Here is a 57,671-nt window from a genome sequence, read left to right as displayed (position 1 = left end):
TGGGTTTACCATTTATTCAATAGCCAATAAGGAAGCCATTGCTTCAATAGACAGTAACCCAAATAGTTACTGCGCATTAAACCTTGATAGTGATGCTGCTGTTGAACTGATCATTCATGAGGGTTATTCATTAAAAGCTTACGAACTCATGGATAACACGATTACAGAAAATTGGGAGCTTCAAGGTGTGGGTCCTAGACCACATTTCTTAACTACAGGCGATTCCGATAATGACGGTATAGATGAACTTCATTGGGTAACAAATGTAACAAATCATGATAATAGGATTTATGTTGTCGATTTAGCTATAGATGGTGCAAATATGAAATATAGCTCACAATTAGGTTTAGACAATTTCATTGCTTCAGGTTGGGCAAGCATGGATGGTAATGAAGAACAGGCCATTTTTCTTGTACCTGAAACCTATAGCTATGAATCTAATGTAATAGCCAGTCGTGTGGTGGGTTTAACTGACACAAGAGAGATAAACATCTCTCCTTCTTTTACTGATATTTCTAGAGACAGTAAAATAGCTGTAGCGAATGATTTTAACAATGACGGTTTTGGCGACCTTTTTGTACCGAGTAAAGCTGAGTCTTTTTCTGCAGTGCAATTAAACAACAGTAGTACTCACTGGGAAATTCCTGAGAGTTACAATTCAGAGGTAAAGGTTGGAGTGATTAAATCAGCTTTTATCAATAACGATGAGTATATGGATGCCATATATTCAGTAACAGAAAAAACAAATAGCTATTCAAAGAATAATAAGCTTAAAGTAGTCGATGTCATGTCACAAACCATTTTAATTGAGAGGGATTATAATAATGGTATTCATGACTTTGTCATCATGGAAGTAAATGGTAAAAATACAATTTTTGTTGCGACAGAAGATAAAATACATACGATTTCGCTAAATGGAACATCTATTAGTGACGAAACTTTTTTCAACAAAAAATGTTCGCTTCTTGAGGTATTTAACTATGACGAAGATGATACTTCAGAACTTGTATGTGTTGAGAAGTGGGAACCTGGTATTGGAGCAGTAACGACTTACACTATCTATGATGTTGTTCAGGGAGCCTTAAATGAAATAAAGACGGTTAATACTGAAAAAACAATTGTAGATATTGAACCAGACCCTAGTAGTAACAAAAATCAATCGTTATTTTTGATTTTAAGTGACCACACAAATTACAATGACAGAGACGTATTTAACCGATTCAAACTTCAAAAACGAGCCTCTGATGGCTCTCCGATTTGGGATAGTCCTGATTTGGTAGGTCAGATATACCCGCATAATTTAAAAACTAGGTATCATGAAAATAAAATAGAAATTCAGATAGCTACAACAGACATGATGTATTGGATTAAATAATCATTAACTTTATAGAGAAAAAGCCCCAAACACACGGGGCTTTTTCACATTAACAATTACGATTTACAGTGCTTTAACACCCATATTGTAAAGCGTAAAACCATACATATCTGACCATAAATCAATGATCTTAGATGTTGGTGTGCCCGCACCATGGCCCGCATTAACGTCGATACGGATCATCGTTGGTGCAATGCCTTCTTGCTTAGCTTGTAACTCGGCCGCAAACTTAAATGAGTGAGCGGGTACAACGCGATCATCGTGATCTGCCGTTAACACTAATGTTGCAGGGTAAGCGATTCCTTCCTCAACATTGTGAACCGGAGAGTAATCTAACAAGTAGTTAAACATGGCTTCACTTTGCTCTGCCGTACCATAGTCATACGCCCAACCAGCACCTGCGGTGAAAGTGTGGTAACGCAGCATATCGAGTACCCCGACACCTGGTAATGCCACTTGGAATAGTTCAGGGCGTTGTGTCATCACAGCACCAACCAACAGACCACCATTAGAACGACCGTGAATAGCCAAGTACTCTTTTGACGTGTACTTGTTATCAACTAAATAGTCAGCTGCGGCAATAAAGTCATCAAATACATTTTGCTTTTGCATTTGTGTACCGGCTTTATGCCAAGCTTTACCGTACTCACCGCCACCGCGTAAATTAGCAACAGCCCAAATACCGCCAAGGTCTAACCAACCCGCTACTGTACCGCTGAAACGAGGTGTTAAACTAATATCAAAACCACCATAACCGTAAAGAATGGTTGGTGTTTGACCATTGAGTTCAATGCCTTTTTTGTACGTTAAGATCATCGGTACTTTAGTACCGTCTTTTGATGTGTAGAACACTTGCTTTGACTCGTATAAATCGCTATCAAAGGCCGTTTTAGGTTTTTGATGTAAGTCGACTTTACCTGTGTTCACATCTAAGTGATAAATTGACGTCGGTGTTTTGTAGTTAGTAAAACTAAAATAAACAGAATCTGCTGATTTCTTTGCTTTAAAACCACGAGCAGTACCTACACCGGGTAAGCCAATATCGCGAATAAACTGACCTTGGTAATCGTATTGCTTCACTTTAGAAACCGCATCTTGCATATAAGCAGCAAAGATAGAGCCTGCACCTGCCGACGCACTGAGTACATTTTCAGTTTCTGCGATCACGGTAGTCCAGTTCGCTAGCTCTGGGGTGTTAGCATCAAAACTCACTAGCTTTCTGTTAGGCGCATCAAGGTTAGTCTGCAAATAAACTTTATTGCCCACACTGGTGATAAATTGCGTATCGGCATTAGGTTCAGCAAGAACCGTTTTGATCGTTTCATTTGCTAAATCTTTAACAAATAAACGATTACCTGATGTAGAAATCGCACCATAAATAAGTAGGTATTTTTCATCATCAGTCACACTTGAATTGATATAGCGATGTTTTTGCTCAGCTGTGCCGCCAAATACTAATTTATCGCTGTGCTGCGCTGTACCGAGTTGGTGGTAATACAGTTTGTGTTGATCTGTCTTTGCCGATAATTCACTGCCTTTAGGCTTGTCATAACTCGAGTAGAAAAAGCCTTTATTACCTAACCAAGCAATGCTTGAGAACTTAACATCTTTTAATGGCGCTTCGATTGCTTGTTTAGTTTCAACATCAATGATGTGGATATGACGCCAGTCACTACCGCCTTTTGACGTTTGATAAGCCGCTAATGTGCCATCTTTTGAAAACGTTAAGCCAGACATTGACGTCGTTCCGTCAGCACTAAAAGTATTGGGGTCGAGGAAAACCTCTTCCGTACCATCGGCTTTTAAACGGTATAAAACGTACTGGTTTTGTAAACCATCGTTTTTATAGAAATAGGTATATTGACCTTCAACAAATGGCGCACTGACTTTTTCGTAATTCATTAACTCAGCTAAGCGCGATTTGATTTGCTCGCGATAAGGCACTTGCGATAAATAATTGTTCGTCACTTCATTTTGAGCCACTACCCATGCACCAGTCTCAGCACTGCGGTCATCTTCTAACCAACGGTACGGATCAGCAATTTGTTGACCAAAATAAGTATCAACAACATCACCTTTTTGGGTTGCTGGATAGCTAAATGCTTGAGATTCATTAACAATTTTTGCGGAACTTGGTTGTTCAGAACTTTGCTGACAAGCAGCAAGTGAAACAGCCAATGCTAATGCAGAAGAGACAAAAGCAATTTTTTTAATCATTGAGCAAGGCTCCTTTGTAAAGGGTTTGCAGGAAACTAATTATTTTTCATCTTGGTGTATAGCTTTTAGGTATATTTACTAGCCGAAAAAAAAGCAAAAAATGTAAACTTATCGGCGGTAAAATTTCTCTTGTAGTCTGAGCTAGGTCACGTAGAATCCGCCGCCCAGTTTTTTATTTCAGCTTAGAGGGTGTTTTTGATGTCGTTAGGTTTTGATTTTGGTACCGCCAATTGTTCAGTCGCAATTATGCAGCAAGACAAGGTCAAACCCATTGCATTAAATGGTGAAGAATTTTATCTCGCATCTACCCTATCCGCTCCAAATAGAGAAACCGTTTCGGAATACTTATACCGCCATTATCAAATTCAACCATCTAATCAACACGGTGAGGCACTGCTTCGCGGGGCTATCAATTACAACCGATTAGAAGGTTATGACGTCGACAAAGGCGATTTAGCATTTGGTAAAGAGGCTACTGCGCTTTATTTAGATGACCCAAGTGAAACCTATTACATCAAATCGCCTAAATCTTTCTTGGGAATTTTGGGTTTAAAAGAGATGCAATTGGCGATTTTCGAAGACTTAGTCTGTGCCATGATGCGCAATATCAAGCACAAGGTTGAAACATCACTGAGCCAAGACGTGACCGACACGGTTATCGGCCGACCGATTAACTTTAATAGTCGAGGCGGAGAAGAGTCGAACCAGCAAGCTGAAACTATTTTAAGACAAGCAGCAACACGAGCGGGCTTTAAAAATATTGAGTTTCAGTTTGAACCTGTCGCAGCTGGCTTAGACTATGAAGCCAGTCTCACTGCAGATAAAAACGTATTGGTCGTCGATATAGGTGGTGGTACAACTGATTGTTCAGTTATCCAAATGGGACCCAGTTGGTTGAACAAAGCAGAGCGCGCCGCTTCAATGCTTGCTCACACTGGCCAGCGCGTCGGAGGTAATGACCTAGATATTGCACTGACATTTAAACAATTTATGCCCGAGTTTGGTAAAGACAGTTTGAATGACAAAAACCGTCCTATGCCGACGATGTTCTTTTGGGATCCAATTGCTATTAATGATGTCGAAGCTCAGCGCAAGTTTTACTCGCAAGACACACAAAGGGCAATTAAAGAGCTTATCAAAGATGCGCAAGAACCAGCAAAGTTAAAGCGTTTATTAAATTTGCATCAAAACACTTTAGGTTATGGCCTAGTTCAACATGCTGAACAAAGTAAAATTGCACTAGCTCAACAAGCTTCTTATCAAACCGAGCTCGATTTATTAAATGAAATTATTCGAATTGAAACCCATGTAGATGACTTAGCCACTGCGATTGCAACTCCGTTGGCCAAAATTGAAAACTTGGTGTTAGAAGCCGTTAAACAAGCCAATATCACCCCAGATGCAGTCTACATCACAGGCGGTTCAGCTCGCTCACCTCTGATTCGCGCTATGGTGGAAAAGTGTTTGCCAAATGTACCTATTGTCAGTGGTGACTTCTTTGGTTCAGTAACTTCAGGCTTAGCACGCTGGGCTAACCTGTGTTTTAAATAGCCGACGGTCAAACTGCTCAACCCAATAGATAAAACGCAATGCCTATTGGGTTTAGCGCCTGTCAATGACAAAAAATTTTACCCAAAATAAAAATACCTGTTTGGCATATTTTGCTTTGCAAACAAGCACTTCATTAAATTTGTATCAATCCTGTAACAATAAAGTTTTGGCGTCGATTTGCATTCGCTGATATGTTTGTGACCTATATGGTTGGTTAACAAGCATGGAGCACATCATCATCAACCCAATACACAGCCAACTTAACTAGATATCGCTTTTTTATGTCCGATGAATTACTAGGTCAAACGCTCAACGGTAATTACCGTATCGATCAGCTACTCGCCGATGGTGGTATGAGTCGAGTTTATTTAGCTGAGCAAGTCAGTCTATCGCGCAAAGTTGCACTAAAAGTGCTTGCGCCAGGGTTTGAAGATCAAGACTTTATTGATCTTTTCCTCCGCGAAGCTCGCATCAACAGCCACATTAATCACTCCAATATTGTTAACGTGCTAGATTTTGGTATTACCGAATCGGGTATCGTATTTTTAGCCATGGAGTTTTTAGACGGTGGGACACTAGACAGTACCGTAGATGGCTCTGAAGGCTTGATGCTAAGCCAAGTCGTTTGGCTATTTGAACAACTGTGCCAAGGTATTAATGCCGCGCACGGTTTAAATGTCGTTCACCGAGACTTAAAACCAGGCAACATCATGCTGACGAGTATGACTGGCGCCGAAACAGTCGCAAAAATTGTTGATTTTGGTATTAGTAAACCACTGTCAGAAGAAGATTTAAAACATACTCAGTTGGGTATGATTATAGGTACGCCGGGCTTTTTAGCACCAGAACAAATTTGTGGTGCACGAGATTTAGACGCACGTGCTGATATCTATGCACTCGGCGCTATTTTGCACTATTGCGCAACGGGTAAAAAACCGTTTTCAGGTAGTAATCGCGACCTGATCATGCAAAAACAATTAAAAGAGCTTCCCACGCCATTAGCCGATTTATCGATTACTGATCAAGATTGTTTGCTGCTGCAACCTGTTATCAACCAAGCAATGGCAATCGATCGCGATAAACGCTATGCCAATGTCGGCGAATTTTGGCAAGCCATCCTCAATTGTGTAGAACAAACAGACACGAATAAAGCCGTCAAAGAAGCTATTCATTTAACACACCCAACAACGGGAGATGAAGAGCTTTATCAGCTAGTCTATTCTGGCGACGTTGACCCAGAACTCGATGCGGAAAAGGTAAAAAACCAACTTAAACGCATGTTTAAAATTACCGATAAACACATAGAAATGTTTTTATCTGGTAAGCGTGTAGTCATTCGCAAAAACCTGCCATTAGCAGAAGTCAAAAAACTGGAAAGAGCGATTGCCCGTACAGGCTTAAAAACCTGTATTGAAGACATGCCTCACAAAACGCAAGTGATCAGCGCCAATGATGTGATGTCTTTACCAGGAGCCAAACTCGGCCAACCCATTTCTATTGCGCAATTAAAGCAAATTGGTACCCAACCCACACCCAGTATTGTTGAAAAACGCAAACAAGAGTTAAGCTCATTTGAAGCCACAATAGCGACAACCGGACCAAGAGCGAAAAAATCAGGTTTTAGTTTTACCAAAAAGCTGATCTTAACCTTAACGCTTTTAATGTTTGCCGCAGTGGCCACTGTCGCCTCTGTAGAGCGTCTTAGATACCAAGTGTTTGATGCTTTTTATGGCGTTGAGCCACAAAGAGGAATCTCAGCAGAGACAATAAAGATAGGTTTAAGTGCACCGTTTAAAGGCTCGGCACGTGAGTTAGGCCGCTCGATTAAACTCGGTATCGAAGCTCATTTTAATGAGGTAAACCAAGCGGGTGGTATTCACGGTCGTCAACTAGAACTAGTGACGAAAAACGACGGTTATGAACCGGCCAAAGTAATTGCCAATAGTGATTATTTCTTTGATCAGCAAGACGGTGTTTTTGCCTTTTTAGGCAATGTAGGTACGCCCACCAACAAAGCCTTCTTACCTTATATTTTTGAAGAAAAAACCATTTTATTTGGTGCTTTTACCGGTGCTAACGTACTGAGAAAAACACCGCCCGACCGCTACGTATTTAACTATCGCGCGAGCTATAAACAAGAACTATCAGCATTGCTCAACTACTTTGTTCGCGAGCAAGGGCTATCGGCTACCAATGTCGGTGTTTTATATCAGGACGACAGCTTCGGCCGCGACGGCGTGCACAACCTGCGCAGTTTGTTACACCACGAGTACGGTATTGAAGGTGCCAAACGATTAAAAGTGAGTGCAGGCTACAAACGCAATACAGCTCAAATAGACGATGCGGTTAGTGTTTTTGAGCCATTACTCAGCGAAGTAGACGTGATTTTTATTATTGGTACTTACTCAACAAGTGCTGAATTTACTCGCTTAGTCAAACAGAAAGGTTATCAAGGACAGATTGCCAATTTATCGTTTGTCGGTACAGAAGCATTAGCGGAAACGTTCAGAGAATTAGGACCAGAATACGGTGAAGGCGTTGTTATTAGCCAAGTTGTTCCTATGTATTCAGGTATGTCTAATAGTGCGCGCGCATTCAACAAAGCGTTAGATCAATTTGGTCAGACTCGAGAAGGCGATTTTGTTGCATTTGAAGGTTACATTGCGGCTAAGCTATTTACTCATGCCCTTGAAAAGGCCGGACGCAATTTATCAACCGATAAACTCATTGATACATTAGAGAGTTTACATTCACTTGATTTAGGTACGGGGTCATCGATTGGCTTTAAACCTTCCGACCATCAGGCGAGTCACCTCGTGTGGGGGTCAACAATCAATGAAAATGGCGAGATTGAAGCTCTCGATTTAACAGAATAAAGCAAAGCCCTAGTCACATCGACTAGGGCTTTTTTTTATAAGCCAGCAGCTTTTTTCACTTCAGAGAAATGCGCCAACACTTCAACCATTTCATGGCCAATTTGTTCACGAGTCTGTGCATTATCAGGTTGAGTACTGGCTAATACTGCAACCGTTGCCGGGTGAACAAGTAAGTCTTTAGCGTGATAACAAGATGGTGACGTCATCTTAGGTAACTTACCATCAGCGTGATAATCCCTTTCAATCTCATCAAGTGAAATTGTCATCATGGTTTCGGCGGCATCGAGTGCTGCTGTTAAATATTCATTGCAAATTGGGTGTTTTTCCATAAACGCAGGCAATAACTGCTTAGATAATAACGTCAATTCCGTGCTATCTGCTTTTAACTGCGCCATAGGTGCAGTTTTGGCTTGAGTCGAAATGTTTTGAGCCAGTGAGAAATACTGAACCCACATTTGAGTTGATGATGCATAGCTTGCACTACTTAAGCCAGCAAGTGAAAGCAACAGTACACTCGCAGTATTTTTTAGAAGACGCATTTTGATCCCTTGTATGACAATTTAATGACCTGCAAATATACCGAGAGATGCAAAAGAAAACAATTCTCATTTGTCATAACACTCAAATATCTTTATCATGTTTGGCCAAATAATAATATTTTAGCTCAAGCTAAGACCACCAGAGATAAAAATAATGGAAGCTAAAAATACCAGGACCAGTGTTTTCTCTTCATTAAAAAGTCGTAACTTTGCCGGCATTTTGATGGCTTTTATTACCACTACCGTTTTAATACCAGGGATGACAACTTACCTGCCATTTGATTTAACGGATCAAATTGCCGTACCTATTTTATTGTTTCCTTTTATCTGGCTTGGCCTTTGTCTTTATAGCTATCTTGCAGAAAAAGCCTGGCAACCATGGGCGCTAATGGGTGCATTGATCCTTATTCATGCCGGCTTGTCCTATTTAGCATTAGCGGGGTAAATGATGAAAAGTAAAACAATAAAAAAGCTCTACACCCTTCACAGTTGGGTCGGTATTGTCACCGGTATCTTACTATTTGTAATCGCTTTTACAGGGGCAGTATCTGTCTTTAGTAAACCAGAATTAAGGTTATGGGGTAATCCTGAGGTTAGAAGCTTACCGGATCTAAATTATCAAAAAGTGGAAGACTTGGTGGCTGAGTACGCCAAAAAAGTACCCGACCATTACCGCGAAGAAGTGATGATCTTTCCACCGAGTGTCAATTCATACACGAACTTAACCATCATTTTTGAATCACACCACGGCGATCCCAACGTTGAGTTGAAAGAAGGCCAAAGGCCAACGCCGATTGGCGCTATGTATCAATTTGACCCGCATACCTATGAGTTAGTTTTTGAAAAACAAGGCACGATGGATGAGATCTTTAATACCGGTGCCAGTGGTTTTGCTTATTTCCTTGTCTCTTTCCATGCAGATCTTCACTTAGGCCGCCCGATTGGTTTATTAACGACAGGTGTATTAGGTCTAACCATGATGCTGTCGATTGTTACCGGTATCTTCATTCACCGTAAAATCCTCGGTCAATTATTCACGTTCAGACCGCAAAAGACTTTTAGTCTCATGCTTACCGATAGCCACAAAGTCATCGGTGTTTGGGGGTTATTATTTAATTCTGTGATTGCTTTTACTGGTGCATTCTTAGGTTTAGCCATTGTCGTACTCGTCCCTGCGGCAGCTTTTGTAAGCTTTGGTGGCGATCAAGAAAAGCTGATTGAAACGTTCACAGCAGTACCCGAGCCAGTTATTCAACACGTTGAACAACCGACGCAAATTGCCAAAATTTTAGAACACGCTAACTTAATTGACCCAGATGCAATGGAGATAGGCACATTAACTGTATTGGGTTACAACGATGCCAGTGCTATCGCATTTACGAACGTCATTGGTGGCGAATCAGTGGCTACTCAATTGGCCGTTTATCAGGGCTCAACGGGTGAATTAAAAGAAATTAATGGTAACTTTGGTCGTCTAGAAGGCGCTTCTGGCCCAGTATTGGATTTACTCTTCCCACTCCACTTCGGTAACTTTGGTGGCATTTTAGTGAAAGTCATTTGGGGTGTTTTAGGTATAGGTACCGCCTTGTTACCTTTAACTGGGATGATGTTGTGGATTGAGCGCGGCTTAAACTCAAATAGCCCTAAATACTCAGAGCGAACTTATCAAAGGTTTAGCAAGCTAGTACTGGGTAGCTGTGGCGGTATCGTCATTGCCGTATTCGCTCTTTTCCCAGCACAGATGATTATCAAACAAGGTTTCGGTATCGAAAATGTTACTCCTATACTGGGTTATATTTTCTATCCACTCTGGCTAGTGATCACAGTCGCGGCAATGATATGGCCGAGTGAAAAATCGGCAAGAAGCGCTATTTTCTATCTTTGCGCTGCAGTGATGTTATCAATTATGCCGATTAATATTTTCTACACAGGTAGCCATGTATTTAATGTCATAAATAACGGCCATTATGTATCTGTTGGTATCGACCTTGTGATGACTGCGCTAGGTATTTATCTATTGCATTTGACCAACAAAATGCAAACAACGTCGGACGATCAAACGCAAAACAGCCAGTTGAATCCACAATTACAAGGAGGCGCATGATGTTGGTGTTTACTCTATTAACCCTACTTATTGTTCTGGGACTCTTAGTACTGAATTTTAATGGCGCGTTAACGGCTGACCCTAAGTTTCAAATATTATCGACGGTACTGCTAATTGTAGGTGCGGTACTGTGTTGTCAGCAATACGGCGTGCTCAGAGGTAGCTTCATCTTTTTAGGTATGGTGACCTTAGTTGGGACAGTGCTAGCATTATTGCCATGGCAGTTTAAACAAATTAAACGCTAACAAATTACGCTCCCCTTTATAGCGAATAAGAAAGAGGCTTCATGGATGGCCTCTTTTTTTATGCCCGCCAATTACCCAATTAGATACTTTAGCCCCTCCCCCAGCATCTAAATACCCATAAAAAACACAAGTTGATATTGATAACCATTATCATTACTATTAGCAAATGAACTATAGACCAATTAAAGCTGCAGTAATGACTAATATCGACCTACTTGAAACACCTGCGAGTAAGCAACTTAAACGCAAAATTCGGTTTGGCTCAGAAGCCAATAACCCTGCGTTATTAGCACTTTGGTTTACTCAAGAAGAATCCGTAATGGATGGTCAGAGCCTGGCAAATAAGCGGGTGATTTATATAGGTCAATTTCGCTTATTGCTCGAAGCTGTCGTTGATGAATTAGTTCCCAGACACTGGCGACAGGCTTGCCTTGATCAAATTTACAAACCACTAAGTGCACTTCAGCGCTTAGTGACAAGTGATGAAAGTGAGCAACAACTGAAAAGCTTGTTAGCAGAGCTCGCTATCACTACCCGCTATGTAGAACGAAGCCTAAACAAATAATGATAAGGAAAATTTAATGTCCGAAACACGTATTGAAAAAGACAGTATGGGTGAATTAGCTGTACCAAAAGAAGCCTTGTATGCCGCACAAACACAGCGTGCAGTTAACAACTTCCCGGTCAGTGGGCAAACCATGCCAAAAGCCTTTATCAAAGCTTTGTTACTTGCTAAGTATGCCGCAGCTGAGGCCAATACAGATCTCGGGCTGATTCCAAAGCCGATGGGCGCTGCAATTTGCCAAGCCGTAGATCAATTGCTAGCCGGCGACTATACCAAGCACTTTCCTGTCGATGTATTTCAAACTGGCTCGGGTACCAGCTCAAATATGAATGCCAATGAAGTATTAGCGACACTAGCAAGTGACATTTATGGTGACAATGTGGGCGCCAATGACCACATCAATTACGGCCAAAGTAGTAATGATATTATTCCCTCTACCATTCATATCAGTGCCGCCATCGAGCTAGCAGAAAAGCTATTGCCAAGCTTAGACTACCTAGTCAATAGCATTCGTACCAAAGCACAAGAAGTGGATGGCTATGTCAAAACGGGACGCACGCATTTAATGGATGCCATGCCGGTTCGCATGAGCCAAAGTTTAAATGCGTGGGCCGACCAAATTGACTCAAACATCAAACACCTTCAGCAATTACAAAGCAGTGTCCAAACCCTTGCACAAGGCGGTACAGCCGTTGGAACTGGCATCAACGCTCATCAAGACTTTGCTGGTAAGTTTAATATTGCCCTGAGCAAAAAAACGGGTATTGCTTTTCAACCAGCAGCCAATTTTTTCACCCATATAGGCTCACAAGATATTGCGGTAGCCCTTTCAGGTCAGCTCAAAACAACTGCGGTTAGCATCATGAAAATCGCCAATGATTTGCGTTGGATGAATTCAGGCCCACTTGCCGGTTTAGGTGAAATTGAGTTAGAAGCCCTGCAACCAGGTTCATCAATCATGCCGGGTAAAGTTAACCCAGTGATCCCAGAAGCAGCCGCTATGGTTTCTGCTCAAGTAATAGGTAACGATAGTGCCATCACAGTTGCCGGCCAGTCTGGTAACTTTGAGTTAAATGTCATGCTGCCATTAGTAGCGAAAAACCTACTCGATAGCATTGAACTACTGAGCAATATCAGTGTGTTGCTTGCCGATAAAGCCATTAGTACTTTTGTGGTAAAAGAAGACAAGCTCAAAGACGCTTTGTCGAAGAACCCAATTTTAGTGACGGCCCTCAACCCAATTATCGGTTACTTAAAAGCAGCAGAAATAGCAAAAATTGCCTACAAACAAGGTCGTCCTATTATTGAGGTCGCCGCCGAGCACACTGATTTAAGTCATGAAGAATTAACACGATTACTCAACCCCACTAAGCTGACGCAAGGAGGCATCCAGAACTAATCACAAATCTTTTTAAGCTAAATAAACCAAACCCGGCTAACCTAATTTGCTCTAGTTAGGTTAGCCACCTCTTTTATCTGGCGGCTAAACAAGACTGACATCGCCTTGTTAGGCATTATCTCGTTACACTTTTTGTAATATTCAACAAAGCACTTTGCTGCTATTTACAGCTTTTTCACGACAATTATTGATAAAATTCGCGCAAATCAATCCACTTTTTTTGTTATGAATCAAAATACGCTTGCTAAAATTTCGCTGCTGCCGCTACTGCTCTTTGTTAGTTTATTTTTAGGCATTGGCTTGTATCTAGAATCTCAGGGCGTTGATTATGCATTTTATCAAACACCTGCTCCCATCATCATTATGCCTGCCATTTTTATTGCGCTGCTATTCGCGGTTAAGTGGCATCAAAATACCTTAGACCAAGCTATAGGTACTTTTATCAAAGGTGTCGGTGATAGCAATATCATGACTATGTGTATGATCTATTTACTCGCGGGGGCATTTGCCACTGTTGCTAAAGCCACAGGCGGGGTAGATGCAGTGGTCAATGCGGGCTTGAGTATCGTGCCGCCATCGATGATTATCCCGGGTATTTTTGTTATCGCGGCTTTAATTGCAACTGCGATGGGCACATCAATGGGGACGATTGGCGCTGTTGCGCCTATTGCCTATGCTGTGGCGCAAACAACCGATATTAACCTCGCACTCGTTGCAGGTGCGGTATTAAGTGGTGCTATGTTTGGTGATAACTTATCTTTTATTTCAGATACCACCATCGCTTCTACTCGAACACAAAATGCCGACATCAAAAAGAAATTCTTAGAAAATATAAAATTTGCTTTGCCAGCCGCAGCATTAACTTTACTTTATCTAGCATTTCAAACCATACCCAATCAAAGCATCACAGCTGAAGACTACGATTTAATACTTATCCTGCCCTATTTGGCTATTTTTGGCTTTGCCATTGCCGGTGTAAATGTATTTATTGTCTTATTGATAGGTATTTTCTCAGCAGCGGCTATAGGTATCTGGCAATACGACTATTCGTTATCAGCCCTAGTAAGCGACAGTTATGAAGGCTTTAGTTCAATGCAAGAGATCTTTTTATTATCTATGATGATAGGCGGCTTAAGTGAGCTGATAAAACGCCAAGGAGGCTTACATTATGTCAGTGAAAAAATTCAGCGCCATCTAGCTAAAATTAGCCACATAGGTGGTAGTAAAGCGAGCCAGTTTGCCATTGGCTTTTTAGCCTTTTTCTCTAACCTTTGTATTGCCAATAACACAGTATCAATTGTCGTATCGGGTGGTATTGCTAAAGAACTCGCTGATGATTCCAATACCAAACCAGAACGCAGTGCGAGTTTATTAGATATCTTCGCCTGTATTGCTCAAGGCCTAGTGCCTTTTGGCGCCCAAGCCTTATTACTCGGTACCATATTTAAGATATCGCCAGTCGATGTAGTCAGTAATTCAATTTACGTTATGGTGCTTGCCATCACGAGTATCGCGTTTATTTTACTGACCCGAGCAAAAAACGCTGTTTAATTTATCTAACAAGCACCGTTTCGCGGTGCTTTTCTATTTGACGGATTTTAACGAGCGCTGAATTTTTTCTACCAGTACCTGAGGCTCAAACGGTTTGACAATAAAATCAACCATGCCGGCTGTTAAACAGGTTTGTTTGGTTTCATCTTGGGCATCTGCAGTTAAACCAATCACAGGTATATCAGCCCAAGCGGGGTTCGATTTTAGTTGCTTGGTCGCGACTAAACCATCCATCTCAGGCATATGTAAATCCATAAGTACTACATCAAATTCTGCTTCAGCGACTTTACCTAAAACCTCAACACCGTTATTGGCCAAACCTACCTCGGCATTTAACTTAGCTAAGATGCGTTTAGCGACAAGACGATTCATATGAATATCATCGGCCAACAATACCCTAATGCCCGTCAAGTCTTGGGGTTGAGTCGTTGACTTATCTGGCTCAGGCCGCCCTTCAGCGAGCATTTTTTGTACTGCTTTGTGAAAAGCGAATGGGGTAATAGGGAAATCAATAATATGGATAAAACCATTTACTTGTTGCTGGTGGAATTGCCTAACAATCAACACCTTGTGTTTGTGTTGATGTAGTTTGGCCAGTTCTTGTTCGGTCATTTGCCCCAGAGTAAAGACATCTAGCACAATCAGGGCGTTTGATTGAATAACCTGCTCGTCTATTGTTGGGGTAAGTTGGTAATCGACTTGCTGGTTAACCAATAAGGCATGCATTTTAAGCGCTAGTTCGGTATCTCCTAATAAAACCGCAAACTGGGTTTTAGCTTTAAAATAAAATTGAGCATTACTTGCTTGATCTGGTCTGTCACTAATAAGCGGTAAGCTCAGGGTACAAACAGTACCAACGCCCGGTTCGCTTTCGATACTGATTTTGCCCGACATCAACTCTGCGAGTTGCTGTGAAATACTGAGCCCCAACCCCGTACCACCAAATTTTTTAGTGGTACCTGCATCAGCTTGCATAAAGGGTTTGAAAATATTCGCTAACTGGCTGGCTGTCATGCCAATTCCGGTATCATTAACAGTAAATACTAAGTTGTCACTTTCGACCGTTACGGCTAGTAACACACTACCCTGTTCGGTAAATTTAATCGCATTACTCAGTAAATTAAGCAATATTTGTCGTACCCTGAGCGGATCGAGTTGCGCTTTAGCAGGTGCGCTATCATCAATTTCGACATTGAATTCAATAAGCTTTTGCTGTGTTAATGGCAAACTCAAGTTAATCACTTGTTGAACTAAGGTATGGAGCTCTGTTTCTTCTGCTTGATAAGAAATCTGCCCTGCTTCAATCTTAGAAAAGTCTAAAATGTCGTTGAGAATAGTCAGTAGCAGTTCGGCTGATTCAGCTGAGTTATCGAGTAACTCTTGTTGCTCGTCATTTAACGGCGTTTCATTTAATAAGTGATATAGCCCTTTAATACCGTTTAACGGCGTGCGAATTTCATGGCTCATATTGGCTAAAAATTCAGATTTAGCACGATTCGCTTGATCAGCTTTTTGCTTAGCTATGACTAAAGATTCATTTGCAGATCGCAAGTCTTGCGTTCTGTCATCAACCCTTTGCTCTAGCTCAGTATTTATTTGCCTGACCATTTCTTCACTGTGTGCCAAAGCGTCTGTCTTTTTAGCAATTTCTTGCGACATGGTTTGAATCGCTCGACCTAATTGACCTATCTCATCTTGGCTTTTTAAGGCCAAATCAACTTGATAGTTATGTTGACCAATTTGCTTTACGGCATCCGTCACATGGGTCACGGGCTTAAACACCAGACGATTTAAAATAGGCACCAATAAAATTAATAACAGCCCTAAAGCAACAGCAGCAATTTTGCCAATGTATAACTTTATTTGGTAGGACGGAGCCTGTAGTGTTTCAACATTAATTGAGCTAACCAAAGACCAATTGGTAACCGCATCAGCAATGTTAAACGGTGTATAAACGCGATAAACTTTTTGCCCTTGTGCGGTTATCGTTTCAATATAACTTTGCCCTGCTTTAACAGCTGCCAAAGCTGAATTAGAAACCTGACCGAGTTCATGCCCCGCAAACACTAAACCATCGGTGGCGAGTAAACTCAATTGCTGATCTTGTGCTTGTTCAACAATAAGTGCCGTTAGGGTATTCAAGTCATAATCCAACCCGACAATACCTAAAAACTGTCCCTCGTTATCAAAAATCGGCGCAGCTAAACTAAATACTAGCTGCTCTTTGTCGTTAACTTCATAAATATAAGGCTCTAAAAAAGTAGGTTTTTTCAGTTCTCGGGGCTTGTCATACCAAACGGCACCTTGCCATTCGATATTGACATCATGGGTAATGTTACCGGCTTCATCCCAATGCCAATATGCATTCACGCGCCCTGTACTGTCGTGAAATGGCGCACTTTTATAATCGTTATCTAAACCATCAAAAGCATTAGGCTCCCATAGCATCCAAGCGCCTAAGTATTTAGTACCTTGATTAGTGACTGTTTTTTTTAATATTTCGTCGAGTAAGGCGCGGTCTGTGCCACCTGCGGCAGCTAGCTCAGCAAAGGTTAAAGCAAAGGCTTTAATACGCCCTAAGCTTTGTTCTAATTGTTGTTGCAGGGCTTGATTGTAAACTACGGCTTGTAGCTCGGCTTGTTGGTAAGCATTTTGATAAGCGCGCTCACTGGTGTATTGGCTAATCAATAACGTCATGATTGCAAAGGCTAGGATAACAACCAGGGTGACACTCGCTAGAATTTTCGTCTTAATGCTTTGAAACATGCAGATTCCTGTAGTTGTGAACAGGTTTTATTATAAAACGTTAGATTGATAATAAATGAGCAAAATTGTTCTTTTTTGTGTATAAAACAAGCATTTATTTATCATTTTGTCGATAAAAACTAACACATTAGAGCACCCAGATATTATTGCCAACCCAAACGCAATTAATTATCATTTACATAAATCATATTTTGGTTCCTTATGTTTATGCGCTATCGTCAATGCTTTAACCACAGCTTGCTCTTCGTTGTTTGTTTTTTACTAAGTGCATGTGACTACCTACCCAAAAGCTCAAATTACTACCTTACAGAAAAGCAAACGACAACCATGCTAAGCCGTGCAAAGCCTGCCGAACAAGCCATCTTAAACTTGTTTGACCAATACCAAATTGTCGCTATGGGTGATGCCCACTTTTATGACGAAGTGATGCAAGGGATCACCGCGATGATCACCACCGCTGACTTTGCTGATAAGGTACAACATATAGTGATCGAATTTGGTAATGCTAAATACCAAGCTTTACTCGATCAGTACCTTTCAGGAGCAGATATCAGTGAACAAGAAGTGAGCCAGGTATGGCGTGAAACTCTCTACTTTACGGCTTGGACTCCCGATGTGTATGCCAATTTTTTCAGCCAAGTACGCCGTTTCAACCAAACTCAAAAACACACTCATCAGCTTAAAGTAACCCTTGCTGAGGCAGCCTTTTCTTGGTCAGATATTCAAACCAGTCAGGCGTGGCGAACACTAGCAGATGACAAGGTCAACGGCTTTGAACAGCTTATTAAAAAGCGCGTGCGCAATGAAAAGGCACTGTTTATTTTTGGCGCGTTTCACACACTTAAACTAGATGGAGCATTAAAACCCAATTTAGCGATTAAAGACTGGCCGTTAATGACGCGTATTGCTCACCATAAACCCAACCAAATTTATACGGTTTGGCCTGTTATTCAACCCGCTCTTATGCAGGCGATTCATCAAGCCCAGCCCAGCCTTTCTAATGCGATAATCGATTTAAAAACGTCGCCTTTAGCCCATCACGAATTTGCAGCGTTAATGCCAAAAGCAAGGGTTAAATTAAGTCAGATGAATGCGCGTAATGCGACTACCGCTGAATTATTTGATGGCATGTTTTACGTTGGCCCAACTGAGCGAAAAATGATGTTTTCACCAACACTAAAAAACGATCAAGCTTGGTTAGCAGAAATGCAACGACGGGTAGATTTAATAGGTGGAAAGATCAAAACCCGGTTTGATGACATCAAACAAGGCTCTTAACTAAATAGACCTAGTTCGAAGAAAATAACGCTAAAAGTCGGCATTTTCGCTCGTTACTCGCATATTTAGTAGTTTAATCCCATACTTTATGCAGCTAGCTGCGGAGACTGGGTTAATGAGCTTACGAAATTCCAGAAAGACTTACGGCACAATAGCAAAATACCTGCACTGGATAACAGCGCTGTTGTTCCTTGGTGCCTACCTTAGCGTGTACTATCGGCAGTGGTTTACCATCAAAGATACTCCAGAGAATTGGAATGCCCTGCAATTGCATTTGTCTTTTGGTATCACAATAGGTGTTCTGGTCTTACTTAGGGTCATCTGGCGACTGACCGAACGCGCCCCCGATCTAGAGCCAGGTTCAGCCATCACTCATTTTTTTGCTCACATCGGACACTACGTGCTCTATGCCGTGATGATAATTATGCCCATCACAGGTTACATGGCCACAGGTGCTAGCAATGATTTTTTCTTTTTATTCAGTATTGCTAAGTTTGAGGATACTTGGCTCTATACTGACTTTTTTGTCAATACGCTGGGCATCACAGTTTCAGATTATGAACAGACCTTTGATTATATTCACAAAGATATACTTGGCGCATGGGGCGTTTGGCTGTTAATTCTCTTTCATATATTGGCTGCGCTCTATCACCACTACATCAAACAAGACGATACTTTGATAAAGATGACATCGCGTAAAGCCAATGATCACGAGTATTACTAACCAACAGAAAGCAAAACGCCCAGCATAAGCTGGGCGTTTGAAAACATCTAAAAGATTAGCTGGTCGTTTATTCTTTTAAACCACGACGAATTAATAAACCATCAGTTGTTGGCGCTTGCCCTCTGAAACCTTTATACAGTTCCATAGTGTCTTTGCTGTTACCCGTAGATAAAATATGCTTGCGGAAGCTATCACCGTTTTTAAGCGTTAAACCGCCATTAGCTTGAACAAAAGCATAGGCATCAGCAGCTAAGATCTCACTCCACATGTAAGCGTAATAACGCGCCGAGTAGCCACCACCCATTGAATGAGCGAAATAGGTAGACTTATAGCGAGGTGGAATAGCAGTGATATTTACACCGTGTTTTTCAAGTGCCTTTTGTTCAAATGCATTCACATCCGATACATCTTGGTCTGCACTGATCGCGTGCCATTCCATGTCTAATAAGGCAGCAGACATATATTCTAATGTATCGAAGCCTTGGTTAAAGCTACGCGATTTAATCACGCGAGCTAATAACTCTTCAGGAATCGCTTCGCCTGTCTTGTAGTGTTTGGCGTAATTAGCGATAACTTCAGGTGTACCGGCAAAATCTTCCATAAAGGTAGACGGGAATTCAACATAGTCACGAGATGTAGCTGTACCAGCAAGTGATGGATATTTAACATCAGAGAACGCGCCGTGTAAGCCATGACCCAGCTCGTGGAACATAGTCGTCACGTTGCTGTAGCTAACCAACGTAGGTTCACCATCTGCACCTTTAGGAATGTTCATCACATTCACAATCACTGGCTTTTGATTTAACAAACCCGATTGACCAACAAAAGATGACATCCATGCACCACCGCGCTTACCTTCACGAGCAAAGTAGTCAGCATAGAAAATAGCTAAGCTTTCGCCATTTTTATCAAAAATTTCGTAGGCATCAACATCTGGGTGGTAAACCGGTAAGTCAGTGCGCGCTTCGAAACGAATACCGAATAAACGTTCCATAGTGAAGAACAAACCATCTTTTAATACGCGATCAAACTCAAAGTATTGTTTAACTTCTTCTTCATTGATGTCGTATTGCGCTTGGCGAACGAGATCAGCATAGTATGCCCAGTCCCAAGGTTTTAACTCAAAGTTGCCACCTTTTTGCTTGATCATAGCTTGAATCGTTTCAGCTTCTGACTGTGCTTTCTTAACAACGGTTGGCACCATAGAGCCAAACATCTCGTAAACAGCCGTAGGGTTTTTAGCCATTTCAGCTTCTAAGCTGTAGCTTGCCCAGTTGTCATAACCTAATAACGCCGCTTTTTCTGCACGTAATGTTGCTAAACGAGCAATCACTGCGCGATTATCAGTTTCACCAGATTGCGCACGGTTTGCCGAAGCACTCCAAACACGCTCACGTAAATCGCGGTTGTTGATTGAAGCTAAGATAGGCTGACGCGTAGTATTTGTGATATTAATTGCATATTTACCGTCATGACCCGCTTCTGTTGCCGCTTTAGCAGCCGCTTTAATTTGCTTGTCTGATAAACCGTCTAGCTCTTCAGCGTAATCAACGATAACTTGAATATTCTTCGTTTCTTTTAATAGGTTTTGCGAAAATTGTGTAGTTAACTTTGAATGCTCTTCGTTAATTGCGCGAATTGCCACTTTTTGCGCTTGAGTTAACTTAGCACCTGCGCGAACAAAATCTTTGTAAGTCACTTCAACTAAACGCAGCGCTTCAGCGTCTAAATTTAATGTATTGCGGTTATCGTAAACCGTTTGAACACGTGCAAATAATTGCGCGTTTAACTTGATGTTATCTGAGTGGCCCGCCATTTTAGGTGCAATTTCTTGCTGAATAGCACGACGCTCAGGGTTACTCGTTGAACCGGCTAAATTGAAAAAGATGCGACCCACACGCGTTAGTAATTCGCCCGACTTTTCCATCGCGACAAATGTATTGTCAAAAGTGGCAGGAGCTGGGTTATTTGCAATAGCTTCAATTTCAGCTAAGTGCTGTGCCATGCCTTTTTCGAAAGCAGGTAAAAAATGCTCGTCTTTAATTTTACTAAAATCCGGTGCTTGAAATTGCAGTTCACTGGCTGCGAATAATGGATTTTGCAAAACAACACCCTCTGTTGCCGTTGTAGTATTTGCAGCAGCTGATGGAGCAGTTGCTTGGTTGCTTACACCACAAGCTGATACTAAAACGCTTGCAGATACTGCGATAGCAATAACCGATTTTTTCATAGAAAGTGTCTCGTTTAATTAAAAGTTCCAAAGCCTAGAGCTTATCACTAACAGAAAACATGTCATTAAACGCTGCCAGTTGTCAGTTCATCAGCGGCCAAAAAGGAAAGTGTAAAACCGTAAACAAAGAAAAACACTTTTGTATCTAGCGAAATAAAACTAGGCTAAGTTAGCATCAAGTTATCGCGTTTTAGTGGTGAAATGGGTCAAGATGCTGACTAATTGGCGTTAGAAAGGATGCGAGATAAATCAAAAGTTCTACCGTAGTCACTTTGATATTTATCAGTAAACTTGGCCGACACGTTAACTTCAAGCCCTGTTAATTGCTGAAGTTGGCCAATAAGCTCATCAACCTGTATATAAAAACCTTCATCGACATCATTGGGCAGTAAAATAGATTGGCCATCTTTGGTTTTTATCGCGTAAGTAAAAACCTCTTTGTAGCCATGTGTATCGCGACTGTCGTTGATCATTTTGGTATCCAAAACGATCGCGGTTAAACCCGTGTAGTTTGTCACTCGCTTAAAGATAAAAAAGCTACTAACAATTTCAGTGATTACTTGTTGATCAACCTGGTACTTGTGAGTGCGGGTAATTAACCAAAAAGCCATGATATACAATGCAATGTTGATCGCCATTATGACCGTAGCCATCGCATCGCTTGTCGCTTGATCGTGAGAAAAACTAAAACTAATGGCCATAGGAACAAAGACGATGTAACCGATAAAGCGCCATACTGACGTTGTTGAAAATTCCATTTTAACTTTTCTTTCAGCGTTTAATTTACAGCCAAAGTAACACTTTATTGATTTTATTTTCAAACAAAAAAAGCACTGCAATTCGCTTACAGTGCTTGTAATTAAAACGATTTACACAACCTACTCATCGATAAAAGGATTCGATTCCTCACTCGCAAATGGGTAGTCGGTATACCCTTGCTCACCACCTCCGTAAAAAGTGGCATGGGCATCGTAGCCCACCTCGGTTAATCCGATATTATTGGCCACCCTGTAAACTAAATCTGGATTAGTGAAAACTCGCTAAACACAGGTGAAGGGAACACTCACGGTCAGTAAGGTTTTCTAATACTTTTGATACTAATAAAACTGGGGTAAGAAGTGCTTTGCTCATCAGCTTTAACCTCATGCGAGGTCATATTTTGATGAGCTGAAGTACAGGGAAGTTCTGCCCTTTATTAAGATGCAAAATAGAAACTACTTTTGCAAAAACAACAAAAGTAATTCATATCAAGCGAACTATGCTTAGCTAGGTTTACTCATAAAAATGGAAATAAATATTGTGAAAAAGTTAAATTTGCACACCATAGATTCAGCACCAGAAGCCATTCAGCCTAAACTACAAGAGCTAAAAGCTAATTTAGGTATGTTGCCAAATTTATACGGCGTATTAGCAGCAGCTCCTGAAGCACTAAAAGCTTACTTAGAGCTTCATCAACACGTACTCAATAGCTCATTTAACGCCGAAGAAATCACTGTCGTTTGGCAGACCATCAATGTTGAACACCGCTGCACTTATTGCGTGCCTGCCCATACGGGGATTGCACTGTCGATGAAAGTTGATAATGCCATCATCGAAGCATTGAGAAACAAACAAGCCATGCCTAATGAAAAGTTAGAGGTACTGCATCAGACAACACTGGCCATGGTCAGAAGTCGCGGGCAACTTACCGATCAACAAGCAGAAGCTTTTTTTGCTGCGGGCTTTAGCAAGCAACAATTAATCGAAATTGTTTTAGTGTTATCGCAAAAAGTGATCAGTAACTATGTCAATCACTTAGCAGAAACACCGTTGGACAAAGCCTTTGAGAAATTTGCTTGGTCTTAATGATCACGCGGCTAAATCATTTAGCCGCTAACGTCTTACAAGACTTGTAGGTTTTTGACTCTTCCCTGAAATCAAGCAGATAAGCTACACTTTTAAAGTTAGCCAGCCCAAGTGGATACGTTATGAGAGCCATCACCTATAACCCTAATAATAAAAAATTCAGCCTTAGCACCGTAAAACAACCCACTCCCGCAGAAAACCAAGTTCTGGTCAAAGTGACAGCCTGTGGTCTCAACCCTGTCGATGCCAAAATCAGTCAATGGCAGCATATGGTGCCCAATATGGATGATAGTTGGGTTGCCGGTTTAGATGTAGTGGGTGAAATTGTACAACTGGGCCAAGGTGTTAAAGGTTGGCAAATTGGCGATAAAGTCATTTGTCACGGTGACATGTTAAAACCTCATGGCGGTTTGGCCGAATACTGTATTCAGGATGCGAAACATCTACTACCGGATCCGGTTATTGATGATGCCTTAGCAGCTGCAATCCCTTGTGCAGGTTGGACAGCATGGCGAGCACTCGTCGATAAATTAGATATTGGCGATCGTAAAAGCATCCTGATAACAGGTGGTTCAGGTGGGGTTGGTAGCTTCGCAATTCAAATTGCTAAGTTCTTTGGCGTTAAGCAAATCATTACAACCTGTTCAGCGCAGAATACCGAATATGTCAGCAAATTAGGGGCTACAGATATCATCGACTACAAACAGCAAAATATAGTCGATGAAGTAATGAAACTGACATCAGGCCAAGGCGTAGAAGTGGGTTTAGATACCGTCGGTGGTGATAATGATATCTATGTTGCGAATTCACTCAGCTTTGAGGGTGAGATGGTCGAATTAGTACAGACGATTCGTCCAGAAGCCTATCAGGACAGTTTTTTAAGAGGGTTGAGCTTTCACCAACTAAGCTTAGGCTCAGGACTGCGCAACGGTTTTGATGCGCTGACTAAAACCCTAAGAGCGGGTAAAGCCATGACGCGCTGCGTACTTGCCGGCGATATTGCTGTGCCCGTAAACACCATCAGCCTAGAGCAAGTACCTGAAACACTTGAAAACATGCTCAATCAAAGGACGGTCGGTAAAATAGTAGCTGTGCTTTAGATACTTTGGCTTAATAAAATCCAGAAAGGCACTAATTCGACGCGATATCGCTGAGGTTTTGTAATAAAGTGCATGAATATTGCGCCTATCTGATTCAAGCATTTGAGCCTTGGCAAATAAACTAACTAAATTTCCCTTGCGCAAATCTTCTTTGATCATAAAACCAGATAAACAACTCATCCTGCACCTTGTAAACAAAGCTGCCTGATGACTTCTCCATGTGAGGTTGTGATATCAGGTTTAATTTGTACTCCCTCGCCTAACGGCCAAAAATTTAGATTCTTTGAACTAATAAAACCAATCAGTGTGTGCTGAACAAGCTCTGCAAAACTTTTTGGTACCCCATTTTTAGCTAGGTATTCAGGTGATGTGACTATATACAAATCACTATGACCAATAAACCTAGCATGTAAACTAGAGTCCGTTAAAGGACCAATGCGAAAGGCTACATCGGTTTTATTTTCTAACAGGCTGACATAACCTTCGTTGGATGAGAGTGCTAACTCAATACCGGGGTAGGCCTGCTGAAAAGCTTGCACGTGCGGCGCTATCTGGTGCAATACAAAAGGGCTTGCCGCATCGACTCTGAGTTTTCCTTTAGGTTTGTTATCTAGATTCAGTAAACCTTCTTCTGCTTGCATTAAGGTTTGCAAACCCGTGCGCACCTGACTGACAAAATCACGCCCCTCTTCTGTCAGTTGTATTTTCCGAGTAGTGCGATTAATTAATGTTGTATTGAGTTGCTGCTCTAAACGGCTAACGGCGCGCGACACTTTAGCCACTTGTATATCTAACTTATCAGCAGCGGCAGAAAAACCACCGCTATCTACCACAGCAATTAAGATTTGTAAGTCTTGCGATCTCGTTTTCATCGGCCTAGAAATTTTGAAACATTATTTTTGCTGATTTAGCGGTTAACTTTTTAGGTAGTTTTTTCAGCAGCGACTAGAGTTTAAAGGTCAGCGCCCAACGCCTAATCATTATAAATATAACTTTGTTTTTAACGCTTATGTGAAATTTAGTCCAACAAGGAGTGATGAGTGAACGTACTAAATCGTATTTCCATCCTTAAGTTATCCTTTATTAGTGCCATTATATTTTCCTTTTTTATCGTATTTTTGGTCGGTAAAGCAGCTTACAACATAAATGATGAGCTCGATAAAGCGCATTGGGATATACAACTCATTGCCCTACTCGATGCAACTGAAAAAGTCGCCCATCATCATGCGGTAGAGCGCGGCTTAACCGCTGGTTTTTTAGCCTCACCGAGTGATAGCCGAAAGCAAAAAGTTGATGCACAAAGGGACAAAGCTGATGCAGCAGCGAATCAGTTTAAAAAGCTTGCACAAGCAAAGTGGCCTGATAACTTTAAAATGCCACTGAAAATAAAGTTTTTAATGGCACAACTCGATAAAAAGAGCAGCATAAGAGCAGAAATCGATCGCTTAGAAGGTCAAAACGCTTTTGCCTATTACAGTATGGTCAATCGTTTGGCCTTAGATGCGGCGTCTAAAATTACGCTCAATATCAGTAATAACGAAGTGGCGCTATCACTCAATACGGCCTTGTTATTTGCCCGCTATAAAGAGCGCGCAGGCCAACTAAGAGGGAAAGCCAACGGTGCACTGGCTAAAAAATCAATTGGCAATAAAGGCAAAGCGGATTTGATTCGCTTCACCGCCGATTTGAACTTAGTTTCAGCCTACTTAGAAAACCTACTTTATGGCAATAGCTTAACGGCATTTAAAAAAATCACCCAATCGAGTGAAAGCAAACAAATCAATCAAATCCTCAATGAACTTGGCCAACCATCTCCCGATTTTTCATCTTTACCGGGTTCTGAAACTTGGTTCCCGATGGCATCTAAACAAATAGGTCAAGTGAAAAAGCTATTAGACGCGCAATGGGTTTACATTGTAGATAAAGCACAAGATGCTAAAAGTAGTGCCCAATTAAGATTAGTTTTCACATTAGTCTTTGCCATCGTGATGACACTGATGCTGATTTGGGTTAACTACACGCTAATTGATACTTTAAAACGACAACTATCAACCCTGACAAGCAGCCTAGACAAAATAGCGGATAAAGGGGACCTGACCGTCGATGTTAAATTGGATAGTGCCAATGAATTAGGCACCATTTCTCATGCCATCAGTAAAACGATTTATGCACTTCGCGATTTAATTGTCGGTTTAGCACAATCTATTTTTACCGGTACTCGGTTAAATAAAACCTTGAGCGATTCGACCACAGCTATTTTAGACGATGCGATAAAAACCCAACAAATGACAGACAACATAGCAACGGCTATTGAAGAAATGGCTTCAACTAGCAGTGAAATCGCCCAATCAGCGGCTGCCACGTTAGAGTCGAGTCAAAGTTTAGATTTAGAAGCCGAGCAATCGCTAAAAATAAATGAAAAAACCAAAACAGCGATGGAGAAACTAACGGCTGAAATGGCGGGTGTGCAACAGCAAGCGGCCACGATGGAACAACAAGTTACCGATATCAGCAGCATTTTAGAAACCATTAACAGCTTGTCAGACCAAACCAACTTACTGGCACTGAACGCAGCAATTGAAGCCGCGCGAGCGGGTGAACAGGGTCGAGGTTTTGCTGTGGTAGCCGATGAAGTCAGGATGCTCGCTCAGGCAAGCCGTGACTCTTCAGATCAAATATCCTCGTTGTTACAAGAGCTACAAAGCATCAGCTACACTGTGGTTGAAGGCATTAACCGCAATGCTAATTCTGCCCAAAAAGTACTCACCACGACATCAGATGCTGAAACGTCTGCTCACCAAGTCAAAGACCACGCCAATACTGTTGAAAATATGTCTACCACAGTATCAGCTGCAGCAGAGCAGCAATCGGTCACAGTCAGACAAATTGCCGAGGATATTTCGGCTATTCAAGCAGCCGCAACAGAAGAAATGGAGTTAGCAACAGAGCTTAGAGAATTGTTCTCACAAGCGGATGAGAATAACAAAGTGTTGCAAAGAACAATGGATTGCTTCGTTTTAGAATAATTATCATGAAACAACAAGCCAGTGTTAACACTGGCTTGTTTCAAAATCGACGAGGTATATTTCTGTATTTGGGTTACCAGTGCCACCCGGCTCTACATAGCGCACATAGCAACCATCCCCTTCTGTAATATCGTAACCAATTTTTACCCGAGAGCTATTACCTGTTGTACAAGTACTCGAATAACACACTTCAATATCGCCAGATAAAGAAATCAAATCCAATATATCTAGGCCATCTGTCTCATCTGCGTACGCTTCTGGGTAGCCAAACTTAAGCTCTAGTGTACCTAAGTCAATGTCAACAGCAGGTGGGTTGTCAGGCGAACTACGGCTGGCGTTTTCTACCCCATTAATAACCGCTTTATTTTTTGCTAGATCAGCTGCAGAACGCAATGACGCACCAATCGCTTCGAGCGCTTCAAGTTTGGCATCAGTACTTAAGTTAAGAAAACGGGGGGCAGCGGTTACGGCGATAAGCCCTAAAATCACGATGACCACCACTAACTCGATTAAGCTAAAACCCGCTTGTTTAAATGAGTGCAAAGTAGAGTTCTTAGGAGGTCGCATCGAGTTACCTTAATCGCAAATGGTCAGTTACCGTTTAATTATATAAGTTAACATGTGATCTGCATGAAATATTAAAAAAAGACAAGTAAACTGCTGTTTCATCGCCTTGTTTTTAAACACCTTTAATACGCGTTATTAAGAGAAGGATCTTTTGCCAATATGAAACTATCAACCCTGTTTTTTCGCGTTACAGCTGTTGTCATTGTTATCTTTATTTTACTTTTTGCCAGTGCAACTTGGTTAGTTAAAAGTGCGGTAAACCATGTTCTCACTGAAAAAGAAATTCAGTTTCATATAGAGCATTTCAGCTTTAATCCCTTGGCACTCTCTGCCACATTGGAGGGTGTGAACATGTCTAAAAAAGGTCAAACCTCTGTTGCCTTTGATCAAGCAAAACTCAACGTCAGCTTAATTGAACTATTCCAAGGGGATATTCATATTCAGCATGCAGCCATTGATGGCTTGTTAATTAATGGTCAACTTATAGACGATACATTCGTCATAAAAGGGCTAAATGATCACGATATCGATATCAAAGTCGACGGTGAGCAAAATAATGTAGCCCCCATCGAACCAAGTAACCAAACGCAGCAAAGAAAGATAAGTCTAGATGAGTTTGTACTCACTAACAGCCAATTTAAACTTACGACACCAGATAAAACCCAAGTAGCGAAAGTGAAAAAGCTCGCTGTTTCGCAAGCGCAACTTCAAGGAAATAAAATTGCATTCGCTTTTGAACTGGATGCAGACCTCAATCAGCTACCCATTGCGTTTAGCGGTTCAATTAACCAAAGCGATGATGTGTTATCTGGACAACTATCAAAAGGCTTATTGAGCTTTAATGCCCATGATTATCAATATTGGCTGCCTGAGGCTTACAAAACAACAAAAGGTTTAATCAACCTAACCTTAGATGCATCTTTTAAACGCGATGTTAACGGTTTATCTATTCAAAGTGAGCAAATGGTGTTGTCGTTATTAGACATCGACCTGCCTTTAGACATGGTCACGCCAACGACTAGGCTTTCATTAGCCGAGCTTGATTTAGTCTTGACTAAAACTGAGATCCAACATGCAGCGGACAATGCAACACCAAACATCAACAGTCAGTTTACTTTGGCAGTTAAGCAATTTTTATTGCAAGAGCTATCACAACAAGCTGTGCTAGCTCGTTTTGATACAAGTGAACTGACTAATGGCGCTTTGAGCTTCGATCAACATATAAGCTTAACGGCCGACTCGCTCAATTATCAAAACTTAACCTTGATGCAGCTCGCTCAATTAGCATCTATCGAACTGGATCAGGATGAAAATATTCAACCGTTTGCCGAGTTTAATCAATTGAGCTTTGTCAATATTGTCTATAACCCAGAAGGTATTCAACTATCTGAAGTCATTGCTGATACCAAGCAAATGACCTTTTATCGCGGTAAGCAAAATACCATTGAGAACTGGTTAAATCTTTCAGCCCCTGCAAACGAGTCAACGCCACCTGCGCAGCCCAAGGTTGAAAAAGAAAAAGCACGGCAAAAAAACATGATTAAAGTGGATAAATTTGCTTTTGCAGGTAAACCAGTTATGACGCTGTTAGATTACTCAACCGAACCTGAAGTGGTACAAGCACTCAATATTGAAACCTTTGAGCTAACGAAGGTAAGCAACCAACCTATCGATAGCATGGCTGAATTTATTATTAAAGCCGATGTGGGCAAGCGCTCAAGTATCGCCATCGACGGCAGTGTCGCACCATTTTATGACAACCGAGATATGCAAGTTACTGGGCATATTAAGGGCATGAACCTTACCCCGTATTCACCCTATGTGGCGCAATCGCTTGGTTACGACATAGAAAAAGGTCTGTTATTTGCCGATTTTGATTTTAAAGTTGAAGATCAAATCATTAACGGTCAGGTCAGCACCAATATAAAGGCCATAGCGCTAAGTGAAAGCCAAGATCTATCAGGGGAAGATAAGGAGGCTGGCGTGGTGCCTCTGAACCTAGCGATTAATCAATTAACGAATGACCAAGGTAACTTAGAGGTCGATATTCCACTGTCGGGTAATGTCAATGACCCTAATTTTGGCCTCAGTGGTTTTATTAGTCTCATCACTACTAAAGCGCTAACTGAAGGGGCTAAAAATTATATCGTACAAACTTTTGTTCCTTATGCCAATGTCGTCAGTCTGGCCATGTTGGCCAGTGATACCCTGTTTGAAGTGTCATTAAATGACCTTGAGTACCAAATCGGTCAAGCCGATTTAGCCCAGAGTCAAATCGAATATGCCGATGAATTGGGCCGGTTAATGAATGAGAAAAAGCAATTCCAGCTCAGTATCTGCCCCAGCGTGCTTTTTGATAAAAGCCAAGGCGAAGTCAGTAAAAAACTAAAGAAACAGTTAAACAGTTTAGGTGAGCAAAGAGTTGATAACTTTATTGATTACTTAATTGAACAATACCAAATTGATGATGCGCGTTTGATTCCGTGTAAAACCAAACTAAGAGATAGTGAAAAAGCCACAGCTAAGCTGGCGTTTGAGATTAAGTAACATCTACTAGCAGTAGATCGTTGTTGATCAGTAAAAGCGGTTTTAAACCGCTTTTACTTGATTTCGGCCAGCATTTTTTGCTTGGTATAAAGCTTTATCTGCTCGCGAGAAGATCTGATCAAAATCTTTATCAGATTCCGTTAAGCTGGCAACGCCTAAGCTAATGGCAATATTAATTTTGCCTTGTGAAGTTTGTATCGGCGTTTCTAATTGCATCACCCTGAGTTTTTCGGCTGCAACCCTAGCTTGCTCTTTGTCGACTTCAGGCATAATGATCGCAAATTCTTCCCCGCCAATTCGCGCTAAAACATCTTGTCCTCTGACGTACTTGTTAAGGTTTTCAGCCACTTTTTGCAGTACTAAATCACCTGTTGGGTGTCCGTATTGATCATTTACTTTTTTAAAGTAGTCAACGTCTAAACTGACAACAGATAACGCCTGATTAAACTGCTCTGCTTTAATAAAAGCCTCTTCGGCCTGATCAACAAAGTGACGGCGGTTAAAGAGACCAGTAAGCGAATCTATGGTTGCGAGTTTTTTAAACTCTTCTTTCAGTAAGAAAAGCTCGGTCACATCTGTTGAAAAGCCAATGAGCGATCTCACATCGTCTTCATCTAAATAAGGCATTTTCACACTCATGTAGTGACGACGATTGCCCTCGGCATCATTAGCAACTTCGTTAATCACTTGTTTAGTCTGCGTATCAAATACCAATTTGTCAGATAACCAAAAATGATCGGCTATCTCTTTAGGAAGAACCTCAGTATCGAGCTTACCAACAATATCATCGACGGGTCTGCCAAATAAATCTGCAACGCGTTTGTTCACATATTTAAAATGGCGTGTTTCATCTTTCATATAAATATGCGCATCGACATTATCGAGTACCGCATTTATCAGAGATTGCTGCTTATCGATAATACGCTGTAAACGCTTTTCTTCAGTGATATCCGTCGAAACACCACATAAACCAATCACCTTGCCCTTATCGTCGAATAATGGCTTTTTAGTCGATCGGTATATTCGCGTTTCACCGGTATTTTTCAGTACATTGGTTTCTTCGGTTTGAATCGTTAGCCCGTGTTCAATGACCTGTAAATCATTTTGCCTAAGCTGGTTAGACATGGCTAATTCAAAAAAGTGAGTGTCATCCTTGCCAATGATATCTTCCACATCAAGCTCGAATAACTCTGCCACCAAAGGGTTAACAAAGGTGTATTCAAGCTCAATATTTTTGATAAATATATAAACATCAACATTGGCTAACGCTTGTTGCATTAGCTCAACTTGCTGTTGGCTTTGTTTAGTACTTAAGTCTGACATAGTTACTGCTCTTTAACCCACTGTGAAGAGGTAATAGAAAAGCGTTAAACAATTAGGCTTAAAACTCAGTATAAGTGCTAATTATGTGAAGAGTATGGATAAAGTCGTTAAACTTTATGAATGCTTACTTCACGCTGTGCTTACTCAAACATCAAAATTGATACTTGAGTTTCAACCAGTAGCCCCTTTCTTCTAGTGGGTAATCTTGTTGAATCTGACCATCACTTGGCTCATCAGCGGATTCATCGAATAAATTACGCACGGTCACCTGCCCCATCCAATGACTATCTATTTGATATTGAACAGACAGATTAGACCAATTGTAGTCATCAATGCTTTGTCTTGGATCATTAACTAGGCGATCTCTGTCTCGAATAAAGCGGCTATCAAAGTAAACATGAGTTTGCGGATTAACTTGCCAATTAACACTGATATCAAACATAGTTTGCGGTGCATCAGCAATATCATGCCCGTTATCATCTTCTGCCTCTTGCAAAGCTAAGCTTGCTGATATTTGCAAATCTCGATTGACCTGCCACTTGGCTTGTGTCTCTAATCCTTGACCTGAAATGGAACCGATATTTTGAGCAATACTCGAACCGTCAAGTTGTGGGACAAAATCAATCATTTTTTCAGCATCATAGCTATAAATATTGGCGCTTAATGTCAAACGACTGCTAGCTTGATAATCTAATGCTACTTCGTAGGTGGTAATTTCTTCCGGTTCTAGGTTTAAATTACCCAGTGAGACAGGATTATTGGCCAGATGTAAATCAGCCATCGACGGCGCTCGATAAGCCTGACCATAAATAAATTTAGTGGTTAGTTTGTCGGTATTCGCCCAAACCAAAGCAACTCTTGGGTTAAACGTACTGCCAAAATCAGAATAATCATCATAGCGCATACCGATTGTCGCTTGCACTTTGTCGTTTATTTTCCATTCATCTTGCACCGATAAGTAATAAAGCTCACGGTCTTGATCTTGAGAAAAAATAAAAGGCGTGTTGCGAACTTGGGTTAAACGACCATCAACAAAATCTTCGTCACCGGTCAAAACACCCGTACCAAAGTTTTTCGCTTCAAACGTTTTCAAGTCATCTTTAGTGTAACCTGCCTCGACCCGAATTTGATGATGTTCAAAACCGGTAAACAGGTTATTCCAATGTGCGTGATAACGATGACTTTCAGTCGCAGGAGCGCCAATCAAGCCATCGGTAAATACGGTGAATGCGGTTGGCGTACCATTAACATCAAAAGCTATTGGTACAGGAAAGCCATCAGGGTAAATTTTAAAATAACTGTATTGGTCATGAAAAAGGTAACTCAATTCAACCGTCGATTGCCAATGAGTAGAATCAGTTAAAATGTACTGAGTTTGCAGCGAAAAGCTCTCTTCTTCATCAATATCACTATCAGATAGTGCTTGACCTATTCCCGGTCCTGTTCCCGCCTCGCGATCTAAATACCAGGTTTTCATCGACCAGTTTTGATAGCTAAGGTTCAAGTGCATATCTAGCATCTTGCGCCGTGTATCTAACGCCCTAGGTGCATTTGATAAGGAGTCCAAGCCAAAAGTATGCATTGCATCCTGTTCAATCACTCGGCTGTTATCACCATCTGTACTTTCCCATTGGGCACTAAGCGCGTAATCAATTTCTCCCAGTTGACCAAATTGATTAAGCCAAGCGGTTTTATAGCCAAATGAACCGGCTTGAATACCAGTATCATTTTGCTCGGCATCAGATTGTGTTTTAGTAATGATGTTAATGACACCTGAATAGGCATCAGCACCGTAAACAGCTGAACCCGGCCCTTTAATAATTTCTATTCGATCGATTAATTCCACGCCTAAATTAAACAATGACCAAGGTGAGCCGTTGAAGGTGTAAGTTGTGTTGAAACCATCAACTAAAATTAACACATGTGGGTTAAATGCGGTGTGAATACCGCGAATAGAAATAGACGTCCTCATTCTATTGAGGTTGGACAGATAAACGTGTACGCCATTTATCGTTTCTAGCACTTGGTATAGGTTGTTTGCGCCCATTTTTTCAATTTGATATGCGGTAACAACCGAGACAATAGAAGGGGCTTCTTTAAGTGTAGTTTTAGTACCTGTGGCAATTTCAATTTCGATCAGTTGCTCCAACTCCATCGAAAATAAATCATCATCATTTAATTCAGCGAAAGCGGTAGGACAAACAGCAAAGGCAATACAAAAAAATAGCGGGTGATACTTCATCAAATACTTCAAAGAACTAACCATTCAACCAGTTGCTATACAACAACACAATTGAATGGTAGAAACAAGAAAATGCGCTTACTTTTTAGCCCAGAGTTGAATTTAACAACAAGATTTTACAACAATCACGCAACTTATTTACGCCATTTACCTACTGTTAAAACGAGTAAAAAAACCAATCTAAATTGCGCTTTGCTGTTGCTCTGATGCAGATTTAACCCGCTTAGCGTTAAAAATGGCCACCACTTTGGTATTAAATGTTTCAACGCACAGTGCATTGATAGCTCGCTCTAATTTTTTGATCTCGGTATGGCACACCAGTTCAATACCTTTACCTGATTTATCCGATTCACTGATCAGTGTTAGTTGCTCTCGCAACCAAAAATAAAAATCAAATAAGCGACTGTGCTGATCATAGGTTTGTAATACGGTTTCGAGCGCCTGACAACACTCGATTAAGCCCATCACCTTTTTTACATCAATATCTGCATGCTGTAGTGACAAAATTTGCAAAGTAAGCTGGCTATTCGCCTTGTCAAAAGCGAAGTGAAAAGCATCCATTTTTTCTAGTTGCTCAGCTCTCTGCTCTGCTGAGACAGGACTTGCACATTGCGAGTTTAAGTAATGAATTGAAGTATTTTTATCCATTTTTACTCCCTAACAGTCATAAAAAAACGCCACAGATGATAATAATTATCATTTACCTTGTAAAGGAAAATTAATCTAACTGTCATTTTGTAAAGATGTAAACCGCAACAAAAATGAATTTTTATTCAAAAATAGAAACGATTTAAAAACTAAAAAATAAGATAAAAACCATATAAATAAAGGCCTAAAACACAACCTAAACACAATCCAAAAAATGAATAAAAACCCATAATTATTAATTAATGATAATCATTTTTATTTGCATAAATGTTTACATTTATATATCCTGCTTGTCTTTTAAATTGGCAGAGAAACTCAATTGGATAAATGATGACTCGATATTTATTTGATAAAAATCTGGAGCATTCAAGCTGCGGTGTGGGCTTTATTACCCATAAGCACAGCTTGCAGACTCATGAGTTGCTATCTCACGCACACCAAGCATTGTGTATGATCCCTCACCGTGGCGGCATGAGTGCCGAAGGTATAGGTGATGGCGCAGGTGTAAATATTGACTTATCAGTTGACTTTTTTCGCAAGTTAACTGGTAACACAGAATTGCAACTAGGCGAATTTGGCGTCGCTAACTTTTTTTACCCTGTTGATGACAATCAACACGAGCAAGCAGAGGCACTGATTAAATCAGTATTTGCTGAATATGATTTAGACATTTTACTCTGGCGCGATGTGCCCATTAATCCAGACGCACTAAATACCGCAAGCCAACAAGCTCAATTGGCAATCAAACAATTGGTTTTTGCAAAACCCGATTCAGTAGCAAATCAGCAAGCCTTTGAAACATTAATTAATCAGGCCTTATTAGCTATAGAGCAGCCAGCTTATACACAAGACGAATTGTACGGTCTTTACCCACTGTCATTTAGCAGCCGCACACAGGTTTTAAAAGGTCGGTTAAATAGCTGGGAAGTTGTGCCCTATTTTGCCGATCTAACTGACGATGATCACAAAATACACACCTTGTTTTTCCATACGCGTTTTTCCACCAATACGGCTCCAAACCCTATGTTTGCACAGCCATTTAGACGTATGGCACACAATGGTGAGCTCAATACCGACCGAAAAAACCGTTTAAGCGAAGATGCAATAGCCAAGGTTCAACGCAAGACAGTGATCTTCCCGAAAGGTCAATCAGACTCAGCGCGTTTAGACCAAACCTTACAGCGCCGAATTTGTGAAGATCAGCTGGAAATTGACGTTGCTGCATTAGCCATGATGCCACCAGCTTGGGAAAACGACGAACGCGTAAGCCAACCTGTTAGAGACATGTTGGAGTATTTTTCTTTATACGAAGAGAAAAATGACGGACCGGCAGCTTTTATATTTGGTGACGGCGTCAAAGTCGGTGCCCGCTTAGACCGCTTGGGTTTGCGTCCACTAAGAAGCGTCGAAACCAATGATTACTTGGCGGTGATGAGTGAAGCAGGTCAAATTGATTTTCCTGCACAAGACGTTATACGCCGTGGTCGTATCGAAGCTGGCGGGATGATTGTATTTGATCATGCGACGGGGAAAATTACCGAAACAGCTGAGATCATGTCGACATTAGCGGCAAAAAAAGATTATTCATCACTATTGGCAAAAGCCAAACTGAATTTATCTGATTTACCTTCAGCTGACTTAACTGAGCTAAACTACCCCTCTCATCTGACGCTTGCCGCCAGACATGTTGCTTATAGCTTAAACCAAGAAAGCTTTAAGTTTATGCTCGACCCTATGCTGCAAAGCGGCATGGAAAAAATTTCTGCTATGGGTTACGGCCTAGCACCAAATGCTTTGGCTAAAGATGAAGGCGGGGTCACTCGTTACTTTAGTCAACGATTTGCCCAAGTTACCAACCCTCCGCTTGATAGTATTCGCGAAGCAGATGGCATGACATTACGCGTCGCATTAGGCTCAAAACCGAATATGACAGCCGACGGCCATAAAAGTCGTCAATTAGTGTTAGGTTCACCCATTTTACAACCGCAACAACTCGCTCAAATTCAAGCTCAAGATCAGCTCACGTTAGCCAAGGTTGATTTACTCTTCACAGCTGATTTTGCCGATGAGCAAAAAAATCAGCAAAACCTTGCTGAACAGCTAGAGTCTATTGCCAATCAGGTTGAGCAATTAGCGCAATCTGGTCACGATATCATCGTCTTATCAGACCTTGATGTGTCACACCAGCATGCTGCTGTGCCCGCATTACTTGCTGTTGCCGCGGCCAACCAAAGATTGATTAAATCGGGCTTGCGCTTTAGCACAAGCTTAGTTGTCCAAACAGGTCAAGCGGCTAGTACCCATGATATAGCTTGCTTGTTGGGTTTTGGTGCATCAGCTGTTTGCCCATTGAGTGTTTATTACCGCGCACAAGAGCTATACCAAGATAAAGATGCCGTCTTACAAGGTTTAAAGCGCTTCCAAAAAGCAGTCGAAAAAGCCCTGATGAAAACCATGGGTAAATTTGGCTTGTGTACCGTTGAAAGTTACATCGGTGGTGAATTTTTCGAAGCTAACTTTATCGATACACAAGACCCTATCTTAGCGGCGTTATTCCCGAATATTCACTCTCCTGTAGGTGGGGCCCGCTTTGCTGATATTGCAAAAAGTGCAGCCGATTGGCATCAAAAAGTATTTGATGTCCAGAGTGAAGATCAAATTCCAGTATTGGGTTTATTCAAAGAGAGAAATGAAGGTGCAGGCCATAGTTTTGGTAATACCGCTGTTCGTGAATACATCAATATGACCGAAGAAGAGATCAGTTATGTAGACAGCTTAAGTAGCGACTACGCTGATGACTCGAAACTGGTCAAAGATGGTGAAGCAACACTGATACCAGACGACCCAGCTCATAAAGATTTGGGCTTTGAAGCCAGAACACCTGAGCAAATTGACAACTTTAAAGTGACTCCGGCTTATCGCCAGTTTGCCCAAAGCATGTATCAAGAGCGAGAAGCTCGCCCAGCGGCGCTGCGTGATGTGCTTGATTTACCGGTAAACTTTGCCAGTAGTGAAAATAAAACGGACTTTATCAATCAGCTAAAACAAATTTGCTTAACGGGCTCTGCTCATTTCTCTGTACAAGGTTTAATTGCTACATCCATTACCCATGCTGAATATGAGCTCAGTCTAACGCCAGCAACCCAAGCAAGACATCAAGCTTTTGTTGATGCTTTGGCAACTTGCTACCCAGCACAAGTTGAACAACTAGCCATTAGCGAACACATGGTGAAAGTAGCGCTTTCAGGTGAAGCATTGACTTGGATAGGCAAATTACTAACCGCTCCTGCAGCCATTGAACTTGAAAAGGTTCAACCCGCTCACCAAATCACCGCCAGCTTTGCATCAGGTGCTATGAGTCACGGTGCACTTGTGGCTAAAGCACATGAGGCAGTAGCACAAGGTACAAATATTGCCGGTGCAATGAGTAACTCAGGTGAAGGTGGTGAAAACTCTTGCCGTTACAATACAGTTAAAGCCAGTAAAATTAAGCAGTTTGCATCAGGTCGCTTTGGTGTTTGGACAGGTTATTTAGCCGACCCAGCGCTAGAAGAAATTGAAATCAAAATTGCTCAAGGTGCGAAACCAGGTGAAGGTGGTCAGCTACCATCTGCCAAGGTCAATGTAGAAATTGCTGCAGCTCGTGGTGGTACACCAGGGGTTGAATTAGTTTCACCACCACCACATCACGATACTTACTCAATTGAAGATTTAGGTCAGTTAATCCACGATGCTAAAGCTGCTCGGGTAAAAGTGATCGTTAAATTAGTATCGAGTGAAGGTGTGGGTACCATTGCCGTAGGTGTAGCCAAAGCTGGTGCTGATGTTATCAATATTGCAGGTAATACAGGTGGCACAGGTGCCGCTCAGGTTACCAGCTTAAAAAATACCGGCCGAGCGGCTGATATTGGTATTGCCGAAGTGCATCAAGCCCTTGCTGAAAATGGCTTACGTGACAAAGTAGTACTGCGCTGCTCTAACGCCCACCAAACGGGTTTAGATGTTGTTAAATCAGCGATTTTAGGCGGTGATTCTTTCGAGTTTGGTACCACTGCATTGATGATGCTTAAGTGTGTAATGGCGAAAAACTGTAACCTAAAATGCCCTGCTGGTTTAACGACGAACCCAGAAGTTTATCAAGGTGACCCAAGAGCTTTAGCTCAGTATTTCTTGAACTTAGCACATGAAGTAAGAGAAATTCTTGCTCGTCTAGGTTTTTCCAGCTTGCGCGCTATTCGCGGCCAAACTCAGCTCCTTCATTTAATTAACCATCCTGCAATGGTTGGTCAATTAGATATGACGGCAATGCTAAAACCAGCACAAACCGTCACCATTGCTGAACCTATTTATTTAGAAGCTAACTTTGCACCAGACGATAAGTTTATCGAGCAAGCATTAGCTGGGTTTATCGAAACCAACGCAACTGAAGTTAGCATTCAAGGGCCGACGCTAAACAATTGTAATAAGACCACAGGTGGGCAATTTGCTATTGATATTGAGCGTACGCTTAACTATCAAATGACAGCGCAACAAGTTGCCGCTCATCCAAGTGTGTTAACACTGGCTAATGGCAGAAAAGTACTCGCCAAAGACAGTATTCACGTCACCACTTACAACTCTGCTGGCCAAAGTTATGCCGCATTTAACAATACAGGTATTAATTTAACGCACTTAGGTACCTGTAATGATGGTGTTGGTAAAGGCTGTAGCGGTGGTCGTATCGTGGTGAAAAACCCTGGTGGTGGCGGTCAAACCGAAACCGACAACGTACTAATAGGTAACTTTGCTTTATTTGGCGCAACAGGTGGTGAGCTATTTGTTGAAGGTCAAGCAGGCGATCGCTTCGGGGTGCGAAACTCTGGTGCTGTTGCCGTCGTAGAAGGCGTGGGGGATTTTTGCTGTGAGTACATGACTAACGGCAGCATCGTTAACTTAGGTATCTATGGTAAAGGTTTTGGTAACGGTATGAGTGGTGGTACCGCATATCAATACGACCCAACCGGAGCTATCGCACAAAAGTGTAGTAACGACTCAGTCAAAGCAATCTCACTAAGTGAAGATTCAGCGCTGAGCCAAGGCCAATTAACTGCACTTCACTATCACTTATCTGAACATGTTAACGCGACAGGCTCAGCCAAAGCACAAGCATTACTGGACAACTGGGCAGACAGTCAAAAAGACTTTTATGTGTTAATTCCATTGTCATTGTTTAACTACCACACCAGTGAATTGATCTTGGCTCAGTCAGAACGCAAAGCCATGTTAGAAGAACTGGCGCAAGCGTTTGCCAAAAATGCACTATTGGATGTTAAACACGCCTATGAAAATTCAGCTAAAGCGCAGTATCTATTCAAAGGGCAATTACCTGAATATGGCGATCGCGATACCGACTTAATTTGTCAGTATGTCAACGCAACTGGTGTGATTCGACGCGCTTTTGAGCAGGCTGAAAAATCAGAGGCTGTTAATAAATTAGGTGAAAGCCAAGACCGAGTAACACGCTATTTGTTCGAAAGTGAAGACCGTAAATTACTGGATACCTTAACCAAGGATATGAAGTCAGTATTAGCTGGGTATGAAGAACCTGCACTTGCAGCACTTCTCGCCAATAAGCGCTTACAAGATTACAAAGATTCGTTTAATCAACGTGAAGTATGGGACACCTTAGCTTGGGGAACCAGTGTGTGGATTTTAGCTCGAGATAAAGCCAATAAGGCCGAGTTAGAAAACCACCCGAGCTTCGAGCAAGCGCTCGCAAGCCATTACTGCCATGTGTTAGCAACAGCAATCAAACAAGTTGCTTAAAACGATCAGCAAAGAGATAAATTATGAGTGATTTAAAAGTACCTTATTTACCAACCGATTTACCTTTTAGCGGTGATCAAAAACAATGGCTAGGCGGTTTTTTAGCTGGCTTGCATTCGCGTTTATTAGTGAAAGAAGAAGGCGTTAACAACCAAGCATCGGCGGCAGCAGCCCAAGTTAAACCGCTAACCATTATCTATGGCAGTCAAACGGGTAACGCTCAAGGCGTTGCAGAAGATGCGGCAGAGCAAGCCAAAGAATACGGTTTAACAGCCAACGTCATTGATATGGATGATGCTGAGCTTGAGCAACTTGCCGCAAGTGAGCGTTTATTAGTTATCACCAGTACCTATGGTGAAGGTGAAATGCCGGATAATGCACAAGCCCTATGGGATGCTATCAGTGAAGATAGTGCCCCGAGTTTTGCCAATACGTTCTTCTCTGTACTTGCACTAGGCGACACTAATTACGATGAGTTTTGTCTTGCTGGTATTTTATGGGATGAAAGGCTAGCCGCGTTAGGTGCACAACGCATTGCTAACCGCGTTGATTGTGATGTCGATTTTGAAGAGCCCGCTAGCCAATGGTTAGCTGAAGCTTTAGCAACCATTGCAGAAAAAGGTTCATCGGCAGCTGCCACTAATGATGCGCCAAAGAGTGCAAGCAAAAAAGCAAAGTCTAAATACAATCGACAAAACCCACTGGCCGCTAAGCTGATTACTAAACGCTTAGAAACCGCAGCCGATTCGAGTAAAGAAATTCTGCATTATGAGTTTTCTCTAGCGGGTTCTGGTGAAAGCTATGAGGCGGGTGATGCGTTAAATGTGATCCCAGTTAATCGTCCTGATTTAGTGGCAGATATACTGACTCACTTTGGTGCTGATGCAGAACAAACAGAGCCTTATCAAGGAGAAGCACAAACACTAAAAACAATTTTTAGTGAGCTACTTGAGATCCGCACGCCAAGTAAAGACTTTGTCCAAGAGTTAGCTTTGCGAAGTGGCGATGCTGAATTAGTTAATTTAGTCAAAGATGACAATAAAGCGCAGCTGAATGATTTTCTTTGGGGTAAAGATACCCTCGATTTATTGCGTGCCTTCTCTGGCGCTCAATTTACCGTGGCCGAGTTTATCGGTTTAGCTAAACCATTAGCCCCGCGCGCTTATTCAATCTCGTCAAGTATCAAACACCACCCAGAAGAAGTGCATTTAACCATAGGTAACGTCCGTTATAGCAACGAAGACAGAGACTATAATGGTGTATGTTCAACTTTCTTAGCTGATATTGCTGAGGTAGGCGATAGCGTTAAGTGTTACTTTGCACCGAATAAGAGTTTTGCGGTACCAAGTGACCCTATGGCACCTATGATCATGGTTGGCCCTGGTACGGGTATTGCGCCATTTAGAGCCTTCTTAGAAGAGCGTCTGGCCACTGATGCTAAAGGTGACAACTGGTTGTTCTTTGGCGATCGCAACAGTGCAACGGACTTTATCTATCAAAGTGAAATTGAAGCCATGCAAGCTTCAGGTTTATTAACGCGCTTAGATTTAGCTTTCTCACGCGATCAAGCTGAAAAAGTTTATGTGCAGGATAAGATGCTAGCCAATGCCGATGAACTATTTGCTTGGTTAGAGCGCGGCGGTTATTTCTTTATCTGTGGTGATGCTTATCGCATGGCTAAAGATGTCGATAAAGCGCTGCATCAAATTATCGAACAGTCGGGTAATATGTCTGCAGAAGCGGCCGCCGATTACGTTAATAAACTGAAAAAGGATAAACGTTACGTTCGAGACGTTTACTAACAATCAATAGCCCCTTTATCGCGAGGTGAGTGCTTCACACTCACCTCGTTATTCGTTTTTTCTACCTTATTCTACCGCTTGCCTTCCTACCTACTAGCTGGGTGTAAACCGCCTCTCTGTCACAAGCATTTCATCTAACCTTTACTATACTTGACTGACGCTTGTAGTGCATTTACCTGCTTAGTAGAGATTGAAAAGTACCAAGGAAAAGCACCAGCAGTGACCACATTTAAACAACCAACCGAAATGACCTAACAATAATAAGAGCTGGAATAGAAATGGACACAGTGGCCGAAAATACAGAACAAACCATGATTGAGAGCCGAGCAGCCTTGTATTGGTGGTTTTCAACTTTGTTTAGCCGAGAGTTAGACGAAACAAGCTTTAATGCCCACCTCAATGAACAAGGTCAGCTGTTACTCACTCATTTAGCGCAAGTGCCCGAGCTCGAAGTGGAGGTAAACGCGGTGAAGCAAGGGCTGAATTTAATCAACCAACAAGCGCACCCTCATCTAGAGTCGGCCGTTGAATTTACTCAGCTGTTTTTAGGTGATTTAAAACAAAGCGCCCCGCCTTATGCGTCGGTTTATTTATCCGAACAAGCTTTGATGTTTCAAAAGCCACATCAAGACATGGTGATATTACTTAATGCCCAAGGTCTCACCGTCAACAAAAGCTTTAATGAGCCTGCCGATCACCTAGCGATTCAATTAGATTATTTGGGTAATTTAATTTTATCTGCAATTAAAGCAGATGACATTGCTTTAGCGGAGCAAGAGCAAGCGGCGTTTATTCAACATCATATTTTAAATTGGTTGTCTCTATTTATAGATAAACTCAAACAGTGTAAACAATCTGGTTTTTATTTGCATCTCGCTCAGTTATTAAAAACGTATCTTGAGCTCGAAGTGAGCTTGTTAGCTGCAAGTTACTGGGAATAACGCACACGTTTTCACCAAATATAAGAAGTTTATATTAAGGGCTTAGTTACACAGGTGAAAAACATCGCAAATTGCGTTACAGTCTATTTATTCATCTAGGCGCTGATTTTTTGCGCCAGACATATCTAGACGAAAAAACAAAAACTAATAGGTTAAGCTGTCCTCTATGTTGCTGTCTCGCTTGGTAAAATGTGCTCTTGTTTTATGGTTATTGGCATTCAGCCAATCGCAGCTTTATGCACTTGAGCTAACAGAAAGAGAGCAGCGCTTCTTGCAACAACACCCCATTATCAAAATGTGTGTTGATCCAAATTGGATGCCCTATGAGAAACTCGATGATGACAATAACCACATTGGCTTTGCTGCAGACTACCTGAACCTAGTAGCAGAGCGCGCAGGCTTTGAGCTGGAAGTGGTTGCAACTGAATCTTGGCTACAGACATTACAATACGCCAGGCAAAGACGTTGTGACATCATCTCCATGGCAAGAGACACCGAACAACGCCGGGAACATTTTGTTTTTAGTCAATCCTACACTAGTTATCCTTTTGTTATCGCGACGCGTTATAACAAAACCTATGTCGATGATTTTAATTTAATAAAAGATAGAACCTTTGCTGTGGTCGATGGTTATGCTGTAGTTGACTATATGCAAAAAACCTTCCCTTCCACCCCTTTGGTAAAAGTCGAAAATATTGAACAAGGTTTTGAAAAAGTAAGAAATGGAGATGTGTTTGGCTACATTGATTCAACACTCGCCATAGGTTTTCACATCCAGCAATTAGGCTCAATTGATATCAAGGTATCGGGTCAACTCAACTTTAGCTCTTCGCCATCGATTGCCATTCGCAATGACATGCCCGCTTTAAGGCCAATCTTAAACAAGGCACTTGATTCCATTAGCGCACAAGACCGACAAGCAATTTACAATCGCTGGGTTTCTGTTCGCTTCGACAAAGGTGTCGATTTTCAAACCGTCATGGAGCTATTTAGCATCGCTTCTGTGTTGTTAATCGCCACACTTTATTGGACTCACCATTTATCTAAAGCAAAAAATAGAGCACAGGATGCTTTAGCAGCATTAAATGCGATAAAACATGAGTTAGAGCTCAAAAACAAAGAGCTTGAAAGACTAGCCACTCGGGATGTACTCACAGGCCTGTTTAACCGTTTGAAAATTGAAGATGTACTCGAACAAGAGCTGGAAAGGGTTAAACGTTTCCAAAGCAGTGTGTCGTTAATCATTATGGATTTAGATCACTTCAAAAGCGTTAACGATGACTATGGTCACCAAACGGGTGATTTAATCTTGCAGCAACTTGCAGAGTTACTTTTAATGCATACTCGTAAGGTCGATTTAGTTGGACGTTGGGGAGGTGAGGAATTTATTATCGTCTGCCCAGAAACAGATCTGGTAGGTGCAGAAATACTCGCCAATAAAATACGTTTTGAAATTGAGCAGTTTGAATTCGCTCAGGTGGGCCATAAAACATCGAGCTTTGGTTTAACGACTTACCGCGAAAGCGATGATATTGATAGCTTGATCGCTAGAGCCGATCACGCACTTTATCAAGCAAAAGAAAATGGTCGAAACTTAGTTGAAATGGCTTAGCTAATTTAAGCTATGCAAAAACAACCCTGTTTTGGCATCGGCTTTTTTAATCAATTCTTTATCCGCTGTTGATAAATCCAACTTATAAGCGTTGCGCCCAACACCGTAATACTCTTCATCGGTAAACACCAAGGTGTCATTATCATAAAAAGTGACGGACTCTTTTTGCGTTAACAAACCTAAATCAATTTTATAAACATTGCCTGAAAAGAAGTTATCACCCTGCCACTCTGTAAACAACCAAACGCGTTTTGAATCCAACAATGCAAGTTTGTCGCGTTTAGGGCTTAAGGCAGCAGAAGTAATCCAACAAGACTTTTGCATTTGCGTACAAGTGACATAACTTGAGACATAATCGGCCTTGAAGTTAGCCGCATGATCACCAATCTTAAATAAGTGTGTTTTACCATCAAACTCTTCATTGCGATTTTTAGTAAACAAAAACAGCTGGCCTTGATAATAAACAAAAGCTTCTAAATCGTGGTTTTTATTTAGCTCGTGATCATCAGTAAGAATATCTTTAGGAAATTGAAATTTAATGATTTCAGCTTCAGTAGTCTCTGTTTTAATATCGATAGGGTTTTCGATTTTATAGATAGTCAGCCATTTTCGAATGTGGTCATTGTTACCAAAATCACCAATGAAAAAATGCCCAAAATCATCTTGGGTCATATCTTCCCAGTCAAGATTTCGACCATTACTGATTTTCACTTTGCGCTCTACACTACCATCTTGGGCAACTTTATATAAATGCGGTCCATCTCCACCGTCATTAATAGCCCAAAGTCGACCTTTTTTATCAAATTCGATACCCGACACTTCTCTCAACTCAGGCGCAAAGGTTGCCACCTTCATCGTAAACAAAATATTTGTCTGATAAGCAATAGTCAAACTCACGGCAATGCCGAGCAGTAAGAAAGCAATTAACAGCAATTTTTTTGTTTTATGGAGCATAGAATCAAACAGAGGATGAATTTATCGCTATTTTGCGTGCTTTTTTTTACTTCGCCAAGCATAAAGACAAAAATTAACCGTCTGTTATTACTTAACTCAACATATTTTGCTGACTCAACTCGGCAACCAGCATATCGATAAAACAACGTACTTTCGGCAACAGGTGCTTTCGACTTGGGTAGACAACAAATACATCAACTTTATGGGGGGGGAAATCAGTCAACACTAGTTCAATCTGCTGATTAGCTATTACCTCTTGCAGATAAAATGCAGGTAAACGACAGACCCCTTGATCGGCCAATACCATAGCCAATTCCATCTCACCTGAGTTACATAACATTTTGGCTTTGACATCAACTGAGATAGTAGTGCCGTCGTGATCTTCAAAACGCCAGCGCTCAGGCTGTTTGTGATTGCTGTAACAAATGCAGTCGTGATTGGCCAGGTCATGAGGGTGATGAGGTCGACCGCGCTTATCTAAATAGCTTTTAGTTGCAAAGGTAAGCCCCTCACTTGCTAACACTTTACGACAAATCAAACTCGACTCTTCTAAGTTTTGCGTGGCTCGAATCGATAAATCAAAGCCTTCTTGTACAACATCAACCATGCGATCATTGAGATCAAGTTCCACCGTCACATCAGGGTAGGTTTGCATGTATTTAGCAATAATACCCTTGAGGTACTGGTTAGCAAATCCGACAGGACAAGACAGTTTTAAGTGCCCTTTTGGCGTAATATCGCTTTGATTGACTAAGCCTTCTGCATCTTCTGCGTCTTGTACCATTTGTAGACACTGTTGGTAGTAAACTTTGCCTTCTGGTGTTAAACCAATTGAGCGAGTTGTGCGATTTAATAACCTCACCCCTAAGCGCGCTTCAAGCTTATTGATTTCTTTACTGATATAAGATGTCGAATGCCCAGTTAACTCTGCAGCTGCGGAAAACCCACCGGCATCAACAACCTGAGTAAAAATAACAACACCGTCAAATAAACGCGTATTAACAGCCATAAGGAAAAATTAAAAATATTAGTAATTAATTTGATTTTATACGGAAACAGACTGGGCGCAATGAATAAAAATAAACGTCATTTGCACACTGTAGGTGAAGCTGTATTGGCCTGCTTTGTAGTAAAAAATAGCCAAAGCTGCCCTAAGTTCAGCAATGGCTATTCAACAAGGAACTGTTAAAAAGTTGGCACGTGCAGAAACAAGAAAATATGATACGTTATAACATATCTTTTGTGAAATATTTGATGAGAGAAAATTGATCACAATGCACACGAATCAATTCAAATAACTTGTGTGCAATGGCATTGAGCTAAAGGGTGAGTAACTGTTTATAGACACCCGAGCTAGGTAAACCACACATTTCATCATAAGCCGATTCCATATGTAGCTCAGCACTATCAAATCTGTGCTCAATAAGTAGTTGTTTGGCTTCACATAATGAACTACAAACGGCGATATCATTTAACTGAGGTAAAGCCACAAATTTTTCTTGGCCATCTGTCACGCCTACTAAGTAGTGCGTTGAATCAGCAACGCCTATGATAGTTGCTCTAATTTCCATAATTTGCTCCCGTTGAATAGCAATGAGTTTTAAAGAAACTAGATTTCATTACGCTGCACTTTTTCAATAAGTTCATTTTTTAGCCAAAAAAGTCACATATTTTTATATCAAATTGTCACCACAAATGAGAGTTGTATCACGCTTTTGTTGCTCAAAAACCAATAGATTAGCCATGCCTAAACTTATAAGTTTGATGTCTATAAGGAATATAAAAACAAAATGGATATAACAAAAAATGAAAATGCAACTCTTATCATTGTCTGCGCTATCGCTCGCAAGCCAAATCAACACAGCTCGCGCCGGCTTTTTATCAATTGACGGTGCTGATTTTGAAAGCAATTCACTGATTTAGCTTACCTAACGGTCACAACACTGTAGTAGGTGATTCAATGCAATTCTCTTCACTACTGGATGACCAATTAATCTTTAGCTTTGATTTAGATACTTTTGGTGTCGGTACAGACGCAAACCAAGACTAAGTAGCTGAAATCAACATCTCTAACACCAGATTAGCCATAGACTCAGACTTGTACTTTGGGGTAACAGATGGTGTTAATGCAGATTACTTTCTAGATGCCGATTCTAGTCGTGTGCTTGCTGATAACCAATGGGCGACTATCACAAACAACACCATTTTATGCTGTGGTGATTATGTGTTAAGACCTGGAGCCGATTTCCAAGCCTTGGGAGAAGAGCTACTAACAACCATTACACTCGACTTATTTAGCAGTGAGCTATCTTGGTCAGCAGCAGGTTATGACTTAACTCACTCTTTAAACCCACTAATTGATTTATCGAAAGAGCTCACGTTTTTTGTCGCAACCCAAAGCGACCACGAAATTCACCAACTTAACTCTTTTAGCATTCAATCATCTAATAACAGAGTGAATGTATCTAAGCCTGTTAGCTTATCGCTATTGGCGTTAAGTGTGACTGGCTTAGCATCTAGAAGAAAGAGACAAGCTCGCGCTTAATATTAGCAATGCAGCAAGAAGGCTTGCTGCATTTTTTTTGGCATACCTTTAACCACCAAGTTAAAAGAGTTATCAATTAACCTTTGCACTTCTCCAACTGGAATTTGACCGTTGAGATAAACACTTATCCAGTGTTTTTTATTCATATGGTAAGCAGGTGTCACCGTTTTAGGGAAGATGTCTTGCAGAGCTAATGACTCAGTCGGATCGCATTTTAAATTAATCATGGTGTAACCATTGTGATCACCAATTAGACCAAACATCTTGCCATTGATTTTATAAACCTCAACATCATCACCAAATGGGTAATCCATTTTGCTATGTGGCTTTTCTAAAAAATAATTTGCTAGCTGTTTTCTATCCATGATTAATTCTCAAAATTGCTCCAACACCGCTTTTAGTTTAGATGCTGCGGTTTCAAAATCATAGCTTTCTAGCGCTTGATATATATCAGCGAGCTCTAAGGACAAACTCTTGTCATTAACTTGCTCCATTAAACTCACTAAGCTATCACCTGCCGTTGCACTAAATTCAGCAATGCCTTTTCCGATATAGTTTAATTTTTCTTTTATTTCGTCATCTGATAACCCGGTAGATACAACTGATTCATCCGAACTCATTGATGGGTTTGAGAGTATCTGATTAATACAGTCAAATACCTGTTCTAAAGCAGGCTGAATGCGGGACATCAATGTCTTAACCGTAGAGGCTTGCTCTTGAGCACAAGCTTTTTCAACATCTGCCGCTTGTTGTTGCAGCAAAGTGGCACCAATATTTCCTGCATTGCCTTTTAACGTGTGAGCATGGCGCGTCGCGTCTTGCCATCGATTTTCATTCATTGTTTGATATAGTTGACAAAACCTGAGTGTAAACGCTTAATCATGGTTGAATTTCACAAACTCAATGGCGTATTTATCGTCCATAAAGCATAGTGATAAATAGTCTATGCTGCGAAAAATTTCTTATAAAATTCAATGATATTCATCAAGCGTTCAAGTAAAGGGGTAAAAATGTCGATAGATTCAAGTGAAGACAGATATTTAGACTAATCTTTATTTATCTTCGTTTTCCTGAACGAGGTTCAGTTATCCATAATCAAAAGAAAACTAAGGATATTGTTTGATGAGTGCACTGGTTACACCCCTTCTCATATTGCTTGCATTGTCGAGTTTTAGTTGCTTTTTCTTAATCCAATCTGACTTTTTATATGTTTTAGCGAGCATTAACTTGTTAATCATTGCAACGCTGATTTTTATTCAACATAAAAAAGCACAACCCACTACCTTTGTACTCAATCAATTAATAAAAGAGAATGCGCTCGATTTATCCGATGACTCAACGATTGCATCACTTGCTGCAAACGAACCAACTAGCCACAAAATAGCACAATTAACTGAACAAGCTGTTTCATCAGCCCGAGTGGAAATGGCACAGCTCGATACCATGGCGCAGCAGCTCAGAGAGTCTTATTCTAATATGGAACAAAAAAACTCAGTGCAACAAATGCACAGTGATTTTTTGCATGAATCATTACAAGGTATGACCGAAGCCACCAAAGTGACCACCTCTAACATTGTCGAAATTTTCGATAATGTTGTTTCTTCGACAGGTAAGGTGAATGATAGCCGAGACCAATCCGCTACATCGAGTCAAACGATTAATCAGGTCAATAAATCAGTTTTAGAAACAGCCGATCGTATCGAATCCTTGTCCAAAGAAATTCAACAAATAGAAGACTCTGTTTCTGCTATTACTGAAATCGCATCGCAAACTGACTTACTGGCTTTAAATGCTGCAATAGAAGCAGCACGAGCGGGTGAATTTGGCCGAGGCTTTGCAGTGGTTGCAGAAGAAGTCAGAAACCTTGCACACAAAGCGAATTCATCGGCTACCAATATTCAGCAAGTTGCCTCAAGCACCATCACAGAAGTATTGGATGTTGCACAATTGATGCACGACATTCGCGAGCCAATTCAACAAGCGACAGAATCAACCAATAACAACCTAACTAAGATGAATGAATGTAGTGAGTCGATGGAATCTGTTTTAGAGTTGGCAAGCCAAGTTATTGCTTCGATGCAAGAGCAAGAACACACCGCCTATGAAGCCAACAAAGCCGCTGCTGAAATGAAAGAGCTCAATAACAGCACTGATACACAAGGAGCTGCTTTATTAACAGAAGCTGATTTAATGCGTTTAAAATCAGATTTAGAGCGAGCGTTTGAAGCGATTAAAACGAAAAATCAATTTAGTGTAAGCCAGCAAAAACAGCGTGTGGCACAAACACCCGATGATGGAATTGAGCTGTTTTAACAACGAGTTGGATTAATCAAAAAAGCCCTTGTAGAGACAAAGGCTTTTTCAAGTTTTCGTTTAACGCTGAGTAAACTAAATACCACCAATTCGTTCAGCAAAGACTTTATATTTTTCTACATCGTCTTTTTCAAACAGAGGGTTACCGTCACTATCATTATCTTTAGCAACTAATAAACTCTCACGTTGTAGTCGCTCAACTCGAATCTCTTGGATACCTAAAAAATCGGCAACTTCTTTAACTGTCATTAGGCTCATCTAGCACTCCCAGAATTTGGCTTAAAAAAGGTATTCGTTAATTAAAGACTATATTGCTAAGAAAATAAAAGTCTTCTAACAAAAAGACAACACATTTTAAGTAAATGATTCAATGACTAGATTGTTAGCTAAGGGGGTGGGTTAACTTTGAGCTGAGGACTGTCCGTTTAGCACAAAAACTAAACGAACAGTCAACGATTGTTAGCTGCGGATTTGGCCTTCGCCAATAACTACAAACTTTTCAGTTGTCAGACTTTCTAAGCCCATTGGACCATAAGCATGTAGCTTAGATGTAGAAATACCAATTTCTGCACCCAGACCTAACTGGCCACCATCAGAAAAACGGCTAGAAGCATTGACCATAACAACTGCTGAATTAACTCGGCGAACAAAGGTATTTGCGCGAGTTAAGTTATCAGTACAAATGACTTCTGTGTGGCCTGAACTGTATTGTTCTAAGTGCTTGATTGCGTGCTCAAAATCATCAACAACGCGAACGGCTAATTCAAGCGCTAAATACTCAGCATCCCAGTCAGCATCCGTTGCTAATTCTGCATCACATCCAGCTGCTTTAAATGTCGCAAGACTCTTTTCACAAGCGTGAATCTTAACGCCTTTATCTGCCATCGCTTTTGCGGCAATTTGAATAAAGTCTGGGTTAGCTTGATCAATTAATAATGTCTCTAACGCATTACAAACACCTGTACGCTGAGTTTTACCATTGAGTAATAAGTCTAACGCCATCTCATTATTGGCAAATTCATCTACATAAAGGTGGCATACACCTTTGAAGTGCTGAATAACAGGAATTTGGCTATTTTCAGATACGAAACGAATTAAGCCTTCACCACCGCGTGGAATAATTAAATCCACATCATCTGAAAGCGTCATTAACTCATTCATCACTGCGCGATCTGGATCAGGAACAACTGAAATGGCATTCGGGTCAATATCTTGTTCAACTAATGCTTCGTGTAAGCATTTAGCGATGACCAAGTTAGAAAACAATGCTTCTTTACCACCACGTAAAATGACTGCATTACCTGATTTCAAACACAAAGCTGCAGCTTCAGCAGTAACATTTGGACGCGCTTCATAAATCATCGCAATCACGCCTAATGGAATTTTCATTTTGGCAACTCGAATACCGTTTGGGCGTACAAATGAATTATTCATTTTGCCAACTGGATCGTCCAACTGGGCAACTTCGCGCAATGCACTTGCTAAATCAGCGACGCGTTCTGGCGTTAAGCGCAAACGATCGATCATCGCTTCTGTTAAACCATTTTCACGCCCAGCTTCTAAGTCGCGTTCGTTCTCGGATAAAATTAACGCTGTACGTTCGATTAATTTAGCGGCCATCGCTTCTAACGCATCATTTTTTTGCTGCTGACTTAAATCAGCAACAGAGTAAGAGGCTTGTCTCGCCGCTTTGGCCATTTCGGCAATTGAAAAACTCATAATTCCTTCCATCATCATTGGTTCACTTGGGGGCTATATAACCACTAAATCATCGCGATGGATGACTTCTTCACTCGGACAATACCCCAAAGTTTCTAATATTTTTTTGCTTTGTAAGCCTTTAATTTGGCTCAGTTCACTATTGTTATATTGGCTAATACCTTTGGCGATAATATTGCCTTTTGCATCGCAAACATTGACGGCATCGCCTTTGATAAAGCGCCCGTCGATTGCAGTAATACCTATACTGAGCAATGATGCTCCCGCACTGTTTAAGGCCTTTGATGCGCCAGCATCAACTGTAATGCTACCTTTGACTTTCAGTGAGTGCTGAAGCCAATTTTTTCTCGCTTTTTGTGGGCTAGCCTGACGTGTAAAAACTGTTCCCACTGCTTTTTCCGCAACGAGCAAATCGAACACTTGACTATCTCGACCATTGACGATCATCGTATTGATGCCTTGCTCTGTTGCTTTTTCTGCTGCTTCAATTTTTGTTCGCATACCGCCTGTCGCGATTTTATTACTGGTACCACCTGCAAGTGCATAGATACTTTCATCAATTTTATCGACGACAGGAATCAATTCAGCATCTGGGTTAGATCTAGGGTCTTTGGTAAACAAGCCATCGATATCGCTACAAATCATCAATAAATCACTACTCGATACTTGAGCAACCAAAGCGGCTAAATTGTCATTATCACCCACCTTTAACTCTTTTGTTGCAACTGAGTCATTTTCATTAACTATAGGGAGAATGCCGTTGTCGAGTAATGTTCGTATAGTATTTTGAATATTGATGTAGCGTTTGCGGTCTGCTAAATCATCGTGTGTTACGAGAATTTGCGCGCATGGAAAATCAAAAAAACGCTGCCAATTTTGCATCATTTTCATTTGTCCAACGGCAGCCATGGCTTGCTTTTCGGCAATGATGGGGAGTTCACCATGAGCAACCAAACCTCGGCCCGCGGCAACACTGCCACTGGACACTAAGATAATTTCTTTACCTTTTTGGCGACATTCATTGATGTAACGAGCAATAGGTAATAAATATTGACCACTACACTGCGCTCCATCAGGTGCAATTAACGCACTTCCCACTTTGATAACGGCTCTATGCCAGTCAAGACCACTCATTAATTTGGATTCACTAGAGATACTAAGATATTGAATAAAATTGGCTTTTGAACGCCAATTGAAGCGTTTAATCTACTTGAAATGAAAAATAGATCAATTCTGTTTAGTTATATTTGATTAGAGTCAAGTCAATTCAACAAAGTTGAAGCGACTACAACAACCAGAATTGTAAACTAGCTTAAACATGAGCTGCTAGCTATTTACAATTCACATTCCTTGCAAAACAAGATAAACAATCTACATATCTTGAGATTCCATTAGCTTAATCTAGACTTTTATTGCCAATTTAACCAACAACTAAAGATAGAGAAGAAACATGAAATCAATCCAGTGTATCTGTTTATTAACTATGCTGCTGTTTGGCCATTTGAGTTATGCAAATGTTGCAGAGGAGCGAGCCGAGTCCGATCAAATGGTTGTTAAAACGTTAAAAGCATTTCGCAATAAAAAACCCAATATAGATAGCGAAATTAAGTCATCTGTAGGGTATGCGGTATTTAGTAACGCCGGAGTTAACCTATTTTTTGTTTCTGCAGGTGGTGGTTATGGCGTAGCGTTTGATAACCAAAAAGGTGGCAAAACCTATATGAATATGGGTGAAGCGGGTGTCGGTATTGGGCTAGGAGTAAAAGATTTCAGAGCGCTTATTTTGTTTAAAACCCGTAAGGCATTTGAAGCTTTTGTTGAAGACGGATGGCTATTTGGTGCACAAGCTGACGCTGCTGCAAAAGCTGAAGATAAAGGAGGTTCAGCTGAAGTAGAAGCTGCTATTGGCGATACTAAAATTTATCAGTTAACCGAAGCAGGATTATCAGCTGAAGCAACAATAAAAGGCACGAAATTTTGGAAAGATGAAGATTTAAATTAACCGTGCTAAATAACTATCAAACCAGCCTTAGCGCTGGTTTTTTATTTTTTAATGACAAATACCGCGCTAAATTGAGTCACTTCGCGAAAAGCGATACAATGCTTTGAATAGACAATTGTAATGCTTTGTTACATTCACTTTGTCAGTTAAATTAAACTTAAAAAATATCACAAGGACACTGGATATGATCTTACCTGTTGTTATGGCTGGCGGTTCAGGCACTCGTTTATGGCCTCTTTCTCGTCAAAAATTCCCTAAGCAGTTTTTACCGTTAACTTCAGGCAAAACAATGCTTCAGCAAACTGTGTTACGCCTTGCTAATTTAGAGACTTTATCTCCGTTATTAATTTGTAATGAAGATCACAGGTTCCTAGCAGCTGAACAAATGCGTCAGCTCGATATAGACGATGCCAAGATCATTTTAGAGCCAGTAGGTAGAAATACAGCACCTGCTATTGCACTGGCAGCATTTAAAGCGCAAAAAGATGGTCAAGACCCTCTACTATTAGTACTGGCTGCTGATCATGACATCCAACAAAGCGACACTTTTTGTCAGGTCGTTGAATCTGCAATTCCGCTAGCACAAGAAGGTAAGCTAGTGACATTTGGTATCGTACCAAATTGCCCTGAAACAGGTTATGGCTATATCAAACGCGGTGATAATGTTAACGATAACGCTTTTGTAGTCAGTCAATTTGTTGAAAAACCAGATGCAGCTACCGCACATTCTTATCTAGACTCAGGTGAATACTATTGGAATAGCGGTATGTTCTTATTCAAAGCCAGCCGTTACTTAACCGAACTCAAAGCGCATCGCCCAGATATTTATTCAGCTTGCGAAAAAGCAATAAGTGAAGAACACCCAGATTTAGACTTCGTTCGTATCAACACTGAAGCATTTGAAGCCTGCCCTGATGACTCTATCGACTATGCCGTGATGGAAAAAACCACAGATGCAGTTGTCGTTCCACTCGATGCTGGCTGGAATGATGTGGGTGGCTTTGCCGCGTTATGGCAAGTTAAAGAACAAGATGAAAATGGCAACGCTTTTGATGGCGACGTAAAAGCAGTTGAAACTAAAAACTCTATGGTGTTAGCAGATGATAAGCTGGTAGCTACTATAGGTGTTGAAGACTTAGTGATTGTAAATACCAAAGATGCCATCTTAGTTGCACATAAAGACAAGAGCCAAGAAGTTAAAGCGATTGTAAATCAGCTGAAAACAGAAAAGCGCAGTGAATTTGAATTCCACCGTGAAGTTTATCGTCCTTGGGGTTGCTACGATTCAATCGATAATGGAGAGCGTTTCCAAGTTAAACGCATTACGGTAAAACCAGGGGCAAAATTATCGGTTCAAATGCACCACCACAGAGCTGAACACTGGATTGTTGTATCTGGAACAGCCAAAGTGACTAATGGTGATAAAGAAATTTTACTAACCGAAAACCAATCAACATATATCCCAATTGGTGTAGTACACGCGCTTGAAAACCCAGGTAAGGTGCCACTAGAGTTGATTGAGGTACAATCAGGTTCATATCTTGGCGAAGATGATATCGTTCGCTTTGAAGATAGATACGGCCGCGCATAAGCGAAGTTTAAGGAATAAAAATGACACAAGAACTAACCTGTTTTAAGGCTTACGACATTCGCGGCCAATTAGGCGAGCAACTTAATACTGATATTGCTTATCGCATAGGTCGCGCTTATGGCGAGATCTTAAAGCCAAAATCGATTGTTGTAGGCGGTGATATTCGTCTCACGTCTGAAGAGCTAAAGTTAGCATTAGCAGATGGCTTACTTGACGCTGGTGTTGATGTACTCGATTTAGGTATGACAGGAACGGAAGAGATTTACTTTGCGACTTCTTACCTTAAAGTCGATGGTGGAGTAGAAGTCACTGCGAGTCACAACCCAATGGATTACAACGGTATGAAGTTGGTAAAAGCACAATCTAAACCAATCAGTGGTGATACTGGTTTGTTTGACATTAAAGCCTTAGCGCAAAGCCAAGACTTTGCTGATAAAGCAGCAACACGTGGAACGTTAAAGCAAGTAGATGTACTGTCTGACTATGTTGAACACTTACTCACTTACATAAATGTCAAAAACATCAAGCCAATTAAGCTGGTCGTTAACTCAGGTAATGGCGCATCTGGCCATGTTATTGATGCCATTGAAGCTAAATTTAAGCAGCTCAATGTGCCTGTTGAATTTATTAAAGTGCATCATGAAGCTGATGGTAATTTCCCGAATGGTATCCCAAATCCATTACTACCAGAAAATCGTCAAGATACTATAGATGCCGTTTTAGCGCATAAAGCGGATATGGGTATTGCTTGGGATGGTGATTTTGATCGCTGCTTCTTATTTGATGAAAAAGGCCAGTTTATCGAAGGCTATTACATCGTTGGTTTACTCGGTGAAGCTTTTTTGCAAAAAGATAAAGGCGCTAAAATCATTCATGATCCGCGTTTAACCTGGAACACAATTGATGTAGTTAAAGCGGCCGGTGGAGAACCCGTGCTATGTAAAACAGGGCATGCTTTTATTAAAGAGCGTATGCGCAAAGAAGATGCCGTTTACGGCGGTGAAATGAGTGCTCATCACTACTTCAGAGATTTTGCTTACTGTGATTCAGGTATGATCCCTTGGTTGCTAGTAACTGAATTATTGTCTGTTAAAGGCTTAAAACTTTCAGATGCAGTTGCACAGCGCATTGAAGCTTATCCTTCATCTGGCGAAATTAACTCTAAACTCGCTGATCCTAAAGCAGCCATTGCAAGAGTAAGAGCAGAGTTTGAACCAAGTGCGATATCAGTTGATGAAACCGATGGTATCAGTTTAGAGTTTAACGATGACGCGGGCGAATGGCGTTTTAATTTACGCAGCTCAAATACTGAGCCTGTGGTACGTTTGAATGTGGAGTCTAAAGCCAATATTGCTTTGATGAAAGAGAAGACAGAGCAAATTTTGACTATCTTACGCGCTTAAAAAACAAGAAGTTAATACTTCCAACTGACCCATCCTAGTATGGGTTGACACTTTTTTGATTAAAACGCCTGATGAATTTCATCGGGCGTTTTGTATTTTAAGGCCGAATGTGGCCTTTGTTGATTATATAAATCGACTGATTGTTTTACCATTTCCCTTGCCTCATTTAGGTTATTTGGTTTCATTAACAAGTATTCGTTTTTAAGAATACCGTTTACTCTCAGCCAGTGCATTTTGATAGCAGTCATAACCATCTGTCATTGAAC

Annotated in this window: 42 protein-coding genes and 1 pseudogene (1 of these 43 running past the window's edge); 24 read left to right on the top strand and 19 right to left on the bottom strand. The window is 41.1% G+C overall.

What is annotated here, in order from left to right:
* Positions 1–1,375 carry the end of a hypothetical protein gene (locus tag HR060_RS02840; protein ID WP_174198760.1) on the top strand. 2,297 nt of this gene lie to the left of the window's left edge, so the window shows 1,375 of its 3,672 coding nt (coding positions 2,298–3,672); its start codon lies beyond the left edge, outside the window; its stop codon occupies positions 1,373–1,375.
* Between the two features lie 63 nt (positions 1,376–1,438).
* Here HR060_RS02840 and HR060_RS02835 read toward each other — a convergent pair whose 3' ends face one another.
* Positions 1,439–3,592: a prolyl oligopeptidase family serine peptidase gene (locus HR060_RS02835; protein WP_174198759.1), complete on the bottom strand. Its 2,154-nt coding sequence runs from the start codon at positions 3,590–3,592 to the stop codon at positions 1,439–1,441.
* Positions 3,593–3,790: 198 nt separating this feature from the next.
* On the opposite strand from HR060_RS02835, the gene yegD reads away from it, so the two are divergent.
* Together yegD and HR060_RS02825 are read left to right on the top strand one after the other, a co-directional pair.
* On the top strand, positions 3,791–5,143 hold the full coding sequence (gene yegD, locus HR060_RS02830) for a molecular chaperone (protein WP_174198758.1): 1,353 nt from the start codon (positions 3,791–3,793) through the stop codon (positions 5,141–5,143).
* A gap of 281 nt (positions 5,144–5,424) precedes the next feature.
* Entirely contained in the window at positions 5,425–8,019 is a 2,595-nt protein-coding gene (locus HR060_RS02825; RefSeq protein ID WP_174198757.1) for an ABC transporter substrate-binding protein, read from the top strand.
* Positions 8,020–8,054: 35 nt separating this feature from the next.
* Here the strand turns inward: HR060_RS02825 and HR060_RS02820 are convergent, their stop codons facing one another.
* The gene (locus HR060_RS02820; protein ID WP_174198756.1) at positions 8,055–8,558 is read right to left on the bottom strand and encodes a hypothetical protein; all 504 of its coding nucleotides are present in this window, start codon (positions 8,556–8,558) and stop codon (positions 8,055–8,057) included.
* A 154-nt stretch (positions 8,559–8,712) separates the two neighbouring features.
* On the opposite strand from HR060_RS02820, the gene HR060_RS02815 reads away from it, so the two are divergent.
* From HR060_RS02815 to HR060_RS02790, 6 genes are all read left to right on the top strand, one after another.
* A complete protein-coding gene (locus HR060_RS02815) occupies positions 8,713–9,003 on the top strand; it encodes a hypothetical protein (RefSeq protein WP_246283063.1) in 291 nt (96 codons plus the stop codon).
* Complete coding sequence (locus HR060_RS02810; protein ID WP_174198755.1) at positions 9,004–10,662, top strand: PepSY-associated TM helix domain-containing protein; 1,659 nt, start codon at positions 9,004–9,006, stop codon at positions 10,660–10,662.
* Positions 10,659–10,907, top strand: coding sequence for a hypothetical protein (locus HR060_RS02805; protein WP_174198754.1), 249 nt, complete (start codon positions 10,659–10,661; stop codon positions 10,905–10,907). Before HR060_RS02810 ends, HR060_RS02805 begins: the two co-directional genes overlap by 4 nt.
* Positions 10,908–11,103: 196 nt before the next feature.
* Positions 11,104–11,472, top strand: coding sequence for a hypothetical protein (locus HR060_RS02800; protein WP_174198753.1), 369 nt, complete (start codon positions 11,104–11,106; stop codon positions 11,470–11,472).
* Between the two features lie 16 nt (positions 11,473–11,488).
* On the top strand, positions 11,489–12,871 hold the full coding sequence (locus tag HR060_RS02795; RefSeq protein ID WP_174198752.1) for a class II fumarate hydratase: 1,383 nt from the start codon (positions 11,489–11,491) through the stop codon (positions 12,869–12,871).
* A gap of 195 nt (positions 12,872–13,066) precedes the next feature.
* A complete protein-coding gene (locus HR060_RS02790; protein WP_484502637.1) occupies positions 13,067–14,422 on the top strand; it encodes a Na+/H+ antiporter NhaC family protein in 1,356 nt (451 codons plus the stop codon).
* Between the two features lie 33 nt (positions 14,423–14,455).
* Here HR060_RS02790 and HR060_RS02785 read toward each other — a convergent pair whose 3' ends face one another.
* Positions 14,456–17,188, bottom strand: coding sequence for an ATP-binding protein (locus tag HR060_RS02785; protein ID WP_174198750.1), 2,733 nt, complete (start codon positions 17,186–17,188; stop codon positions 14,456–14,458).
* Positions 17,189–17,395: 207 nt separating this feature from the next.
* Here HR060_RS02785 and HR060_RS02780 point away from each other — a divergent pair, with 207 nt between their 5' ends.
* Positions 17,396–18,466, top strand: a complete 1,071-nt coding sequence (locus HR060_RS02780) for a hypothetical protein (protein WP_174198749.1) — start codon at positions 17,396–17,398, stop codon at positions 18,464–18,466.
* A gap of 88 nt (positions 18,467–18,554) precedes the next feature.
* Positions 18,555–19,190 carry a cytochrome b gene (locus HR060_RS02775; RefSeq protein WP_343044141.1) on the top strand — a complete coding sequence of 212 codons (636 nt, stop codon included), beginning with the start codon at positions 18,555–18,557 and terminating at the stop codon, positions 19,188–19,190.
* Positions 19,191–19,257: 67 nt separating this feature from the next.
* On the opposite strand, the gene HR060_RS02770 is transcribed toward HR060_RS02775, so the two are convergent.
* Entirely contained in the window at positions 19,258–21,420 is a 2,163-nt protein-coding gene (locus HR060_RS02770; RefSeq protein ID WP_174198747.1) for a M3 family metallopeptidase, read from the bottom strand.
* 218 nt (positions 21,421–21,638) lie between these two features.
* The gene (locus HR060_RS02765) at positions 21,639–22,178 is read right to left on the bottom strand and encodes a hypothetical protein (protein WP_174198746.1); all 540 of its coding nucleotides are present in this window, start codon (positions 22,176–22,178) and stop codon (positions 21,639–21,641) included.
* 541 nt (positions 22,179–22,719) lie between these two features.
* Between HR060_RS02765 and HR060_RS02760 the strand changes: the two genes are divergently transcribed.
* Positions 22,720–23,265, top strand: a complete 546-nt coding sequence (locus HR060_RS02760) for a carboxymuconolactone decarboxylase family protein (protein ID WP_343044140.1) — start codon at positions 22,720–22,722, stop codon at positions 23,263–23,265.
* Positions 23,266–23,387: 122 nt separating this feature from the next.
* The gene (locus tag HR060_RS02755) at positions 23,388–24,365 is read left to right on the top strand and encodes an alcohol dehydrogenase catalytic domain-containing protein (protein WP_174198744.1); all 978 of its coding nucleotides are present in this window, start codon (positions 23,388–23,390) and stop codon (positions 24,363–24,365) included.
* Positions 24,366–24,541: 176 nt separating this feature from the next.
* Here HR060_RS02755 and HR060_RS02750 read toward each other — a convergent pair whose 3' ends face one another.
* A complete protein-coding gene (locus tag HR060_RS02750) occupies positions 24,542–25,237 on the bottom strand; it encodes a LysR family transcriptional regulator (RefSeq protein WP_425487443.1) in 696 nt (231 codons plus the stop codon).
* A 168-nt stretch (positions 25,238–25,405) separates the two neighbouring features.
* Between HR060_RS02750 and HR060_RS02745 the strand changes: the two genes are divergently transcribed.
* On the top strand, positions 25,406–27,391 hold the full coding sequence (locus HR060_RS02745; RefSeq protein WP_174198743.1) for a methyl-accepting chemotaxis protein: 1,986 nt from the start codon (positions 25,406–25,408) through the stop codon (positions 27,389–27,391).
* A gap of 24 nt (positions 27,392–27,415) precedes the next feature.
* Here the strand turns inward: HR060_RS02745 and HR060_RS19600 are convergent, their stop codons facing one another.
* Positions 27,416–27,958, bottom strand: a complete 543-nt coding sequence (locus HR060_RS19600) for a prepilin-type N-terminal cleavage/methylation domain-containing protein (protein ID WP_174198742.1) — start codon at positions 27,956–27,958, stop codon at positions 27,416–27,418.
* Between the two features lie 159 nt (positions 27,959–28,117).
* On the opposite strand from HR060_RS19600, the gene HR060_RS02735 reads away from it, so the two are divergent.
* On the top strand, positions 28,118–30,505 hold the full coding sequence (locus HR060_RS02735; protein ID WP_174198741.1) for a DUF748 domain-containing protein: 2,388 nt from the start codon (positions 28,118–28,120) through the stop codon (positions 30,503–30,505).
* 42 nt (positions 30,506–30,547) lie between these two features.
* Here the strand turns inward: HR060_RS02735 and HR060_RS02730 are convergent, their stop codons facing one another.
* The 3 genes from HR060_RS02730 to HR060_RS02720 form a co-directional block, all read right to left on the bottom strand.
* Positions 30,548–31,828, bottom strand: coding sequence for a sensor domain-containing diguanylate cyclase (locus HR060_RS02730; protein WP_174198740.1), 1,281 nt, complete (start codon positions 31,826–31,828; stop codon positions 30,548–30,550).
* Positions 31,829–31,979: 151 nt separating this feature from the next.
* Positions 31,980–34,070, bottom strand: a complete 2,091-nt coding sequence (locus HR060_RS02725) for a TonB-dependent receptor plug domain-containing protein (RefSeq protein ID WP_174198739.1) — start codon at positions 34,068–34,070, stop codon at positions 31,980–31,982.
* Positions 34,071–34,250: 180 nt separating this feature from the next.
* Complete coding sequence (locus tag HR060_RS02720) at positions 34,251–34,718, bottom strand: hypothetical protein (protein WP_174198738.1); 468 nt, start codon at positions 34,716–34,718, stop codon at positions 34,251–34,253.
* A 327-nt stretch (positions 34,719–35,045) separates the two neighbouring features.
* Here HR060_RS02720 and HR060_RS02715 point away from each other — a divergent pair, with 327 nt between their 5' ends.
* The 4 genes from HR060_RS02715 to HR060_RS02700 all read left to right on the top strand — a co-directional run bounded on the left by HR060_RS02715 (position 35,046) and on the right by HR060_RS02700 (position 44,878).
* On the top strand, positions 35,046–40,523 hold the full coding sequence (locus tag HR060_RS02715; RefSeq protein ID WP_246283062.1) for a glutamate synthase-related protein: 5,478 nt from the start codon (positions 35,046–35,048) through the stop codon (positions 40,521–40,523).
* A gap of 23 nt (positions 40,524–40,546) precedes the next feature.
* Positions 40,547–42,325, top strand: a complete 1,779-nt coding sequence (locus tag HR060_RS02710) for a diflavin oxidoreductase (protein ID WP_174198737.1) — start codon at positions 40,547–40,549, stop codon at positions 42,323–42,325.
* A 278-nt stretch (positions 42,326–42,603) separates the two neighbouring features.
* Positions 42,604–43,266 carry a molecular chaperone TorD gene (gene torD, locus HR060_RS02705; RefSeq protein WP_246283061.1) on the top strand — a complete coding sequence of 221 codons (663 nt, stop codon included), beginning with the start codon at positions 42,604–42,606 and terminating at the stop codon, positions 43,264–43,266.
* A gap of 166 nt (positions 43,267–43,432) precedes the next feature.
* Positions 43,433–44,878 (top strand): diguanylate cyclase, encoded by a 1,446-nt coding sequence (locus tag HR060_RS02700; protein WP_174198736.1) that lies wholly within the window; start codon positions 43,433–43,435, stop codon positions 44,876–44,878.
* Here the strand turns inward: HR060_RS02700 and HR060_RS02695 are convergent, their stop codons facing one another.
* The 3 genes from HR060_RS02695 to HR060_RS02685 all read right to left on the bottom strand — a co-directional run bounded on the left by HR060_RS02695 (position 44,879) and on the right by HR060_RS02685 (position 47,403).
* Positions 44,879–45,832 carry a hypothetical protein gene (locus tag HR060_RS02695; RefSeq protein WP_174198735.1) on the bottom strand — a complete coding sequence of 318 codons (954 nt, stop codon included), beginning with the start codon at positions 45,830–45,832 and terminating at the stop codon, positions 44,879–44,881. It lies immediately after the preceding gene.
* A gap of 91 nt (positions 45,833–45,923) precedes the next feature.
* Positions 45,924–46,841 carry a LysR family transcriptional regulator gene (locus HR060_RS02690; RefSeq protein ID WP_174198734.1) on the bottom strand — a complete coding sequence of 306 codons (918 nt, stop codon included), beginning with the start codon at positions 46,839–46,841 and terminating at the stop codon, positions 45,924–45,926.
* 310 nt (positions 46,842–47,151) lie between these two features.
* Positions 47,152–47,403 carry a DUF6482 family protein gene (locus HR060_RS02685; protein WP_174198733.1) on the bottom strand — a complete coding sequence of 84 codons (252 nt, stop codon included), beginning with the start codon at positions 47,401–47,403 and terminating at the stop codon, positions 47,152–47,154.
* Positions 47,404–47,930: 527 nt separating this feature from the next.
* Between HR060_RS02685 and HR060_RS02680 the strand changes: the two genes are divergently transcribed.
* The gene (locus HR060_RS02680; protein WP_174198732.1) at positions 47,931–48,377 is read left to right on the top strand and encodes a hypothetical protein; all 447 of its coding nucleotides are present in this window, start codon (positions 47,931–47,933) and stop codon (positions 48,375–48,377) included.
* Positions 48,378–48,379: 2 nt separating this feature from the next.
* Here HR060_RS02680 and HR060_RS02675 read toward each other — a convergent pair whose 3' ends face one another.
* Positions 48,380–48,742 (bottom strand): MmcQ/YjbR family DNA-binding protein, encoded by a 363-nt coding sequence (locus HR060_RS02675; protein WP_174198731.1) that lies wholly within the window; start codon positions 48,740–48,742, stop codon positions 48,380–48,382.
* A gap of 9 nt (positions 48,743–48,751) precedes the next feature.
* Positions 48,752–49,216, bottom strand: a complete 465-nt coding sequence (locus tag HR060_RS02670; protein ID WP_174198730.1) for an Hpt domain-containing protein — start codon at positions 49,214–49,216, stop codon at positions 48,752–48,754.
* Between the two features lie 283 nt (positions 49,217–49,499).
* Between HR060_RS02670 and HR060_RS02665 the strand changes: the two genes are divergently transcribed.
* Positions 49,500–50,690, top strand: a complete 1,191-nt coding sequence (locus HR060_RS02665) for a methyl-accepting chemotaxis protein (RefSeq protein WP_174198729.1) — start codon at positions 49,500–49,502, stop codon at positions 50,688–50,690.
* A 75-nt stretch (positions 50,691–50,765) separates the two neighbouring features.
* Here the strand turns inward: HR060_RS02665 and HR060_RS02660 are convergent, their stop codons facing one another.
* The 3 genes from HR060_RS02660 to proB form a co-directional block, all read right to left on the bottom strand.
* Positions 50,766–50,948 (bottom strand): helix-turn-helix domain-containing protein, encoded by a 183-nt coding sequence (locus tag HR060_RS02660; protein WP_174198728.1) that lies wholly within the window; start codon positions 50,946–50,948, stop codon positions 50,766–50,768.
* 201 nt (positions 50,949–51,149) lie between these two features.
* Entirely contained in the window at positions 51,150–52,409 is a 1,260-nt protein-coding gene (locus HR060_RS02655; protein WP_174198727.1) for a glutamate-5-semialdehyde dehydrogenase, read from the bottom strand.
* A gap of 33 nt (positions 52,410–52,442) precedes the next feature.
* The gene (gene proB / locus HR060_RS02650) at positions 52,443–53,543 is read right to left on the bottom strand and encodes a glutamate 5-kinase (protein WP_174198726.1); all 1,101 of its coding nucleotides are present in this window, start codon (positions 53,541–53,543) and stop codon (positions 52,443–52,445) included.
* 316 nt (positions 53,544–53,859) lie between these two features.
* Between proB and HR060_RS02645 the strand changes: the two genes are divergently transcribed.
* From HR060_RS02645 to cpsG, 3 genes are all read left to right on the top strand, one after another.
* A complete protein-coding gene (locus tag HR060_RS02645; protein ID WP_174198725.1) occupies positions 53,860–54,411 on the top strand; it encodes a lipid-binding SYLF domain-containing protein in 552 nt (183 codons plus the stop codon).
* A gap of 184 nt (positions 54,412–54,595) precedes the next feature.
* Positions 54,596–56,002 (top strand): mannose-1-phosphate guanylyltransferase/mannose-6-phosphate isomerase, encoded by a 1,407-nt coding sequence (locus tag HR060_RS02640; RefSeq protein ID WP_174198724.1) that lies wholly within the window; start codon positions 54,596–54,598, stop codon positions 56,000–56,002.
* Between the two features lie 20 nt (positions 56,003–56,022).
* Positions 56,023–57,405 carry a phosphomannomutase CpsG gene (gene cpsG, locus HR060_RS02635; RefSeq protein WP_174198723.1) on the top strand — a complete coding sequence of 461 codons (1,383 nt, stop codon included), beginning with the start codon at positions 56,023–56,025 and terminating at the stop codon, positions 57,403–57,405.
* Positions 57,406–57,464: 59 nt separating this feature from the next.
* Here the strand turns inward: cpsG and HR060_RS02630 are convergent.
* Positions 57,465–57,671 (bottom strand): annotated as a pseudogene (locus HR060_RS02630) (integrase core domain-containing protein); the annotation flags it as partial.

It is taken from the genome of Marinifaba aquimaris, assembly GCF_013328345.1.
Classification (GTDB): domain Bacteria; phylum Pseudomonadota; class Gammaproteobacteria; order Enterobacterales; family Alteromonadaceae; genus Marinifaba; species Marinifaba aquimaris.
Note: the sequence above shows the minus strand (reverse complement) of the source record. Positions and strands in the feature narration are given on the sequence as shown.

Coding starts and splice junctions, on each gene's coding strand:
- HR060_RS02800 (WP_174198753.1), top strand. CDS start 11,104: ATGACTAATATCGACCTACTTGAAACACCTGCGAGTAAGCAACTTAAA.
- HR060_RS02835 (WP_174198759.1), bottom strand. CDS start 3,592: ATGATTAAAAAAATTGCTTTTGTCTCTTCTGCATTAGCATTGGCTGTT.
- HR060_RS02675 (WP_174198731.1), bottom strand. CDS start 48,742: ATGGATAGAAAACAGCTAGCAAATTATTTTTTAGAAAAGCCACATAGC.
- HR060_RS02660 (WP_174198728.1), bottom strand. CDS start 50,948: ATGAGCCTAATGACAGTTAAAGAAGTTGCCGATTTTTTAGGTATCCAA.
- HR060_RS02710 (WP_174198737.1), top strand. CDS start 40,547: ATGAGTGATTTAAAAGTACCTTATTTACCAACCGATTTACCTTTTAGC.
- HR060_RS02825 (WP_174198757.1), top strand. CDS start 5,425: ATGTCCGATGAATTACTAGGTCAAACGCTCAACGGTAATTACCGTATC.
- torD (WP_246283061.1), top strand. CDS start 42,604: ATGGACACAGTGGCCGAAAATACAGAACAAACCATGATTGAGAGCCGA.
- HR060_RS02690 (WP_174198734.1), bottom strand. CDS start 46,841: ATGGCTGTTAATACGCGTTTATTTGACGGTGTTGTTATTTTTACTCAG.
- HR060_RS02815 (WP_246283063.1), top strand. CDS start 8,713: ATGGAAGCTAAAAATACCAGGACCAGTGTTTTCTCTTCATTAAAAAGT.
- HR060_RS02805 (WP_174198754.1), top strand. CDS start 10,659: ATGATGTTGGTGTTTACTCTATTAACCCTACTTATTGTTCTGGGACTC.
- HR060_RS02765 (WP_174198746.1), bottom strand. CDS start 22,178: ATGGAATTTTCAACAACGTCAGTATGGCGCTTTATCGGTTACATCGTC.
- proB (WP_174198726.1), bottom strand. CDS start 53,543: ATGAGTGGTCTTGACTGGCATAGAGCCGTTATCAAAGTGGGAAGTGCG.
- HR060_RS02655 (WP_174198727.1), bottom strand. CDS start 52,409: ATGAGTTTTTCAATTGCCGAAATGGCCAAAGCGGCGAGACAAGCCTCT.
- HR060_RS02735 (WP_174198741.1), top strand. CDS start 28,118: ATGAAACTATCAACCCTGTTTTTTCGCGTTACAGCTGTTGTCATTGTT.
- HR060_RS02755 (WP_174198744.1), top strand. CDS start 23,388: ATGAGAGCCATCACCTATAACCCTAATAATAAAAAATTCAGCCTTAGC.
- HR060_RS02770 (WP_174198747.1), bottom strand. CDS start 21,420: ATGAAAAAATCGGTTATTGCTATCGCAGTATCTGCAAGCGTTTTAGTA.
- HR060_RS02715 (WP_246283062.1), top strand. CDS start 35,046: ATGATGACTCGATATTTATTTGATAAAAATCTGGAGCATTCAAGCTGC.
- HR060_RS19600 (WP_174198742.1), bottom strand. CDS start 27,958: ATGCGACCTCCTAAGAACTCTACTTTGCACTCATTTAAACAAGCGGGT.
- HR060_RS02670 (WP_174198730.1), bottom strand. CDS start 49,216: ATGAATGAAAATCGATGGCAAGACGCGACGCGCCATGCTCACACGTTA.
- HR060_RS02820 (WP_174198756.1), bottom strand. CDS start 8,558: ATGCGTCTTCTAAAAAATACTGCGAGTGTACTGTTGCTTTCACTTGCT.
- HR060_RS02720 (WP_174198738.1), bottom strand. CDS start 34,718: ATGGATAAAAATACTTCAATTCATTACTTAAACTCGCAATGTGCAAGT.
- HR060_RS02750 (WP_425487443.1), bottom strand. CDS start 25,237: ATGAAAACGAGATCGCAAGACTTACAAATCTTAATTGCTGTGGTAGAT.
- HR060_RS02795 (WP_174198752.1), top strand. CDS start 11,489: ATGTCCGAAACACGTATTGAAAAAGACAGTATGGGTGAATTAGCTGTA.
- HR060_RS02785 (WP_174198750.1), bottom strand. CDS start 17,188: ATGTTTCAAAGCATTAAGACGAAAATTCTAGCGAGTGTCACCCTGGTT.
- HR060_RS02780 (WP_174198749.1), top strand. CDS start 17,396: ATGCGCTATCGTCAATGCTTTAACCACAGCTTGCTCTTCGTTGTTTGT.
- HR060_RS02640 (WP_174198724.1), top strand. CDS start 54,596: ATGATCTTACCTGTTGTTATGGCTGGCGGTTCAGGCACTCGTTTATGG.
- HR060_RS02645 (WP_174198725.1), top strand. CDS start 53,860: ATGAAATCAATCCAGTGTATCTGTTTATTAACTATGCTGCTGTTTGGC.
- HR060_RS02725 (WP_174198739.1), bottom strand. CDS start 34,070: ATGAAGTATCACCCGCTATTTTTTTGTATTGCCTTTGCTGTTTGTCCT.
- HR060_RS02775 (WP_343044141.1), top strand. CDS start 18,555: ATGCAGCTAGCTGCGGAGACTGGGTTAATGAGCTTACGAAATTCCAGA.
- HR060_RS02810 (WP_174198755.1), top strand. CDS start 9,004: ATGATGAAAAGTAAAACAATAAAAAAGCTCTACACCCTTCACAGTTGG.
- HR060_RS02685 (WP_174198733.1), bottom strand. CDS start 47,403: ATGGAAATTAGAGCAACTATCATAGGCGTTGCTGATTCAACGCACTAC.
- HR060_RS02700 (WP_174198736.1), top strand. CDS start 43,433: ATGTTGCTGTCTCGCTTGGTAAAATGTGCTCTTGTTTTATGGTTATTG.
- HR060_RS02665 (WP_174198729.1), top strand. CDS start 49,500: ATGAGTGCACTGGTTACACCCCTTCTCATATTGCTTGCATTGTCGAGT.
- yegD (WP_174198758.1), top strand. CDS start 3,791: ATGTCGTTAGGTTTTGATTTTGGTACCGCCAATTGTTCAGTCGCAATT.
- HR060_RS02730 (WP_174198740.1), bottom strand. CDS start 31,828: ATGTCAGACTTAAGTACTAAACAAAGCCAACAGCAAGTTGAGCTAATG.
- HR060_RS02695 (WP_174198735.1), bottom strand. CDS start 45,832: ATGCTCCATAAAACAAAAAAATTGCTGTTAATTGCTTTCTTACTGCTC.
- cpsG (WP_174198723.1), top strand. CDS start 56,023: ATGACACAAGAACTAACCTGTTTTAAGGCTTACGACATTCGCGGCCAA.